At 63.7% G+C, this 56,337-nt stretch carries 53 protein-coding genes and 1 pseudogene (2 of these 54 cut by a window edge); 25 read left to right on the forward strand and 29 right to left on the reverse strand.

The window, feature by feature from the left end:
• Positions 1–484, reverse strand: the 5' portion of a protein-coding gene (locus HU772_RS11510) for a WYL domain-containing protein (RefSeq protein ID WP_186657781.1). The gene continues 245 nt to the left of window position 1, outside the view; 484 of the gene's 729 nt are visible here — the first part of the coding sequence; it begins with the start codon at positions 482–484; its stop codon lies off the left edge, out of view.
• A gap of 183 nt (positions 485–667) precedes the next feature.
• Here HU772_RS11510 and HU772_RS11515 point away from each other — a divergent pair, with 183 nt between their 5' ends.
• Entirely contained in the window at positions 668–1,249 is a 582-nt protein-coding gene (locus HU772_RS11515; RefSeq protein ID WP_186657783.1) for a hypothetical protein, read from the forward strand.
• On the opposite strand, the gene HU772_RS11520 is transcribed toward HU772_RS11515, so the two are convergent.
• From HU772_RS11520 to HU772_RS11535, 4 genes are all read right to left on the reverse strand, one after another.
• Complete coding sequence (locus HU772_RS11520; protein ID WP_186657785.1) at positions 1,206–2,015, reverse strand: hypothetical protein; 810 nt, start codon at positions 2,013–2,015, stop codon at positions 1,206–1,208. The genes HU772_RS11515 and HU772_RS11520 overlap by 44 nt on opposite strands.
• Before the next feature lie 103 nt (positions 2,016–2,118).
• On the reverse strand, positions 2,119–4,116 hold the full coding sequence (locus HU772_RS11525) for a DUF3732 domain-containing protein (RefSeq protein WP_186657797.1): 1,998 nt from the start codon (positions 4,114–4,116) through the stop codon (positions 2,119–2,121).
• Positions 4,100–4,606 (reverse strand): three component ABC system middle component, encoded by a 507-nt coding sequence (locus tag HU772_RS11530; RefSeq protein WP_186657799.1) that lies wholly within the window; start codon positions 4,604–4,606, stop codon positions 4,100–4,102. The genes HU772_RS11525 and HU772_RS11530 overlap by 17 nt, the downstream gene beginning before the upstream one ends.
• Positions 4,603–5,808 carry an ABC-three component system protein gene (locus HU772_RS11535; RefSeq protein WP_186657801.1) on the reverse strand — a complete coding sequence of 402 codons (1,206 nt, stop codon included), beginning with the start codon at positions 5,806–5,808 and terminating at the stop codon, positions 4,603–4,605. The genes HU772_RS11530 and HU772_RS11535 overlap by 4 nt, the downstream gene beginning before the upstream one ends.
• A gap of 385 nt (positions 5,809–6,193) precedes the next feature.
• Here HU772_RS11535 and HU772_RS11540 point away from each other — a divergent pair, with 385 nt between their 5' ends.
• Entirely contained in the window at positions 6,194–6,805 is a 612-nt protein-coding gene (locus HU772_RS11540) for an FMN-dependent NADH-azoreductase (RefSeq protein WP_186657803.1), read from the forward strand.
• Positions 6,806–6,937: 132 nt separating this feature from the next.
• Positions 6,938–7,987: an alpha/beta hydrolase family protein gene (locus tag HU772_RS11545; protein ID WP_186657805.1), complete on the forward strand. Its 1,050-nt coding sequence runs from the start codon at positions 6,938–6,940 to the stop codon at positions 7,985–7,987.
• On the opposite strand, the gene HU772_RS11550 is transcribed toward HU772_RS11545, so the two are convergent.
• The 7 genes and pseudogenes from HU772_RS11550 to HU772_RS11575 form a co-directional block, all read right to left on the reverse strand.
• Complete coding sequence (locus tag HU772_RS11550; protein ID WP_186657808.1) at positions 7,946–9,115, reverse strand: MFS transporter; 1,170 nt, start codon at positions 9,113–9,115, stop codon at positions 7,946–7,948. The genes HU772_RS11545 and HU772_RS11550 overlap by 42 nt on opposite strands.
• A gap of 226 nt (positions 9,116–9,341) precedes the next feature.
• On the reverse strand, positions 9,342–10,928 hold the full coding sequence (locus HU772_RS11555; RefSeq protein ID WP_186657810.1) for an ABC-F family ATPase: 1,587 nt from the start codon (positions 10,926–10,928) through the stop codon (positions 9,342–9,344).
• 32 nt (positions 10,929–10,960) lie between these two features.
• A pseudogene (locus tag HU772_RS25120) lies at positions 10,961–11,312 on the reverse strand (site-specific integrase).
• 5 nt (positions 11,313–11,317) lie between these two features.
• Entirely contained in the window at positions 11,318–11,644 is a 327-nt protein-coding gene (locus tag HU772_RS11560; protein WP_186657812.1) for a DUF2388 domain-containing protein, read from the reverse strand.
• Positions 11,645–11,746: 102 nt separating this feature from the next.
• Positions 11,747–12,730 carry a fimbrial protein gene (locus HU772_RS11565; RefSeq protein ID WP_186657815.1) on the reverse strand — a complete coding sequence of 328 codons (984 nt, stop codon included), beginning with the start codon at positions 12,728–12,730 and terminating at the stop codon, positions 11,747–11,749.
• Positions 12,731–13,132: 402 nt separating this feature from the next.
• Complete coding sequence (locus HU772_RS11570) at positions 13,133–13,798, reverse strand: SOS response-associated peptidase (protein WP_186657818.1); 666 nt, start codon at positions 13,796–13,798, stop codon at positions 13,133–13,135.
• A gap of 334 nt (positions 13,799–14,132) precedes the next feature.
• Positions 14,133–14,681 (reverse strand): GNAT family N-acetyltransferase, encoded by a 549-nt coding sequence (locus HU772_RS11575; protein WP_186657821.1) that lies wholly within the window; start codon positions 14,679–14,681, stop codon positions 14,133–14,135.
• A 75-nt stretch (positions 14,682–14,756) separates the two neighbouring features.
• On the opposite strand from HU772_RS11575, the gene HU772_RS11580 reads away from it, so the two are divergent.
• Together HU772_RS11580 and HU772_RS11585 are read left to right on the forward strand one after the other, a co-directional pair.
• Positions 14,757–14,939, forward strand: a complete 183-nt coding sequence (locus HU772_RS11580) for a hypothetical protein (protein ID WP_186657825.1) — start codon at positions 14,757–14,759, stop codon at positions 14,937–14,939.
• A gap of 334 nt (positions 14,940–15,273) precedes the next feature.
• On the forward strand, positions 15,274–15,603 hold the full coding sequence (locus HU772_RS11585) for a hypothetical protein (RefSeq protein ID WP_186658013.1): 330 nt from the start codon (positions 15,274–15,276) through the stop codon (positions 15,601–15,603).
• A gap of 63 nt (positions 15,604–15,666) precedes the next feature.
• On the opposite strand, the gene HU772_RS11590 is transcribed toward HU772_RS11585, so the two are convergent.
• Positions 15,667–16,389, reverse strand: a complete 723-nt coding sequence (locus tag HU772_RS11590; RefSeq protein ID WP_225923133.1) for an META and DUF4377 domain-containing protein — start codon at positions 16,387–16,389, stop codon at positions 15,667–15,669.
• A 380-nt stretch (positions 16,390–16,769) separates the two neighbouring features.
• On the opposite strand from HU772_RS11590, the gene HU772_RS11595 reads away from it, so the two are divergent.
• The gene (locus tag HU772_RS11595; protein ID WP_186657831.1) at positions 16,770–17,312 is read left to right on the forward strand and encodes a GNAT family N-acetyltransferase; all 543 of its coding nucleotides are present in this window, start codon (positions 16,770–16,772) and stop codon (positions 17,310–17,312) included.
• Position 17,313: 1 nt separating this feature from the next.
• Here the strand turns inward: HU772_RS11595 and HU772_RS11600 are convergent, their stop codons facing one another.
• Positions 17,314–17,721, reverse strand: a complete 408-nt coding sequence (locus tag HU772_RS11600) for an acyl-CoA thioesterase (RefSeq protein WP_186657833.1) — start codon at positions 17,719–17,721, stop codon at positions 17,314–17,316.
• Between the two features lie 173 nt (positions 17,722–17,894).
• Here HU772_RS11600 and HU772_RS11605 point away from each other — a divergent pair, with 173 nt between their 5' ends.
• The 5 genes from HU772_RS11605 to fos all read left to right on the forward strand — a co-directional run bounded on the left by HU772_RS11605 (position 17,895) and on the right by fos (position 22,769).
• Entirely contained in the window at positions 17,895–18,227 is a 333-nt protein-coding gene (locus tag HU772_RS11605; RefSeq protein WP_186657835.1) for a hypothetical protein, read from the forward strand.
• Between the two features lie 95 nt (positions 18,228–18,322).
• The gene (locus HU772_RS11610; protein WP_186657837.1) at positions 18,323–18,829 is read left to right on the forward strand and encodes a sigma-70 family RNA polymerase sigma factor; all 507 of its coding nucleotides are present in this window, start codon (positions 18,323–18,325) and stop codon (positions 18,827–18,829) included.
• Entirely contained in the window at positions 18,826–19,773 is a 948-nt protein-coding gene (locus HU772_RS11615; RefSeq protein ID WP_186657839.1) for a FecR domain-containing protein, read from the forward strand. The genes HU772_RS11610 and HU772_RS11615 overlap by 4 nt, the downstream gene beginning before the upstream one ends.
• Positions 19,774–19,884: 111 nt before the next feature.
• Complete coding sequence (locus HU772_RS11620; RefSeq protein WP_186657841.1) at positions 19,885–22,287, forward strand: TonB-dependent siderophore receptor; 2,403 nt, start codon at positions 19,885–19,887, stop codon at positions 22,285–22,287.
• Positions 22,288–22,358: 71 nt separating this feature from the next.
• Positions 22,359–22,769, forward strand: coding sequence for a fosfomycin resistance glutathione transferase (fos, locus tag HU772_RS11625; protein ID WP_186657843.1), 411 nt, complete (start codon positions 22,359–22,361; stop codon positions 22,767–22,769).
• Here the strand turns inward: fos and HU772_RS11630 are convergent.
• Positions 22,742–23,284: a GNAT family N-acetyltransferase gene (locus tag HU772_RS11630; protein ID WP_225923134.1), complete on the reverse strand. Its 543-nt coding sequence runs from the start codon at positions 23,282–23,284 to the stop codon at positions 22,742–22,744. The two genes, fos and HU772_RS11630, sit on opposite strands and share 28 nt — an antisense overlap.
• A 137-nt stretch (positions 23,285–23,421) precedes the next feature.
• Here HU772_RS11630 and HU772_RS11635 point away from each other — a divergent pair, with 137 nt between their 5' ends.
• Positions 23,422–23,922 (forward strand): methylated-DNA--[protein]-cysteine S-methyltransferase, encoded by a 501-nt coding sequence (locus HU772_RS11635; RefSeq protein ID WP_186657847.1) that lies wholly within the window; start codon positions 23,422–23,424, stop codon positions 23,920–23,922.
• 9 nt (positions 23,923–23,931) lie between these two features.
• Here the strand turns inward: HU772_RS11635 and HU772_RS11640 are convergent, their stop codons facing one another.
• Complete coding sequence (locus tag HU772_RS11640) at positions 23,932–24,174, reverse strand: hypothetical protein (RefSeq protein ID WP_186657850.1); 243 nt, start codon at positions 24,172–24,174, stop codon at positions 23,932–23,934.
• A 96-nt stretch (positions 24,175–24,270) separates the two neighbouring features.
• Between HU772_RS11640 and HU772_RS11645 the strand changes: the two genes are divergently transcribed.
• Positions 24,271–24,780, forward strand: a complete 510-nt coding sequence (locus HU772_RS11645) for a DUF2867 domain-containing protein (protein ID WP_186657853.1) — start codon at positions 24,271–24,273, stop codon at positions 24,778–24,780.
• Between the two features lie 3 nt (positions 24,781–24,783).
• Here the strand turns inward: HU772_RS11645 and HU772_RS11650 are convergent, their stop codons facing one another.
• Positions 24,784–25,293, reverse strand: coding sequence for a DUF3016 domain-containing protein (locus HU772_RS11650; RefSeq protein ID WP_186657856.1), 510 nt, complete (start codon positions 25,291–25,293; stop codon positions 24,784–24,786).
• Positions 25,294–25,368: 75 nt separating this feature from the next.
• Here HU772_RS11650 and HU772_RS11655 point away from each other — a divergent pair, with 75 nt between their 5' ends.
• Positions 25,369–26,055, forward strand: coding sequence for a metallophosphoesterase (locus tag HU772_RS11655; protein WP_186657858.1), 687 nt, complete (start codon positions 25,369–25,371; stop codon positions 26,053–26,055).
• On the opposite strand, the gene HU772_RS11660 is transcribed toward HU772_RS11655, so the two are convergent.
• Positions 26,033–26,653, reverse strand: a complete 621-nt coding sequence (locus HU772_RS11660) for a LysE family translocator (protein WP_186657861.1) — start codon at positions 26,651–26,653, stop codon at positions 26,033–26,035. The two genes, HU772_RS11655 and HU772_RS11660, sit on opposite strands and share 23 nt — an antisense overlap.
• Positions 26,654–27,022: 369 nt before the next feature.
• Here HU772_RS11660 and HU772_RS11665 point away from each other — a divergent pair, with 369 nt between their 5' ends.
• Positions 27,023–27,442 carry an RDD family protein gene (locus tag HU772_RS11665; RefSeq protein WP_186657873.1) on the forward strand — a complete coding sequence of 140 codons (420 nt, stop codon included), beginning with the start codon at positions 27,023–27,025 and terminating at the stop codon, positions 27,440–27,442.
• Positions 27,443–27,469: 27 nt separating this feature from the next.
• Here HU772_RS11665 and HU772_RS11670 read toward each other — a convergent pair whose 3' ends face one another.
• Complete coding sequence (locus HU772_RS11670; RefSeq protein WP_186657887.1) at positions 27,470–28,300, reverse strand: AraC family transcriptional regulator; 831 nt, start codon at positions 28,298–28,300, stop codon at positions 27,470–27,472.
• Between the two features lie 134 nt (positions 28,301–28,434).
• On the opposite strand from HU772_RS11670, the gene HU772_RS11675 reads away from it, so the two are divergent.
• Positions 28,435–29,058 (forward strand): LysE family translocator, encoded by a 624-nt coding sequence (locus tag HU772_RS11675; protein ID WP_186657890.1) that lies wholly within the window; start codon positions 28,435–28,437, stop codon positions 29,056–29,058.
• Positions 29,059–29,078: 20 nt separating this feature from the next.
• Here the strand turns inward: HU772_RS11675 and HU772_RS11680 are convergent, their stop codons facing one another.
• The 10 genes from HU772_RS11680 to HU772_RS11725 all read right to left on the reverse strand — a co-directional run bounded on the left by HU772_RS11680 (position 29,079) and on the right by HU772_RS11725 (position 40,983).
• On the reverse strand, positions 29,079–29,354 hold the full coding sequence (locus HU772_RS11680; protein ID WP_133323846.1) for a peptidylprolyl isomerase: 276 nt from the start codon (positions 29,352–29,354) through the stop codon (positions 29,079–29,081).
• 95 nt (positions 29,355–29,449) lie between these two features.
• Positions 29,450–31,399 (reverse strand): acetoacetate--CoA ligase, encoded by a 1,950-nt coding sequence (locus HU772_RS11685; RefSeq protein WP_186657893.1) that lies wholly within the window; start codon positions 31,397–31,399, stop codon positions 29,450–29,452.
• A gap of 79 nt (positions 31,400–31,478) precedes the next feature.
• Positions 31,479–32,249 (reverse strand): 3-hydroxybutyrate dehydrogenase, encoded by a 771-nt coding sequence (gene hbdH, locus HU772_RS11690; protein ID WP_186657895.1) that lies wholly within the window; start codon positions 32,247–32,249, stop codon positions 31,479–31,481.
• An 11-nt stretch (positions 32,250–32,260) separates the two neighbouring features.
• The gene (locus HU772_RS11695) at positions 32,261–33,652 is read right to left on the reverse strand and encodes a GntP family permease (protein WP_186657897.1); all 1,392 of its coding nucleotides are present in this window, start codon (positions 33,650–33,652) and stop codon (positions 32,261–32,263) included.
• Positions 33,653–33,934: 282 nt separating this feature from the next.
• A complete protein-coding gene (locus tag HU772_RS11700; protein ID WP_186657906.1) occupies positions 33,935–35,320 on the reverse strand; it encodes a sigma-54 interaction domain-containing protein in 1,386 nt (461 codons plus the stop codon).
• A gap of 168 nt (positions 35,321–35,488) precedes the next feature.
• Positions 35,489–36,505, reverse strand: a complete 1,017-nt coding sequence (locus HU772_RS11705; RefSeq protein WP_186657908.1) for an ABC transporter permease — start codon at positions 36,503–36,505, stop codon at positions 35,489–35,491.
• Entirely contained in the window at positions 36,505–37,563 is a 1,059-nt protein-coding gene (locus HU772_RS11710) for a microcin C ABC transporter permease YejB (protein ID WP_186657911.1), read from the reverse strand. The genes HU772_RS11705 and HU772_RS11710 overlap by 1 nt, the downstream gene beginning before the upstream one ends.
• Positions 37,560–39,359, reverse strand: coding sequence for an extracellular solute-binding protein (locus tag HU772_RS11715; protein WP_225923135.1), 1,800 nt, complete (start codon positions 39,357–39,359; stop codon positions 37,560–37,562). Before HU772_RS11715 ends, HU772_RS11710 begins: the two co-directional genes overlap by 4 nt.
• Positions 39,360–39,510: 151 nt before the next feature.
• Positions 39,511–39,792 (reverse strand): peptidylprolyl isomerase, encoded by a 282-nt coding sequence (locus HU772_RS11720; RefSeq protein ID WP_027594867.1) that lies wholly within the window; start codon positions 39,790–39,792, stop codon positions 39,511–39,513.
• A gap of 126 nt (positions 39,793–39,918) precedes the next feature.
• Positions 39,919–40,983, reverse strand: coding sequence for a 3-deoxy-7-phosphoheptulonate synthase (locus tag HU772_RS11725; protein WP_186657914.1), 1,065 nt, complete (start codon positions 40,981–40,983; stop codon positions 39,919–39,921).
• Positions 40,984–41,677: 694 nt separating this feature from the next.
• Between HU772_RS11725 and mnxG the strand changes: the two genes are divergently transcribed.
• From mnxG to HU772_RS11770, 9 genes are all read left to right on the forward strand, one after another.
• A complete protein-coding gene (gene mnxG / locus HU772_RS11730) occupies positions 41,678–47,524 on the forward strand; it encodes a manganese-oxidizing multicopper oxidase MnxG (RefSeq protein WP_186657917.1) in 5,847 nt (1,948 codons plus the stop codon).
• 350 nt (positions 47,525–47,874) lie between these two features.
• The gene (locus tag HU772_RS11735) at positions 47,875–49,854 is read left to right on the forward strand and encodes a cytochrome D1 domain-containing protein (RefSeq protein WP_186657920.1); all 1,980 of its coding nucleotides are present in this window, start codon (positions 47,875–47,877) and stop codon (positions 49,852–49,854) included.
• The gene (locus tag HU772_RS11740) at positions 49,851–50,504 is read left to right on the forward strand and encodes an SCO family protein (protein ID WP_186657923.1); all 654 of its coding nucleotides are present in this window, start codon (positions 49,851–49,853) and stop codon (positions 50,502–50,504) included. The genes HU772_RS11735 and HU772_RS11740 overlap by 4 nt, the downstream gene beginning before the upstream one ends.
• Entirely contained in the window at positions 50,501–51,157 is a 657-nt protein-coding gene (locus tag HU772_RS11745; RefSeq protein ID WP_186657925.1) for an SCO family protein, read from the forward strand. The genes HU772_RS11740 and HU772_RS11745 overlap by 4 nt, the downstream gene beginning before the upstream one ends.
• A 151-nt stretch (positions 51,158–51,308) precedes the next feature.
• Complete coding sequence (locus HU772_RS11750; protein WP_225923136.1) at positions 51,309–52,787, forward strand: cytochrome c/ABC transporter substrate-binding protein; 1,479 nt, start codon at positions 51,309–51,311, stop codon at positions 52,785–52,787.
• Between the two features lie 45 nt (positions 52,788–52,832).
• Positions 52,833–53,474: a SurA N-terminal domain-containing protein gene (locus tag HU772_RS11755; RefSeq protein WP_186657930.1), complete on the forward strand. Its 642-nt coding sequence runs from the start codon at positions 52,833–52,835 to the stop codon at positions 53,472–53,474.
• 240 nt (positions 53,475–53,714) lie between these two features.
• A complete protein-coding gene (locus HU772_RS11760) occupies positions 53,715–54,248 on the forward strand; it encodes a response regulator (protein WP_186657932.1) in 534 nt (177 codons plus the stop codon).
• A 53-nt stretch (positions 54,249–54,301) separates the two neighbouring features.
• Entirely contained in the window at positions 54,302–56,077 is a 1,776-nt protein-coding gene (locus HU772_RS11765) for a GspE/PulE family protein (protein WP_186657934.1), read from the forward strand.
• A protein-coding gene (locus HU772_RS11770; RefSeq protein ID WP_186657936.1) for a hypothetical protein crosses the window boundary here: on the forward strand, positions 56,058–56,337 show its 5' portion. The gene runs 503 nt beyond the window's last position; only the first 280 of its 783 coding nucleotides appear in the window; its start codon is at positions 56,058–56,060; the stop codon falls past the right edge of the window. Before HU772_RS11765 ends, HU772_RS11770 begins: the two co-directional genes overlap by 20 nt.

Raw genomic sequence — 56,337 nt, forward strand, 5'->3', positions numbered from 1 at the left:
ATGAGAGCGCCAGGGGCTTCAGCAGATAGGTGCATTCCGCGTCCTCGGCATCCCGCGGCTTGTACACCATGGTGAGGCTATGGTCAGCCAATAAAGCGGCTTGAATGATATCCAGGTGGGCCGGGTCGTAGATGCCAGGGAGGAGGGTCATGAATCGCGTGCCGGACGTGATGCGGCCTTGCGCAATCAGGTCTTGCTTCGAGTTTCGAGTGATCACGCCCAACGCATAGTCACGCAGCGTGACCAGTTGCTTGGTCACAAGCTTGAAGCCGAAGCGCTCAGAATGCTGCAGCATCGCGAGGAGGGTCATCGACTCGGTCGGCGTCAGTACCAAGTCAAGGCTCACATTCCTGTGCAGCCTCCATTGAAATGACTTTTTACCTTTGGGTTTCTCACCGACGACCTGCTCTTCTTTGGCCAAGGCTCGCAGATCACGCAAGGTGGTTTTGATGTGGGGGATTTGCTCGGCCCATTCAGTTTGCAAGGCATGCAGTTCCTCGGTCGTAAGCGGAGTTCTCGCACGGTGCAAAATCTTCGTCAGCGTTCTGCGGCGCAAATCTTTCGGCTTAATTTCGCTCTCGGTAGGTACTCAGGGACAAAAAGTGTCCTTATGGTGCTGCAGTATCGCTTTGCCAGCAACGAATTCTGGACATTACCTGGAGTGGTTATGAAAACCAAAGTGACCCGTCGCATCTATCCCCCATACAAACAACGCGCAGAAGTTAAAGCCTTCATCGAGTGGCTCGCCCTGCACCTTGGTTCCAATCAGCAGCTCAAGCATGAGTACGTCAACCGGAAAACAGGTAAGCGCTGGAAGTTCACTGATCTGTACGATGCTTACCAACAGTACGAATGGCAGCACCCCGGGGTACCGCATTTGAAGGTGAGCGCTGGCAGTTGCGCCACGAGCAATGCGAATGCCTTGGATGCGCTGAGCGCCGATCTCAGTGTGGCGAACTGCGATGCCACCATGCTGCGAGGAACGAAAGCTACGATGTCCTGGGGTGGTGTGTCGGCGCACAACAATCAGTGGCTTGAGGCCAATCAGAAAGGCTTGGCCAATACGGTTGCACAGGTGTTGCGTATTGGGGATCTCGACAGCCCTCAATTCCAGAATGATCTTCGCTTCAACGCAGGCATGACCAAGGTGTATTCGCTGGTTTGCCCGGGCTTCATCATCTACGACAGCTTGGGCCTATGGCGAATTAAAATCGGCATGCGTGAAGCATGTGGACGGATATTCCTCTGAGCTCTCCAAATTTCAAGTACTGGTTTCGAATCTCTTCAACGAAGTCGATGCATTTTTTGTTGAGTTGCGCAATCCCCCCTAAATCGCTTTTTAAGCTGCAGAACCATTTGGATGTTGGTTCATACGAAGGGTGGGGACGGCTCGGATAAAGACTTTTGGTGTGAGGGCACTCATTTTTTTCTGAAGATAGATGGATAAGATCTATTTGCTTGTTAAATTTTGTCGCCCTTCTGTAGCTGATTACGAAAAGCGGATCTCCATGTGCGATCGTGTTTCTTATCGTCTTCAATGTTTCGAAGATGTCCCAAAACTTTAAGGATTTTGGTTTTACGTTATTGTTCGTGAGTTCTTGTATTTTGCTAGCTGCTTCAAAGCCATCTGAAAAATTTGTCTGATCTAAGAAATATTGTTTTTTATATTCTTGGTGAGATAGTACATGGGTCAGGCACCAGAATGTTTTGACGATCATGCTCTCAATTAATGCCACGTGTTTGACGAGAATGAGCTCATTCTGAAGCTTTGCAAGCGACTCGATAGTTTTCAGGGGTTGAGTGCTATTGAGTCTTTCTATATTTATTTCATGCAGGGCATCCCAGTCTTGCTGACTGTGCGCCATGCTTTCTCTTTCAGCGAAATTGCTTTCGCTCTCGCTAGCTTGAGTGTTGTACTCTGCGAGGTCTCGTTCATGGTTTTTTATTAATGAGGCTATCACGTCGCTCAAGCGTTTTAGTTCGATTCTCACATGATTCATGCGCATGAGTGACATACAGGCTCCTTTGCCAAGATATTCTTTGTTTCACGCTAAAGGCTATTGGTTCGATCAACATCTAAGCCAGTTGTGCCCGAGGAACACAACTGGCCACGTGTACTTACGCTAAGTCATTGTGACGGTGGATCCAGTGGGCAGGGATGAGCCCGTCGTCTTTGCTCTGCCATGCCGCTACGGGCACGGTGTCAGCGACTTGGCCCCAGATGTCCGGGCCCGCATGCTCAAGGACGATGATCTGGATGAAATGGCCTGCACGCTTGAGACCTTCAGCCAAGACTTCGAAGATTCGGCGTGTGGCAACGACATCCGCTGGCCGGGCTTGATTCACCGCTTCGAATCCCGCATCCAGTGCGTTTAGGCCACCGGTATTGCTTGGGAAGTAGACCTGGCTCGGCTGGTCGATCACGATGAAGCTGAAAGGTGGGAGCTTGCGATTCTCGTCTTTCGACAGGTATTCATGAATGCCTAGGAACGTCGCGATGTGATAGCCCATCCAGTTCGCACCACTGCCGATTTCCCAGAGAAAATCCCGCTGGCCGTGGGCGTCGAAGCGAAGCGTGAGCTCTTTCCGATCGAGATAAATCTGAGCGCCAGGCGTTCCGTTCAAGCCGAACTGATCCGCATAGTCCTCGAACATCGGGGCCAATTGGGCATCCACTTTGCGCTCTTGCTCAGCCATATCGGTCAGAGACATCTGGAAGTTGTAGTGCCGAATCAGGCTTTCCAGCTCGATCATGCGCTTGCTCAGACCCTCGTCTGCTTCAGAGCCGTCCAGTTGTTTGATCAGCCGGCTGATCTCACCCGCCACATAGTAGATCTGGCCAATGGCATTACGTGTGCGCTCATCCTCTTGGATCAAGCGAGCCTGCTCTCGCATCAAACGAGAGAGCTCACGCTCTTCCTTGGCACGCTGCCGTTTCAGCGTAGCCAGTTGCTTGTCGACGACAGGATTATCCTTGAGCGCGTCCGAAATCCGGGTGACCTTGTTGACCTTTTCTTCCAGGTTCTCGATCACCATTGGCAGAGCGTTTGTGTACGAGCCGCAGGCCACGCAGTGCCCACCGTCAGAGACGCTCTGCTTGAGCCAGTCGAGCCCAATGACATGGGACTTCTCAGTATCAATCGCCGCGACGAATCGCTTGCTGTTACGCGCCAGGTGGTCGAACCCATCGATCTGGGCATCAAATTCGTCAACGATACGTTGCTGCTTCCCAACTTCCTCGATTACTACCTTCAGCTTTTCTGAGATATGCAGTCGTTGAGGTTCCAGAAGTGTCTGCTCAAGCCGTCCTTCATGGGTCGCGATGACGACCTTCTTGAGCAGTTCGACTTTCTGAGCGCCCTGGGTGCTGGTGCGCTCAAGCAAGCCAAGCTGAATGCAGCGATCAAACAGTTGGTCGACGTCAGCGTAATGGCTCGCCTTGGCCGCATCGTGGATTGCTAACTGCTTACGTAGCCGATCCTGCTCGCGCTGCGCCTCATCCCGCCGCCGCTCATTCATGATGTAGTTTGCATCCACCATACCGAGCGCGTAGGGCATGGCTCGCGTCAGGCGCTCCTTGTGAGCAAACGAGTCGGTTTTGAAGAATAGGGTGTTGGGGTTTGCCACGATGTGCTGAGGCAGGAAGTTGAACGCCGCCATGTCGCGGTAGGAGCTGCGGCGATCAAAGCTGGAAGGCTCCTCCTCATCGGAGTGGGGGAGATCACTGACCCGAACCATGCCATCAAAGGCGGCTTTGTACTGCCCCAAGGAATGGGTACGGTAAACGGAGTCCGGGATCTGTTCATCGTCGAACTCCAGCATGCAAAGATCGTTGGAGCCTTGGGAGTTTCCTGGAGTGCGTCGCGCTACGATGTAGGTCGTATCGAGAAGGCGGATTTTCATCCCGAACCACTCGACGGTGTCGCGGATGATGCCGATTGGAATCTGGCATTTGGTTGCGCCCAGCACATAGTCAATGATGTGAACAATTGACGACTTGCCGGTGCCGCTCAGCCCGTAAATGATGTTGATCTTCCCGTCTTGAAAGGGAATGACTCGTGGCTCCAAGCCAGGGCAGCGAGGCCAGAGAATGACAGCGTCAATCGTGAATTTCATTGGGAATCCCAAACAAGAGCTTGTACAGGTTTTCTGTCGTGTCGGTGGCAAACCACTTCGCCAGTTTCTCAGTGGCCTGCAGCATGGCCGCGGGGATGGTGTTCTTGATGCCTCGTGGCCAACGATCGACCAGGACTTGGAAGCTGGTCTCACTTCCATTGGAGCCGATCTTTCCAACCAAACGCGAAGAGATGGCGAGATTGAGCCCTTGTAGGGTGGTAGCCGCATGGGCGGACACCCTTCGCTGCAGATCAATTTTCAATACCGGGGTTTCCCTGAGCACTGCACCCAGGGTGGAGCGGCTGGTGCGGTTGCTCAACGCGTCGCGTGAGCGCTGATTCCACACCAGCGGCAGCACCAACATCAGTTTCGGTAGATCCGGGGTTTGCCCAAGCCCTGTTTCTTGGTATTCGCCTATGAAGTGCGTCAGAAGAAAGCAGGCCAATGACGAGTTGTGGATCAATTGATGATCCAGATACGCCTCACTCATGACTCATCCTCCGAGGTCGGTGCGTCACGGTGCCAATGGATGGGGGAATGTGTTCCATCGGCGTTGGCCATCCTGTGATAGGTGCCGCTGAACAGGTACTGAGCCGTGGAGTTCACCCGTCCAACCTTCATGGGAAAGGTTTCTGGAAATAAGGTTTTGGTCATCACAGATTTGTAATCAGCCGTGCCGTAGTCATCCAGCGACGTCATGTTGTCCAATTGGTGGCGGTCGTGGATCGCCTCCCAACGGTCACTGAGCACACGCTCAGCCAGATCAAAGTCCTTGGACAGAACTCCACCTGACTCCAGAAGGCGGATGCGCTCAGAGTAGGCGGCACAGTAGAAGCCGAATTGCTTCATCAGCAGGTTTTTCGGCATGTTGATTTTGGTGAGTTGCTCCACGAACAGCATGTCCGCGGGGTCGATCTTCTCGGCCCATTCTGCGAACTCGGTTTTCTCGAAGGGCAGAGGTTCCCATGGGCCATTCATGAACGCTTCAACGAGCGCTTGACGCTTGTTGTAGTAAGGCTGAGCGGTCGTCCAGAAAGACTTTCGGGCTACCCAGGTCTCTTGGCAATGGTCGAACAGGAAACCGACCAGACCATGGTAGATGTCCTCAGCATTCGCTACTGCATCCTCGGGGAGGTGGAGGGACGCGATCACCCGCTGCTTCATCTGGGCATTGAGCTGGCCGTCCTCAATGGACATGTGCTCGATCAGAAATGCCAAGTCGGCGTCCGAGTACGCGATGACATCCCGAGCGATCTCCCCAGGCTTGCCTGTCATTCCGGCGGCATGCGTTCGAAGCGCAACGACCGCGTCTGCCACATCTTGCTTTGAAAGGGCATCAGAAAGCCGCATGGCCAGCGTGCCTTTCTTAAGCACGCGGTTCGTGACGAGGAGGAATTGCAACTCCTCATGCTCCTTCCGGGCAGCCGCTAACCCGTTCAACCAGATGCGGAGTGTCTTCCACAGGTTTTTACTGCTGTCTTGCAGTGGGTTTTTGCGAGGCTGAACAGAGAGCTTCGCTTGTTCTGACACACGCCGAGAACCTGTCGCTGTCTGGCTGATCTCTTCAACATCATCAGCCGTTTCAATGCCAAACCTAGTCTGCGCATTGGGTGCCGTGAAGATACGGTACAGGGCGCGTTCATACTGGTAGCCATACCCCGCTGCGCTGGGGCTAGCATCTGGATCTTTCATCCTTCTATCTCTCAGTCCATACCCATGTAACGGCGGGGCCGTGCCCCCATTCCTTTTTTCATGGCGCAACGGGTAAAGGAATGTACCGGCGAAGATGTCATTTGGCCATAACTTTGAGGATTCTCGATGGGCGGATGTGACACGGAATGAGCCCATCGGCAACGGAATTCCGTTTAGCCAGACCTACCAGCATTCCGTCTCGGATGTGACCGGTGTGGTGTTGTTTCTGGTGGTTATGTAGACCGCTACAATTTGACTGTCTCATTGTTCCATCAGTGGGACAAACTAACGCATTTTTACTGGCTTATCAGCTATTCGTCATGTCGATAGGATTCTCCCCATCGTGATCGCCCACCGCCGCGGTCTTCATTCACAGGAGAGTCCCATGAAACTGTTGCATATCGATTCGAGCATCCTGGGCGACAATTCCGCCTCCCGTCAGCTGAGCCGCGAAGTGGTCGAGGCCTGGAAGGCCGCTGACCCTAGCATCGAAGTGGTCTATCGTGACCTGGCCAGCGATGCCATCAGCCACTTCTCCGCCGCCACCCTGGTCGCAGCCGGTACCCCCGAGGAAATGCGCGACGCCGCCCAGGCCCATGAAGCCAAGCTCAGCGCCGAAACCCTGGAAGAATTCCTGGCCGCCGACGCGGTGGTGATCGGCGCGCCGATGTACAACTTCACCGTGCCTACCCAGCTCAAGGCCTGGATCGACCGCGTGGCGGTCGCCGGCAAGACCTTCCGCTACACCGAGGCCGGCCCTGAAGGCCTGTGCGGCGACAAGAAGGTGATCCTGGTGTCCACCGCAGGCGGCTTGCACCAAGGCCAGCCGACCGGTGTCGGTCATGAAGACTTCCTCAAGGTGTTCCTGGGCTTCATTGGCATCAGTGACCTGGAAATCGTTCGCGCCCATGGCCTGGCCTATGGCCCCGAGCACCGCGCCAAGGCCATCGACGCCGCCCAGGCGCACATCGCCGGCGAGTTGTTCGCCGCGGCCTGATCCCGCACTGCGGTCAAAAATGCCGACTGTCGCCTCGCGCGCCAGTCGGCATTTTTTCATCCAGTTTTCATGGGGCAGCGGTGCGGCGGGTTCTATGCTGGAAGCTACCTGTGGTCCGCCTAGTGCCTCGCGATGAACCGAACCCGTATCCTGATAGCCCTGCTGTTGCTCGGCGGCCTGTTGGCCCGTGCCGATGCGGCACCCTGGGTTGCGGGCTTGCACCGCCTGAGCCTGACCGATCCGGTGGACGCCCGGCCAATGCAGGCGCTGGTGTTCTACCCGTCCAGTGGCCAGGCCCATCCGGTGCGGATCGAGGGTTACCAGACGCGGGTCGCTGAAGAGGCGCCGGTGGCCATGGGGCAGTTCCCGTTGCTGGTGATTTCCCATGGCAACACCGGTAGCCCGATGGCCCTGCATGACCTCGCCAACGGCCTGGCGCGCCAGGGTTTCGTGGTGGTGGCGGTGGTCCACCCAGGCGATAACAACCGCGACCACAGCCGCCTGGGCACCCTCAGCAACCTGTATGGGCGGCCGCTGCAAATCAGCGCCGCGATCACCGCGGCGCGTGCCGACGCCTTGCTTGCGCCCTACCTGAACGATGGCAAGGTCGGCGTGATCGGTTATTCCGCCGGCGGCGAAACCGCGTTGATTCTTTCTGGCGCCCGGCCCGATCTTGAGCGCCTGCGCCGCTACTGCGAAGAGCGCCCAAGCGATGCCGACGCCTGCAAGACCCACGGCGTGTTGATCGCTGATCACAGCGAACTGGCACCCAAGGCCGACCCGCGGATCGGCGCAGTCATGCTGATGGCGCCCCTGAGCCTGATGTTCGGGCGCCATGCCTTGGCCGGCGTGCAGGTGCCCGCGTTGATCTACAGCGGTGACCGCGACCAACTGCTGGCCCTGGAGCACAACGCCGACGCCCTGGCGCGCAAATTGCCGGTCACTCCCGATTACCGGCTGCTTGCGGGCGCCGGCCATTTCGTGTTCATGGCGCCCTGCGATGCCGAGCAACATCAGCGCATGCCTGCGCTGTGCAAGGACGCCGACGGCGTCGATCGGCGGCATATCCATCGCTCGCTGCGCAGTGAGACCACGGCGTTCTTCAGTCAGGCCCTGGGCGTGCCGGAACCCGCCGAGCGTTCAGCCGCGCTGGGCCAGCCAGAGGGTCAGCGCAACCCCTGACAGGGCGAGCAGGGCGGCACCGCAGAAAATCGAGGCATACCCCCAGTGTACGGCTACCGCGCCCATCACTGGACCGGCAATGGCCAGCGCCAGGTCGAAGAACACCGCGTAGGCACCCAGGCCAGCACCACGGCTGCTGCTTGGTACCTGGCGGATCGCTTCGACGCCCAGTGCCGGGTACACCAGCGACAAGCCGAACCCGGCCAGTCCGGCGCCAATCATTGCCCACAACGGCGTTGGCGCCAGCCATAGCAACGTCAGGCCCAGCACTTCGGTGGCCATGCAGGCGATGGCGACGTTGTAGCCGCCAAAACGATTGACCGCGTTGACGAACAGCAGGCGCGAGAGGATGAAGCACAGGCCGAAGGCGCTTAGGCACCAGGCCGCCCCCATCCAGCCGCGTTCCAGGTAATAAAGGGTAATGAAAGTGGTCAAGGTACCGTAGCCGATGGACGCCAGGGTCAAGCCCAGGCCACAGGGCGCCACACGACCGAAGGCTGACCAGAATGGCAAGCGTTCGCCTTTTACGATCACAACATCTGGCCGGGTACGCAGCGCCGCCAGGGCCAGTAGCGCCAACACCAGCAGGGCAGGGCCCAACACCACGAAGTGCAGCGCCTCCACCAGCAAAACCCCTGCTGGCGCGCCGATTGCGATGGCGCCGTAAGAGGCGATGCCGTTCCACGAGATAACCCGCGCCGTATGCTCGGTGCCAACCTGGCCAATGCCCCAACTTAGCGTCGCCACCCCGATCAACCCCTGGGCGACGCCCAACAGCAGACGCCCACCCAACAGCAGTGCCAGGCTCAGCCAAGGCAAGGCCAGGAACCAGGCCGACAACAGAGTGAGTAGGCCGCAGCCGGCTATACCATACAGGCCGTAGCGGATGGCGCGCTTGCCGCCCAGGGTGTCGGCCACGCGCCCGGCGAAGGGGCGGCTGAGCAGGGTGGCCAGGTACTGCAGGCCGATGGTGATGCCGGCGATCACCGCGCCGAAACCCAGCTGGTCGTGCACGTGGCCGGGCAGCACGGCGATCGGCAGGCCGATGCAGAGGAAGGCGATGAAGGTATAGAAGACGATCGAGAGGATCTGCCGGGTGATGCCGGGGGAGGGGTGGGGCGCGGTCATGGGCTCGTTCGCGGGCGGGCGGTGGGCGATGCCCATCATGGCCGCTGCGCGACGGAAAAGAAAGCAGGCTAACGGTTTGCTCAGTGACCCCATGAATTCGGTGAGGTCATGCAGAAGCCGGCTTTGCCGGCGAATGCCCATGGCTGCGCGAACATTACTGTCGCTTGTCCTGGGCTGTTCGTCGGCAAGGCCGGCACCTACAGGGGGGTAGGCCGCCTCGGGGGAATCAGACCACCACGCCCTGGCTGCGCAGGTAGTCGTCGTAGGTGCCGCTGAAGTCCACCACGCCATCGGCGGTCAGCTCGATGATGCGCGTGGCCAGCGACGACACGAACTCACGGTCATGGCTGACGAACAGCAGGGTGCCCGGGTAGTTTTCCAGCGCCAGGTTCAGTGCCTCGATCGATTCCATGTCCAGGTGGTTGGTCGGTTCGTCCATCACCAGCACGTTGGGCTTTTGCAGGATCAGCTTGCCGAACAGCATGCGGCCCTGTTCACCACCGGAAATCACCTTCACCGACTTGAGGATCTCGTCGTTGGAGAACAGCATGCGCCCCAGGGTGCCGCGGATCACCTGCTCGCCGCTGGTCCACTGGCCCATCCAGTCGAACAGGGTCATGTCGTCTTCGAAGTCGTGGGCGTGGTCCTGGGCGTAGTAGCCCACTTCGGCGCTGTCGGTCCACTTCACTTCGCCCTTGTCCGGGGTCATCTCGCCGACCAAGGTGCGTAGCAGGGTGGTCTTGCCGATGCCGTTGGGGCCGATGATGGCCACGCGCTCGCCGGCTTCGATGGTGAAGCTGAAGTCCTTGAACAGCACCTTGTCGTCGAAGGCCTTGGCCATCTTGTCGACGATCACTGCCTGGCGGTGCAGTTTTTTGGTCTGCTCGAAGCGGATGAACGGGCTGACCCGGCTCGACGGCTTGACCTCGGCCAGCTGGATCTTGTCGATCTGCTTGGCGCGCGAGGTGGCCTGCTTGGCTTTCGAGGCGTTGGCCGAGAAGCGGCTGACGAAGGTCTGCAGTTCGGCGATCTGGGCTTTCTTCTTGGCGTTGTCCGACAGCAGTTGCTCGCGGGACTGGGTCGCGGCCGTCATGTACTCGTCGTAGTTGCCCGGGAACAGGCGCAGCTCACCGTAGTCCAGGTCGGCCATGTGGGTGCAGACGCTGTTGAGGAAGTGACGGTCGTGGGAAATGATGATCATGGTGCTGTTACGCGCCGTGAGGATCGTTTCCAGCCAGCGGATGGTGTTGATGTCCAGGTGGTTGGTCGGCTCGTCGAGCAGCAGCACGTCCGGATCGGAGAACAGCGCCTGGGCCAGCAGCACGCGCAGTTTCCAGCCTGGGGCCACTTCGCTCATCGGACCGAAGTGCTGTTCCAGCGGAATGCCCAGGCCCAGCAGCAGCTCGCCGGCGCGGGAGTCGGCGGTGTAACCGTCCATCTCGGCGAACTCGGTTTCCAGTTCGGCGACGGCCATGCCATCTTCTTCGGTCATTTCCGCCAGCGAGTAGATGCGGTCGCGTTCGGCCTTGACCTTGTACAGCTGCTCGTGGCCCATGATCACCGTGTCGATCACAGTGAATTCTTCATAGGCGAACTGGTCCTGGCGCAGCTTGCCCAGGCGGGTGTTTGGCTCGAGCATCACCTGGCCGCCGGACGGCTCGAGGTCGCCGCCGAGGATCTTCATGAAGGTCGACTTGCCGCAACCGTTGGCGCCGATCAGGCCGTAACGGTTGCCGTTGTTGAATTTGACCGACACATTCTCGAACAGCGGCTTGGAGCCGAACTGCATGGTGATATTGGCTGTAGAAATCAAGTGCTTGTCCTGCGGGGGTTCCAGAGGTGTATTTAGGCCCTCTCGTCAGCTTTGGGCCAATCTTGGGCCAATTCGACGCGGGGCGGCAGCTTCTCCAGCTCCCTCCAGTCCGAGGAGGAGCTGATCCATTTCGCGTAGGTAGAGAGCAACATCTCGACGCTATGGCCGCGCTGGTTCGCGATGAACGCGTCGGTTCATCCCAGCCATCAGGCATAGGGGTGCGTAGGTGTGGCGGGTGTCGTACTGCCGGCGTTCACGGATGTCCAGCGCCTTGAGCGCTGATTTGAAGGGGCGGATTGTAACACTTGGTTCGTTGATCCACAGCCCACCTTTGCTCGGTTGGAACACAAATGGGCTTGCAGGGTAGGCCGACTTTGAAGCCATCCACTTCAGATCGACGTGGCGATCGCCAGAGCCAGCTGCTCATCGGACATATACGGCTGGCCATAGGCATCGTGGTAGTAGCGGACGGCTTGCTCGAACCGGGCTCCGCGTATCTCGCCGCCTGAACCGATGAATGCGAGGGCGTCGGCCTTCGCCGCCTTCATGCTGGAAGGGCCATAGACCGTCAGCGCGGTGGTACCACCGACGATGATGAAGGGGAGGATGGTCGTGCCGAAGGTTGCGCTTTCGAACGGGTCATTGGTTTCGTGTGCCATGGCTGGCATGCAGGCCAACGCCAGCAAAAGCGCGCCCAGCGTTCTCAAGGATTCCATTCCTGCCTGCTTCCTTATGTTTGATGGCGAGCCTTATCGTACGAGTGATGGCGCGTGGATTCCATATGCAGATAGCGTGCTGTGCGCGCCATCCCAGGGCCATCACAGATAGCTCATGACAAAGGCGACCTCGGAGTTCGCCGTGCCTGCTGTCACTGGGCTTGAGCCTCCGTTAGGCAGTGTGCGTATGTAGCGGGCATTCATGGGGATGGAGAAGCTGCCACCGGTATTTGTCGGGGGCGTGAATGTATATTCCTTGTTGAGTTGGATGGGCTGTAGATTGTTGTCTAGAACTTGCAGTGAAATACCTTGTGCCGTTGAGTTTTTATTCAGGCTGACGATGCCCTGTGTGGCGTTCACGGCGGGGGCTGTCGGGTTGGCAGACAAAGAGTATTTAACCGTTGATAGGCCGTTGGAGCACTTGTTCATCTTGATGCTGAATGCTTTGGGGAGGGAAGTGTCACCGTAGTTGGCAAAGTCCCGGGTAAAATGCTCTCCCATTTCGACCTGCACATCCGGCGTTTCGCATGATAGTTCTGGAAGCTGCAGGGATGCCAGGCGTAAGCATGGAGGGTTGGGGTAGGGGAACGGTTGAACGACACCGCCTGAACTTGGCCCGATAGTGTAATAGGCAAGCCCGGCACAGGCTTGGCTGACATCGACAGAGGCAGGAATGAGTATAGAAGTCCTGTAGGGCACGTAGAAACCGGCTCTCTGAAGATCTTCCAGCATGTTTCCGTACGTCGGGTTGTCTCGGGTTCGTATTTTCCATTCGATCGTGCCTGAACTGGGATAGGCGCCGGTGCCACCAAACGGATACTTCCAGGTGGCCGTTTGTATGCCACAAATTGTTTTTCTTCCTGATTCGCTGCTACACGGGCCCACGGTCCCGTCAGTGGTCGACCAATTGCTGATGATGAAGCTGTACCTGATCATATTCCCTTCTCGAGTGGCGCCTGCTCCGAGCACTGTAAATGCCAGTGCAGGCGTTGTCAGGCTGACGAGAAGGGCGAGTACAATAGCGGTCAAATTGATTGAAGTTTTCGCATATTGCAATTGGCTAGGAAATGACGCAAAAGTAATCATGGTTTGGTTGCACCCTCGACAAATGACCAGTCAAACTCAGGGTGCTCTGGTTTTAGTGTGTTGTAGGCTTTGTTTAAGTTGTCGGATTCCAAATCAAGAATGGACGGTTGATGTACGTCTGAAGAAAAACTCTTACATGCAGAAATGAAGATAAATATACTTGCTAATAATGCTGCAAGGATTATAATGATTGCCTGATTGCCTGATTGCCTGATTGCCTGATTGCCTGATTGCCTGATTGCCTGATTGCCTGATTGCCTGATTGCCTGATTGCCTGATTGCCTGATTGCCTGATTGCCTGTCGCATGTTCAATGTCCAGTGAGTGAATATTAGAAATTACATTGACACTGACGGCATGATCAATAAGACGATTCTTAAACTCGCTAATTATCTATGATTCATCACTGCTCCGGTGCGATCAGCATCGGTCCTTGATGACGCACGTTGCCTACGGCAGTCCCTACCCGGTACCACTCGAAAGCCTCGGCAGGTTCGCCCAGGTTCAGCAGCATTTGTTCGGCGTGCTCGCTGGGCATCTGCGCAGTGATCCATTCGATTGCCAGCGCTGCGGGCAGCACGACGGGGCGGCGGTCATGCACGTCGATCAGGCCGCCCTGGGCATCGGCGGTGATGATCACGAACCCATCGTGTTCGTTGCCGGCGAGCTGGCCGATACTGGCGCAAAACGCAGGGCATCCATCCTTGCGTCGAATGTAGTAGGGCTGCTTTTTCGGCCGGCCTTCGTCCACCCATTCATACCAGCCATCCACTGGCGTGATTGCACGGTGCGGCCAGATCGCGCGGAAAAATGCGCCATGGGCGACCTGCTCCAGGCGAGCGTTGATCGGCGTCGCACCGGCTTTTGCCCAGTGCGGTTTCCACCCCCACTTCACCCAGTCTGCGCGCGGCCCTGCGTCATCTGCCCAAAGCACCGCCACAGGCGTCGTTGGCGCAACGTTGTAGTGATCGAGTGGCTGATCACCGACATTGTTCCGCCAGGCCTCGGGCATGCTCAGGGTGGCCACGAAATCGTGGATGCCGCGGTACTGGCTCAATCGCCCGCACATACGCTGCCCTCCGCCAAACCACGCTGTAAGGATAGGCCAGGCCTGCCGGGCAGGTGCTATGCTGCGCCGCCGACCAAACAAGGAGCGTGCGTGGTGATGGGTCAAAAATTGGAAAAGATTCGTGCGTGGTGCACACCGCGCAGGTGTTTCTGGACAGGCATAGGCCTGTTCGCGGTAACCATTTTGGTCCCGGCTGTCAGCCCGGGCACGACTGTCAGTTGGCTGATAGGGCCAGCAGGCGTGCTTTTCGCTACTGGCTTCATGCCCGCATCGAGCAGAAAGCAATAAGGTAGCGGCCCTGGATATGAGCGTGTCGCTTCAATATCCGGCGCAGTCAGTTGCAGGGCGGCAATGGCCCTGCTTCAGTCAGATTCTTTCCGAATAGTTGGTTGGCGTGCGTTTCCTGTTGGAATGTATACGTCTGTGCCCCCAGTGCCTCGTAGCCTTGGCTCAAGTAAAAGTCCAGCGCCCGTTGGTTCTCGGCCCAGACTGTGGCCCACAGTCGAGTGGCGCCATTTCGGGCTGCGTGTTGTTCGGCTGCTTCGAGTAAGCGCTTGCCGATGCCCAGCCCCGTGAATCGAGCTTGCAGGTAAAGGCGCTGAAGTTCGGCCGCATGCGCCTGAGGCACTCGCTCATGGGGGCGATTCATGGCGACTTGGGCAAAGCCGACCAAGTGGTGGTCAATCTGCGCGACGATAATGAAGGTGCCAGGCTTTTCGATAAGCTTCGACAGGCTAGCCACTGAGAATACGTCCAGCGCTTGCTGGGCGATCGCGTCGCGCATGCCTTGCGTGGCATAGGTCTCGAGAAATACTTGCAGGCCAAGTGCTGCAAGGCAGAGGGCATCTTGGGGCAAGGCTTTGCGCAGCGTAAGAGGTTGCATCAATGGCTTCCTGGCCAGCGCCGGGGGACAGTTGCACGTGGTTAAATCGGAGTTTGGCAAAGGAGGATAGATAAGGTGAAGGATACTCGTAAACCGTTTGGATATGCCGCAGTGGCGCTGATCCCCACCGGCATCGGGTTCATCGCCAGTGGTGTGCTGACCGACCAGCCTGCGTTCATTTACAGTGGTTTGGGCCTGGCAGTACCCGGGGCGGTATTGGCAGCGGCGCACTTCTGGACGGTACGTCGACGCACTTGAGTGCGGGGGAAAGGAGCGTTTCCAGTCTTATCGCCGAAAAAAAGCAGCCGCCTTGCGAAGGGGGGGGGCGTAAGGCGGCCGTAAGCGCGTTTTGCAGTTGGGCACATCATCATGTGCGGGATTGAAGATAGTGAATATTTAGATAGTTGGCTAGCTATCCTTTGGTCTAACCTTCAGCTCGCTGATGGACTGTGCGTGTTCGCCGCAGTTGTTCGGGGGCAATCGCGTCCATTTCGAGCACCGCGCACGCGTCAGATTACTGCTCTACTTTCGTTGATTAGTCCGTCGCTACGGCAGTTGGTAGAATCAATCAGCTTAAGTGGATCAATTGCAAATGACTATTATTCGTACGCTTTCTTGCTTGCTGGTGCTGGCCGCGCTGGCGGGCTGCGCAACGCCCGGCGAACCTACCGGTAGCAAGCTCATCAGCAAGACACCCGAGGACTACGCGGCCTGCGTGCTACCGAAATGGCAGGCGCTGGCACCGCTGACGACGCAAAAATCGATTTCCAATGGCTATCGGATCACCGCGCCCAGCGCTGTGGCCTCGGATGAGGTGCTGGAGGTCGTCAAATACCGCGACGGCAGTCGCGCGACGTTCTACAAGGGCAGCTTCCTGTCATCCGACAACCTGCGGCAGGCCGCCAGGGCGTGCCTGGATTGATGCGAAGTACATTGTGAGCATCGCCGGGAGGGCAGGCCACACAAGGTGGCCTACCTGGGGGCATCAGTGCTTGGCCGAGGTGTCCTGCTCGACCACCATGTCCAGCACATAGACCTGCGACGGGGCGTCAGCCGGCGGGTTCTTCCAGGCGTACTGCTTCACCCGCAGCACGGTGCGCACACCTTCACGGTGCTCGAAGCCCTCGATGGACTGGTACAGCGGGTGCCAGGCATCCTGGGTCGGCAGTTGCAGGCCGGCGTCGTCATAACGGCGCTCGCGCACTTGCAGGCACTGGTAGTTGGGGATCAGCGGGTGGCTGCACTTGACGGTCTTGGCCGCGACTTCCAGGAACTTGGTCTCGCCCTTGCTGCCATAGCGGGTCTCGGGGGTCGCTTCGCCCTGGAACTTGAGCACCGCGCCATTCTGGGTGGTCAGTTGCAGCATCGGTTCATGGGTTTCGCCGCTGATAACGGTACGCAGCTCGCCTTTGAGCAGTTGGCCGACCTGGGCGTCCAGGTCCATCAGGCTTTTGTCGCAGGCCATCAGGGTCGAGGCCAGCGACTGCACTTGCAGCACGCCATCTTTATAGCTGTAGCCGCCGAACTGGCCGTTGCAGCCGCCGCTGATATTCAGCTGGCGCTCGCCAAAGGTCAGGCGCAGCTTGCCGTCGAGCCCTTTGGCCATGGCCGCGATCGGTTTACCCGCGGCATCGGTGGCCGACACCAGGTTCCAGTAGTACGCCGGGAGAGCTGGCTGGGTGGCGGCAGTCGAGGTGACGGCAGGCATGGAAGGCGCTCCTTCGTGGGAGGTGGAAGCCGGGGTGCAGGCCTGGAGGAGGGCGGCGCCGATGGCAACGAGGAGGAGATTCTGTTTCATGATTCGCTCTTTCAGCCTTGAAAAATTGAGGGCGGCTTGCGTTGCAGGCTGCAAGCACGCGCCGGTACGCCAGGTATCGAGGTCGTGACCGATGGCAATGGGACAGTATTCACTTCATTCGGTTTCCTGATCCTGTCGCTGGGGGTGTTGCCAAATGTTGCGTAATGGCGCTGATGGAGACTGGACTATAGCCCCATGCATGACCGAAGCTTGCGCCGCGGTTCAAGCGCCGGGGCCAAAATAGCCATCTCATCCGGCGCGGCCTGACGGCAGAAGGTTCACATCGACTCATGCATATCGACACCCCGCGTCTTCGACTTCGCCCCTGGACCGACCAGGATATTGCGGCCTTCGCCGCGATCAATGCCGATGCTGAAGTGCGCCGCTATTACTACCCGGCCATCCTGACGCCGGCGCAGACCAAGGCAATAATCGAAGATTGCCAACGCCACCTGCGGACCCATGGCTTCGGTTTCGTCGCTGTCGAGCGCCAGGCAGATGGCGCGTTGGTGGGCGGGCTGGGGCTGTCGCGCACGGAGGATGAAATCCCCGGTGGGCCGCATGTCGAGATCGGCTGGATCTTTGGGCGCCCGTACTGGCGCCAGGGCTATGCGTTCGAGGCGGCGAGCGCCTGCTTGGCGCATGCCTGGCAGCATCTTGGACTGGAGCAGGTCATTGGCTACACCTCCTCCATCAATACGCCTTCGCGGGCGTTGATGGCCAAGTTGGGCATGCGCTCGGACCCGACGGAAGACTTCCCTGACATGAGCGTGCCTGAAGGCAACCCACTGCGGCCGCACACGCTTTATCGTATCGACAGGCCGACGCGCTGATTCAGCTCGCAAGCACGGCCCGTAATGGCGCGGGTATCGCGACCACGGTTTTGGTCCGTGGGCAGACGCACACCTGGGTGAGACGCGCGGTGAATGCCAGCACGTCGGTTGGCAGGCGGCCCTCGACCGCGAAGGTGAAGGCGTGCTCGCCAACCTCCGCAACGCTGACTTTCAGCCTGAGGACGTCGTCCCAACTGACTGGGTGCAGGAACTCCAGGACCAGCGCCCTGGCCGGAGGCAGGATGTCGTGCGCCATCAGCGCGCGCAGGCCCGGGCCCTCAAGCCAGACACCCAACGCCTCGTGCACGGCCTCCAGGGCGAAATAGGAAAACCTGGGCGTATACACGATCCCCGCGGGGTCGCAATCACCGAACAGGATGGTCCTGTCGATGAACACTGGTTTGGGCATCGTTCATTCCCTTGCTGTTCAGGTCAAAGCCGCCGACTTTAGAAAAGTCGGTGGCAAAGTGTAAAGCGCGTTGGCGCAGGACAGGGTTGTCCGCTGGCGGGCGTTGTCGGTAAAGTCGCTGCGCCGCGCCAGCAGCGTTGTTGGCCGCCGCCAATCACCCAGGGATATCGTTGATGGCTCATTCGGATCACCTCGCCGCCTATGTCGGCGCCATTCTCGGCGCCGCCTCCACGCCTAGCGCGCATGTCCTGCGTTCGACTCGGGAGTCCTGGCAGGAACAGGATTTCACCGTGACCGCCGAAGAAACCACCTACAGCTTCGACGACGGTACGATCATCAAGTGCCTGGCGGAGCAGGACAGCGCCCCCAGCGATGCGCTCTGCGCGGAGTGCTGGATCAGCTATGAAGTGCTGGCCCAGCCTCGCGACAGGACGATCAGCCCAGGCCGTATCAGTTTCACCAATGCCTGCCGGCAAGCCCACTGGCTGCGCTACTTCAGCGCCTGAGCGAGCAGCCACGAGTCGCCACGTCGCGCATTGCGGAACCGTTCGCACAGTCGATAAGATGCGATAGGTTCTCATCTTTCACCCAGGTCCCTGCCGTGCCCGCATCCGACACCCAGCCACTGGCCTTCTTCTTCAGCGACCATCACCGCTGGCTGTTGCAGCACGTTCAGCGACAATTGCGTAACCGCTCGGATGCCGAGGACACGGCCGCCGAGACGTTTTGCCAGGTGCTTGCCGCCCAGGTCGATGTGGCGACGATCGAGCAGCCGCGGGCCTACCTCTCGACCATCGCCAAACGCCTGATTTTCGATCGTCATCGCCGGCGTCGGCTGGAGCAGGCTTACCTGGAGCGCCTGATGCTGCTGCCCGAGGCGCTGGCCCCGTCGCCGGAGCAAACCCATCTGCTGCTCGAAGCCCTGCATGCCATCGACCAGAGCCTGTCCGGTTTACCCGTGGTGGTGAAGAAGGCCTTCCTGATGAGCCAGCTCGATGGCCTGACCTATGCGGACATTGGCCGTCGCCTGGCGGTGTCCGAGCGTACCGTGGCCCGTTACATGACCCAGGCGTTGCGCCAGTGCTACCTGAGCATGGCGCCAACATGAGTGGGCGATCGCTGACGCCAGCCGCCGAGCAGGCGATCGCCTGGATGGTGCGCCTGCGTTCCGGACGCGACGATGCTCGCCAGCAGGTGCTGTTTCAACAGTGGCTGGCGCAGGACCCCGCCAATGCCCAAGCCTGGGAGCAACTGCAGCAGGGCCTCGGTGGGCATTACGAGGTGTTGCGCCGCGCGCCGGCCACGTTGCGTGATGCGCTGTTGCAACCTGAGCTCGGCCGTCGCGAGCTGTTGCGCGGGCTGGTCGGGGTCGGCGTATTTGGCGGCGGGTTGTGGTTGGCCGGGCGCAGTGAGGGCGGGCGGGCGATGCTGGCCGATATGCGTACCGGCACGGCCGAGCGGCGGCGCTTGCAGCTCGGCGATGGCAGCGAGCTGATCCTCAATGCCGGCAGTGCGGCTGACTTTGCCATGGGCGACGGTCGCCGCCTGCTGCGCCTGTATAGCGGCGCCGTGGTGGTCCAGGTGGCGGCCGATCGGGCGCGGCCCTTCATCGTGCGCAGCGCGCAGGGCGAAGTCCAGGCCTTGGGCACGCGGTTTCTGGTCGAGCAACTGGCGCACAGTACCCGGGTGGTGGTGCTGGAGCATGCGGTGCGGGCCTCGTTGCCCGATGGCGCGTCGCTGGATGTCCAGCAGGGCCAGGCCGTGTGCATGCACGAGACGCGCATCGAACCGCTGGGCGCGGGCCAGACCTACCGCAGCGACTGGATCGATGGGCGCCTCAGTGTGCTGGACGAGCCCCTGGATGCGGTAATCCAAGCCTTGCGCCCTTACCGCAGCGGCTTTATTCGGGTCAGCCCGGACGTACGCCAGCTGCGGGTCCAGGGGGTCTTCCCATTGGATGACAGCGAACGCACGCTCATGGCACTGGCGCAAACGCTGCCTATTCGTGTCGAGCACTACGGCCCCTGGCTGACCTTGATCGAAGCCCGCTGACATACGCACGATGCCATCCTTGCGAAAAAGAATTTTTCTCATTCGTGTCTGGTTTTTCGTGTTCGTTGCACCTCTCTCCTGACACCGCCCAACACACTCAGGAGATTCCACGTGCTAAAACCCTGGCCACTTGCCGTTGCCATCACCCTGGCCATCGCGCCCACGGCCTGCATCCGGGCAGAAGACGCCACCCAGCAGCAACAGCAATACTTTGACCTGCCGCCCGCCAGCCTTGCGCTCACCCTCAATGCCATCGCCCGGCAGAGCGGCCTGGTGATGTCCCTTGATCCGGCGTTGGCCGCCGGCAAGCAGGCACCGGCGATCCGCGGGCAGATGAGCGGCATGCAGGCGCTGCAACAGGCCGTGGTGGGCAGTGGCCTGCAAGTGATCGTCACCGGCAACCAGACCTTCAGCGTGGCGCCAGCGGTCGATGCCCAGGGCGCGCTCGAGCTGGGCGCCACCAGCGTCAACAGCACCGGCCTGGGCGAGACCACCGAGGGCAGCGGTTCCTACACCACCGGCACCGTGACCATCGGCAAGACCCCGCAATCGCTGCGCCGTACGCCGCAGTCGGTGACCGTGGTCACGCGCAAGCTGATGGACGACAAGAACCTGGTGTCCCTGGACCAGGTGATGGCCCAGACCCCCGGCATCACCCGCGCCAACCGTGGCTATGGCAATAACCACTTCAGCTCCCGTGGTTTCGATATCACCGATGACAGCTACATGGTCGATGGCGTTGCCGGGCAGGCCTATGCCTATACCGGCTGGATGATCCCGGACATGGCGGTGTTCGACCGGGTCGAAGTGCTGCGAGGTGCTTCGGGGCTGCTGGTGGGGGCGGGTAACCCAGGCGGCGCGGTCAACCTGGTACGCAAGCGACCGACCGCCGAGCCGCGGTTGTCGATCACCACCCGGGCCGGTTCCTGGGACAACTATCGCCTCGAGCTGGATGCCAGCGGCAAGCTCAACCCTGAAGGCACCTTGCGCGGACGCGTGGTCACCGCCTACGAGGACCGGGGCTACTTCATCGACGCCACTAGCTCCAAGCGACCCTTGCTGTATGGGATCGTCGAGGCGGACCTGGGCAGCGCCACCACTGTTGCCCTGGGCGTGCGCCGCCAGACTTCGCGGGTCGATGGCTACAGCATCCTGGGCCTGCCTCTGAACCCCGATGGCAGCAACCCGCACCTCAAGCGCTCGACCTTCCTCGGCCAGGATTGGGGGCGCCTGCAGACCCGCACCGACGAAGTGTTCGCCGACCTCAGCCAGCAGTTCAACGACAACTGGCGTGGCAAGCTGGCGATATCCCATTCCGAAAGCCGCTACAACCGCACCGCCATCGAATGGGACGCCGATGACTCCCTTGACTACGCAAGTCCCGGTGGCCCGGTGATCAAGGGCACCAGTTTCCACAAGTTCGATGTCACCGCCAACGCGGTGGATGGTCACCTGGACGGCGACTTCGAGGCCTTCGGCCTGAGCCACCAGGTGTCACTGGGGGCCAACTGGTCGCGGCGCAAGATGAACGACAAGGACTTCTCCGTCGGGCTGGACCCGCGCATCCCGCTGAATGTGTTCGACCCCGACCGGCATGTATTGCCACGCCCCGAGCGCACCGGCTGGGACTACCGCGACGACACCCTGGACACCCGCTACGGCACTTATCTCAACGCCCGCCTGCACATGACCGAGGACCTGAGCCTGGTCCTCGGTGGGCGCCTGAGCTGGTACAAGACCGAGGCCTGGGATGCGGGCCGGGTCGCCACCAACGAGCAGAAGCACGAGTTCACTCCCTTCGTCGGCGCGCTCTATGACCTCGATGAACAATGGACGCTGTATGCCAGCTACGCCGACATCTTCATGCCCCAGGCCAACCTGCGCAATGCCGGTGGCGGCATGCTCGACCCCGCGGTCGGCTCGAACTACGAGACCGGGATCAAGGGCGAGCTGCTGGACAAGCGCCTGAACGTGTCGCTTGCGCTGTTCTACATCGAGCAGGAGGACGTCGCGGTGCGTGACACCGCCAATGACGGGGAATGCAGCCAGGACCTCAACGGCCGGTGCTATGTCAATGGCGACGGTATCAGCCGCAGCAAAGGCTTCGAGGCCGAAGCCAGCGGCGAGCTGTTCCCGGGCATGCAGGTGGCGGCCGGCTACACCTACAACACCACCCATTCGGCGGCCGGTGGACCGATTTCGGCGCAGACGCCCAAGCACTTGCTACGGGTCAACACGCTGTACACCTTGCCGGGCGAGTGGAGCCGCGTCAGCCTTGGCGGCGGCGTGTCGGCGCAGACGGCCTACGATGATCCCGAGAATGGCGTGAGCAACAGCGGGCGAGCGATCTTCGACGCGCGCGCCGCCTACAAGCTCGACTCGCACTGGACCGTGGCCGTGGACGTGGAAAACCTGCTGGATCGCAAGTACTTCGACACCATGGGCTACTGGACGCGGGGCACGACCTACGGCATGCCGCGTAGCTACATGTTTACACTGCGCGGCGATTTCTGAGGCCGTCGGCCCTGGGGGCAAGGTTTGCTAGCATGGGCCGGCGCCGCCCATCAGCCCCCAGGAGCAATGCCATGTTGACAGGATTCAACCACCTCACCCTCGCGGTCAGCCAGTTGCCGCGCAGCGTCGAGTTCTATCACCAAGTGCTGGGCTTCAAGCGCGAGGCCCGTTGGGCCCGTGGCGCCTACCTGAGCCTGGGGGAGCTGTGGTTGTGCCTGTCCGTCGACCAGGTCCGGCCCGAGGACCTGCGGCGCAACTACACCCACTATGCGTTTTCCATCGGGCAGGCGGATTTTGCCGCGTTCGCCAGGCGCTTGCGCGAACGCCAGGTTCCCCTGTGGAAGCAGGACAAGAGCGAAGGCCAGTCGCTGTATTTCCTCGACCCCGACGGCCACCCGCTCGAAGCGCATGTCGGCGACCTGCGCTCGCGGCTGGCGGCCTGCCGGGCCAGCCCCTACGAGGGGATGGAGTTTTTCGACTGAGGTACCGCCGAGCGGCGCAAGCGCGCCATGTACAGGGTATCGACCAGCGTGCCGTCGCGCACCGCGTAGTCACGCAGGCGGCCTTCGATTTCGAAGCCGAACTTGCGGTACAGCGCCTGGGCCGCTTCGTTGTCGGCGTAGACGGTCAACTCGACACGGCCCAGGTTCATCCAGTTGTCAGCGATGTCCAGCGCGGCAGCCATCAAGCGTGAGCCGATGCCCTGGTTCTGCCAGGCCGAGGCGACCCCCATGCCCAGCACTCCGGCGTGCGCTCGCCGGACCCGGGTCAACTGCTCGAGGCCGATATTGCCGATGACCTGGCCCTGGTGCAGCGCCACCAGTTGCAGATGGCGCTCACTGTCCGTGGTCAGGCGCTTGCGCCAGGCATCGGCCGACTGATACGGCATCTGCAGCACCTGGCGGCACACCGCCGGGTCGTTGTACAGCGCGGTGACACCGGGCACATGGTTTTCGGCGAAGCGTTCGAGGGTGATCTCGTGGCTGGGCGTGGGCACTGTATTCATCCTTGCAAAGACAAGTGGCAGGCCAGTGTAAGGCGTGGCATCAGCGTGGCACCAGCGCAAGAAACCGAGTGCACAGCCGCGCCGGCCTGGGTACAGTGCGCCGATCGTCCTCTCGCCTGGAGCCTGTCATGTCCTGTGCCTTCACTCTGATGCAATCGCCGGTCGGCACCCTTACCCTGGTCGCGCGCGGCGACTGCCTGGCGGCCGTGCTGTGGGAGCAGGAGCGGGAGAACCGGGTACGCCTGGGCGATTTGCATCGCGATGACCAGCATCCGACGTTGCGGGAAACGGCGCGGCAATTGGGCGAGTATTTTGCCGGGCAACGTCGAGGCTTTGACCTGGCGCTGGATTTTGCCGGCACCGAGTTCCAGCGCCAGGTGTGGGCGGCGCTGCTGAGCATTCCTTTTGGCGAGACCCGCAGCTACCGCGATATCGCTCGGCAGATCGGCAACCCCGACGCGGTGCGGGCGGTGGGCGCGGCCAATGGGCGCAATCCGATTTCGATCATCGCCCCGTGCCATCGGGTGATCGGTAGCTCCGGCAGCCTTACCGGATTTGCCGGCGGCCTGCCGGCCAAGCAATACCTGCTGGCGCTCGAAGGGCGGCAAAGCCTGGCATTGGCGTTTTGAGACGCAGGGTCAGCCGAGCCAGGCCGCCAACGCGACCAGCAACAGGGTCAGCAGGGTGCCAATGAACAGGCTGTAATGGCGATGAGCTCGTCGGGCATGGGCCTCGACCTCGCGCAGGTACTGCCCGGGCGGTGGCGCATCGGGGCGGTGGCGCAGGCCTTCGGCCATGTCGGCCAGGCGACCGCGGATCAGCAGGCCCACCAGGTAATAGCTGCTGGCGTAGCTGGCCAGGGTCAACAACAGGTATTTCATGCCGCCGGTTCCTTGGCATGGAGACAAGTGCCGAGGATACTATCGGGCCCGTCGCCTTCACCAGCCGCAAGGCGCCGATTTCATGGAAGAACGCCGATGACCCACGCCGCCACGATTCCCCTTGACTCACTGATCGCGCCGCACGCGGCCCGGGCCGGGTTTCGCCATTGCCGCGCGATCACCCTGAGCGATGCCAGGCAGCCGGCCATGGCGTTGTTCCTGCGCCTGATGGCCGGGATGCCGGGCTGGATCGATGACATGATGGTGCTGCGCAACCGCCTGGTCGGGCTGTTGGGCCTCAAGGATCTTGGGCGCCTGACCGCCATCGACCCCGCCCGGGCGCCGGCCAGCTACCAGCCTGGCGAGCGGGTCGGGATCTTCACCTTGCTGGCCAATCACCCGGACGAGGTACTGCTGGCTGACTGCGACCGCCATCTGGACGTGCATATCGCCCTGTTGCGCCGCTCGCTCGCCGATGGCCGCTGCGAAGTGCTGGTCAGTACCGTGGTGCATACCCACAACGCGCTGGGGCGGCTGTACATGCTGCCGGTGGCGCCGTTCCATCGCTTGATCGCGCCGCTCGCCCTGCGCCGCTTGCGCGACTGACCGTCACGACGCAGGCGGGGCGAAGCGCTGGCGAAACCAGTCGCCGAGCATGGCTTTCTCGGCGTACAGCCGGTCGCTGCTGCCCAGGCGCCCCGGGCGGCTGAGGTACATCTTGTCGCTCAGATGTTCTTCGGCCTTGACGGGGGGCTGGCCGGGTTGCTCGAGGGTGTAGCTCAACTCGATACTTGGCCAGGTGATGTCGCGCATGAAGCGCACATCGTAGGCCTGGCTGTGCCAGGGCTCGAAACGCCCGGCCAGGTCGATGTCGCGGATGTCGATGAGCAGATGCTGGCCGGGTCGCAGGTAGCGCTGGCCAAGGGTGTGCAGGTGCTCGGTTAGGCTCTTCATGACTTGCGGGTCGGCGCCGTGCGCATAGCCGCGGTTATCCAGGCTGGCATCACGAAAGGTTTCCGGGTGGTCGAAACGCACCTCGACCTGCGCGGTCGGGGTGCCCTGTGCCATGCTGTCGAATGCCAGTACCATCAGCAGGCTACAGGTCAGGGCGGTTCGCATGATGCACCTCCGGGCGCGGACGGTTTGCCCGCCTATTTTACGCCTGTGCCGCGGTTGTCGCAGAGGAAGGATGCAATGGACGCTTTTCGGCGGCTAGCCGCCAATACCCGTGGGCGTGACCTGGCCGTGGGGGATATCCACGGGCATTTTGCGCGTTTGCAGGCTTGCCTGGACGCGGTGGGGTTCGATCCTGCGGTCGATCGCCTGTTCAGCGTGGGCGACCTGGTCGACCGTGGGCCGCAGAGCCCGCAGGTACTGCAATGGCTAGCCAAGCCCTGGTTCCATGCGGTGCAGGGCAACCATGAAACGCTGGCGATCAATCACCTGCACGGTGGTCGCGTTGACCTGGACACGTACCGTGCCGCCGGTGGTGGCTGGTTTCTCGACCTGCCTGCCGAGGCGCAGGCACCCTTTGTCGAGGCCTTCGTGAAGCTGCCTGTCGCGCTGCAGGTCGAGACCGCTGAAGGGCCGATCGGCCTGCTGCATGCCGACAGCCCGTTCAGTGACTGGGCGCGTATCACAAAGGCGCTGGACGATCCGGCAGTGCGTGAAGTGTGCCAGTGGTCGCGACGGCGCTTGAAGGAGGGCGACACGACCGCCGTGCGTGGCCTGCGCGCCTTGCTGGTTGGCCATACGCCGGTGCTGGCGGTCAAGGTGCTGGGCAATGTCTGGCACCTGGACACGGGAGGCTGGAGCAATGGCTGTTTCAGTTTGCTGGACCTCGCCAGCTTGACGGTGATCAGCCCCAGGCCAGGTGCATGAGCACGCCAATGGCCAGCAGGATCAACGTCGCCCCCGATGCCCGCTCCAGCCAGGGCAGGGCCAGGCCGAAGCGGCGCAGCACCCGGCGGTTGCCGATGGCCAGCGCCACCAGCAGGTCCCACAGCAGCACGACAGCGAACATCCAGCTGCCGTAGGCCAGCTTCGCCAGCGCGGTGCTGCCGGTGACCATGCTGGCCAGGCTGGCATAGAACAGGGCGTTCTTGGGGTTGAGGATGCCTGAAGCGAGGCCCATGCCCAGGCTGCCCAACCACCCTTTGGCAGATGTTCGCCCGACGGCATCGTCAGGCGCCAGCTGACTGCGCCCAGCCTGGCGCAGGAACACCTGCCCGATGTACAGCAGGTAGGCGCAGCCGGCCAATTGCAGGGTGATGAACAGGGCGCTGCCGTTGCGCAGCAGCGACACCCCGGCAAAGGCCACGACGATGAACACGCCATTGGCCAGGGCCACGCCCAGGCAGGCTCCACTGGCCGTGCGCCAACCGGCGCTGGCCGAGGTCCGGGCGATCAGGAAGAAGTCCGGGCCGGGGGAGAGCAGGGCGAGGAAATGGGCGGCGGCGATGATCAGGAAGGTTTGCATCAGGCGGTTTTCCTCGCAGGTAAAACCGCAGTCTGGGGGCGGCCGCGGGCGAGGTATTGAAGATTATTGCAGGCGGGCTAAACCCCAGCCCTTTCAAGGTGTTGAGAATTTGCGTCCGACTTAGACTTGCCGGGGTCGCTTTGCGACCCTTTCCGACCGGTCCGACGCCTCGGCAAGGCCGCTCCTACAGGTGACCGTGCCGTCCTGTAGGAGCGGCCTTGTGTCGCGAAAGGGCTGCAACGCAGCCCCGGCAATCTTGAATTGAAGCGGCCACATCCGAAAAAACGCAAAGACCTTGAAAGGGCTGGGGCTAAACCCAGGTCATCGCTGGCCGATACAGGAGCTCACCTCTATGCATGGAATGGATTCATGAGTACTTCCGATACCCCGTCCACTTACCAGAAACCCAAGAACCTCGCCGGCCTGGGCCGTCGCTGGGGCGGGCAGATGATCGATGTGCTGGTGACCTATGCGATCTTCTTCGTGAGCTTCAGGGTCGTCGAGTTCCTGCAGCTTTCCGAACAGGTGGCCGCTGTGATCTCGCTGGGCGCGCCATTGGCCTACTACCTGTTCTCCGATGCCATGCCCAATGGCCAGAGCGTGGGCAAGAAGCTGCTGGGCATCTGCGTGGTGGACGAGCGCAGCTACCTGAACTGCAGCCTCGGCCAGTCGTTCGTGCGCAACATCACCACGCCGTTCCTGAGCATCCTCGACTGGATCTTCATCTTCTTCGGTTCGCGCAAGCGCCTGGGCGACATGCTGGCCAACACCATCGTCATCAAGGCCTGAGGCGGCCGCTACGGTGTCGCCTTGTGCCTACAGCGCATGCGCAGTGGTTGCGCGGGCGCGATACAGCCCAGGCGTCACCCCGGCATGGGCCTTGAACACCCGCTGGAAATGCGCCTGGTCGGCAAACCCCAACCGATAGGCGACCTGCGCCAGGGCTTGCCCTTGGCGCAACAGCTGGCGCGCCTGGTTCACCCGGGCATTGAGCAGATAGGCATGGGGCGTCAGCCCGGTGGCGGCGCTGAACGCGCGAATCAGCTGGTAGCGGCCCATGCCGGCCTGGCAAGCCAGTTGCGCCAGGTTCAGTTCGGCCAGGTCCTGAGCCTCGATCCGCGACAACAGTTCTGTGAGCAGCGAAGGACGCAAGGCGGGTGCCGGCGGCAAGGCCGGGTGTGCGGCGAAATCCTGTTCAGCGATAAAGGCCACCAGCGCGGCCTCTTTCTCAATGATCGGCGCCGCCGAAAACAGCAGAGTGTTGAGCGCACAGAACTGCCGGTAGATGGCTGGCGAACGTATGATCCGCGCGGCGGCCCCGGGTTCACTGGCAGCCGTGCCCGACTCCAGGCGCAACATGCGCAGCCACTCGGCATCCAGGTGCAGCATCTGGTAGCTCCAGGCTTGCCCCGGCTCGGGGTTGCAGGCGTGCACCCGCTCGGCAGGGACCAGCACCAGGGTGCCAGGTGTCAGGCGTACTGCGCCGTCGCCCGCTCCCGTGAACTGGCTGGTGCCGGCGTCCACCGCGCCGATGGAAAAGCTCGGGTGGCTGTGGGCCCGGTAACAGGCGCGGCTATGGCAGGCGCGGCGGCTTTCGACGTAGGGCAATGCCGGGTCATGCCAGATTTCACTACAGGGGCGGGACATGGCAGGCAGCCTGGACGCGGACGAAGTGGGCAGTCTACCCGCTGGTCACTGTGCCGGTCATTCACGCGGTCGCTGTGCTTGACGCGAACACCCAGCGGGCGCGACGCTGCCGGGGTCCTTGAAGGAGAAAAATAATGGACCTGTCGAGCCTGCTGCTGTTCATCCCTGCCTGCTTTGCCCTGAACATGGCGCCGGGGCCGAACAACCTGTTATCGCTGCACAATGCCAGCCGCTATGGCCTGCGGATCGCCTGCCTGGCCGGTGCCGGGCGCTTGCTGGCGTTCAGCGGCATGATCGCCCTGGCGGCCATGGGCCTGGCGGTGGTGTTGCACACCAGCGAATACCTGTTCCTGGCAATCAAGGTGCTGGGGGCGGGCTACCTGTTCTACATCGCCTGGCAGTTGTGGCGAGCGCCGGTGGCTGAAGCGGCGGTGGCCGGTGAGCAGCCGCGCGGCACCTGGAAACTGGCGCGCCAGGAATTCTGGGTGGCGGCGGGCAACCCGAAGGCCATTCTCATATTCACCGCGTTCCTGCCGCAGTTTGTCTCGGTCGGCAGCGCCACTTCGGTTGGCGAGCAGTTCCTGCAACTGGGCGTGCTGTTCCTGTTGCTGGAGTGGGCGGCCATCGCCATCTATGCCGGGCTCGGCGCCTACCTGCAGCGCTGGTTCGAACGGCCTGGGCCACGCCGCGTGTTCAACCGGGTCAGCGCCTCGTTGCTGGGCTGCGCCGGGCTCGGCTTGCTGGCGGCGCGCCGCTGAGGGATCGCACGGCGACGGGCTCAGTCGCGGTAGAACGTCTGCACCAGGTGATAACCGAACTTGCTCTTGATCGGCCCGTGCACCACGCGCAGGGGCTTCTTGAAGATCACCTGGTCGATGGCGCCGACCATCTGCCCCGGTCGCACTTCACCCAGGTCTCCACCACGCTTGCCCGACGGGCAGGTGGAGAACTTCTTCGCCAGCACGTCGAAGGCCTCGCCGTTGGCGATGCGCTGCTTGAGCTTCTCGGCCTCTTCGGCAGTCTTGACCAGGATGTGGCGGGCTTGGGCTTTCATGGTGGGTACCTGTGTTTCAGGGCAAAAAGGGCGCCATTATGCCGCGTCGGGGGGCCAGCGCAAGCGCTGCGCGCCGGCAAGGCCGGCGCTTGCGATCAACGCAGTTCCGGGCGCTCGCGAAACTGCGCCAGCGCCTCGGGGTTGGCCAGGGCGTCGGTGTTCTTCACCGGCAGGCCATGCACCACATTGCGGATCGCCAACTCCACCAGCTTGCCGCTGAGGGTGCGTGGAATATCGCTGACCTGGGCGATCACCGCCGGCACATGGCGCGGCGTGGTGTACTGGCGGATCACCTGGCGGATGCGTTGGCGCAGTGCGTCGTCCAGTTGCAGGCCGTCACGCAGGCGCACGAACAGCACCACGCGCACGTCGCCTTGCCAATTCTGGCCGATGGCCACGCTCTCCAGCACTTGCTCGACCTTCTCCACCTGCCGGTAGATTTCCGCCGTGCCGATGCGCACGCCGCCAGGGTTGAGCACGGCATCGGAGCGGCCATGGATCACCAGGCCACCTTCTGGCAATTGCTCGGCATAATCGCCCTGGCACCAGATACCCTCGAACTGGCTGAAGTAGGCAACGTGATAGCGGCTGCCATCGTTGTCGCCCCAGAAGCCCAAAGGCATCGATGGGAAGGGATGGAGGCACACCAGTTCGCCTTTTTCGCCAGTGACCGGTTGGCCGTGCTCGTTCCACACCTGCACCGCCATGCCCAGGCCCTTGCCGGCAATCTCGCCACGGCGCACCGGCAGCAGCGGGTTGCCGAGCACGAAGCAGGCGACGATATCGGTACCTCCGGACATCGAGGCCAGGCACAGGTCGGCCTTGAACTGGCGATATACATAGTCGTAGCTATGGGGCGACAGCGGCGAGCCGGTGGACAGCATCAGCCGCAGGCTATCGAGCCGATGGGAAGTGGCCGGCTTCACCCCGGCCTGCTCCAGTGCCGCCAGGTACTTGGGGCTGGTGCCGAACACGTGGATGCCTTCGCCGTCGATCAGGTCCACCAGGCGTTCGGGTCCCGGGTGGAACGGCGAGCCATCGTACAGCACCAGGGTCGCGCCCAACGCCAGGCCGCTCACCAGCCAGTTCCACATCATCCAGCCGCAGGTGGTGTAGTAGAACAGTACCTCGTCGGCCTTGAGGTCGTTGTGCAGGCCGTGCTCCTTGAGGTGTTGCAGCAACACGCCGCCAGCGCGGTGGACGATGCACTTGGGCACGCCGGTGGTGCCGCTGGAGTAGAGGATATACAGCGGGTGATCGAAGGGCAGCGCGGTGAAGGTCGGGCTGCCACCGGGCTGGAAAAAGTCATTCCACAGCGTGGCCGGGACGGGGCCGAACTCATCGGCGCGGGTATTGGCGCGGGTATACGGCACCACCAGCAAGTGCTCCAGTTGTGGCAACTGGGCGAGTACCTGGTTGAGTGTGTCGACCTGATCGAAGGTCTTGCCGGCGTACTGGTAACTGGCGCAGGCGATCAGCACGCGCGGCGCGATCTGGCCGAAACGGTCGATGATGGCGTGGGCGCCGAACTCCGGCGAGCAGTTGGACCACACCGCGCCCAGGCTGGTGGCCGCGAGCATGGCCACCAGGGTCTGCCAGGTATTGGGCATGATCGCGGCGATGCGGTCACCGGGCTGGATGCCGAACTGGCGCAAGGCCTGTTGCAACCCGGCCACCTCGGCGGCCAGTTGGTTATGGGTGAGGCTATGACGGTTGCCATCCTCGCGCACGGCGACCACGGCCGGGCGATCGTCACGGCGGTGCAGCAGGTGTTCGGCGAAGTTCAGGGTGGCGCCGCTGAACCAGCGTGCGCCGGCCATCGTCGCGCCTTCCTCGAGGATGCTGGTCGGCGGGGCGTGCCAGCGCACCTGGAAGTATTCGGCCAGGGCCTGCCAGAACTGCGCACGGTGCTCGACGCTCCAGCGGTGCAGGGCGGGGTAGTCGTCGAGATCCAGGTTGAAGCGCAGATTCACCCGGCGACGGAAGGCGTCCATCCGGCTGGCTTCGATCTGGCGGGTGGTGGGGCGCCAGAGTACGTCGTGCATGTCGGAACCCTCAGGCGTGTGGTGGCCTTGCCGGCAGACACCGGCAAGACCGGTGTCTTTTTCCTTCACTCTAGCTGTTTCATTGCGCCAGCCAACCGCCATCGACGTTCCAGGCGGCGCCGCGCACCTGGCTGCCGGCCTCGCTGCACAGGAACAACGCCAGCTCGCCAAGGTGGCCAGGGGTGACGAAGGCCAGCGACGGTTGCTTCTCGGCCAGCAGGTCGTGTTGCGCTTGCAACGGATCGCCACCGTTGGCCGCGCGGTCATCGATCTGCTTCTGCACCAAGGGGGTCAGCACCCAGCCGGGGCAGATGGCATTGCAGGTGACGTTGCTGGTGGCGGTCTCCAGGCCAATCACCTTGGTCAGGCCGACCACACCGTGCTTGGCCGCGACATAGGCGGCCTTGCCGGTGGAGCCGACCAAACCGTGCACCGAGGCGATGTTGATGATGCGCCCCCAGCCACGCGCCCGCATGCCCGGCAGGGCCAGGCGGCTGCCATGGAACACCGCCGACAGGTTCAACGCGATGATCTTGTCCCAGGCCTCGACCGGGAACTGTTCGACTGGCGCCACATGCTGGATGCCGGCGTTGTTGACCAGGATGTCCACCGCGCCGAATTCACGCTCGGCCATGGCGAACATCTGCTCGATCTGCGCGACATCGGACAGGTCGGCGGGGTGATGGGCGACTCTCACCCCATGGCGAGCGATTTCGGCGATGGCCGGTGCCGGGTCGCCGAAGCCGTTGAGCAGGATATTCGCGCCAGCCTCGGCGAGCACCTGGGCTACTCCTAAGCCGATGCCGCTGGTGGAACCGGTGACCAGTGCGGTCTTGCCTTTGAGCGTCATGCCGTTCTCCTTCATACGATGCCGGTGGCGTAGAACGTGGCGATGACCACGAACACCGCCAGGGTCTTGATCAGGGTAATACCGAAAATGTCCTTGTAGGCCTCGCGGTGGGTCAGCCCGGTCACCGCCAGCAGGGTGATCACCGCGCCGTTGTGCGGCAGGGTGTCCATGCCGCCGCTGGCCATGGCCGCGACCCGATGCAGCACCTCCAGCGGGATGTTCGCCGCGTTGGCGGCGGCGATGAAGCTGTCGCTCATGGCCGCCAGGGCGATGCTCATGCCACCGGAGGCAGAGCCGGTAATGCCGGCCAGCAAGGTGACGGTGATAGCCTCGTTGACCAGCGGGTTGGGAATGCCGCGCAAGGCGTCGGCCAGGACCAGGAAGCCCGGTAGCGAGGCGATGACCGCGCCAAAACCATATTCCGAGGCGGTGTTCATCGCCGCCAGCAGGGCGCCGCTCACGGCGCTCTTGGTACCTTCGGCCAGGCGCTGGCGAAGGGTGCCGAAGGCGCATGCCAGGACCATCAGGATGCCCACCAGCAAGGCCGCCTGCACCGCCCAGATCGCCGTGAGCTTGGCCACGTCGCTCTGCACTGGCGCGGCCATGCCCGGCAGTTGCAGGGTGTGACTGGCGCCGTACCAGTGCGGGATCCAGTGGGTGAACAGCAGGTTCATCACCCCCACCAGGATCAGCGGCGCCAGGGCCAGCCAAGGGTTGGGCAGGGCGATGTCGTCAGCGGTTTCCGGTTCGTTGCGCAGGTTGCTGCCGTAGCCTTCGCCGGCGCGCTGGGCCTTGTTGCGCTGGCGTTGCAGGTAAAGCATGCCGGCGCAGAACACGAACAATGTGCCGATCAGCCCCAGCCACGGCGCGGCCCAGGCGGTGGTGTTGAAGAAGGTGCTGGGGATGATGTTCTGGATCTGCGGGGTGCCGGGCAGGGCGTCCATGGTGAAGGAAAACGCGCCCAGGGCGATGGTCGCCGGGATCAGCCGCTTGGGGATGTCGCTCTGGCGGAACATCTCGGCGGCGAACGGGTACACCGCGAACACCACCACGAACAGCGACACGCCACCGTAGGTGAGCAGGGCGCAGACCAACACGATCACCAGCATCGCCTGGCGGGTGCCGAGCAGGCGGATGGCGGCGGCGACGATCGAGCGCGAAAAGCCCGACAGCTCGATCAGCTTGCCGAACACCGCGCCCAGCAGGAACACCGGGAAGTACAGCTTGATGAAGCCGACCATCTTTTCCATGAATACGCCGGTGAAGGCCGGGGCCACGGCGGCGGGGTCGGTGAGTAGCACGGCGCCGAGGGCGGCGATGGGGGCGAAGAGGATGACGCTGTAGCCGCGGTAGGCGGCGAGCATCAGTAGCGCGAGGGCAGCGAGGGCGATGAACACGGTCATCGAGTGGGTCTCCAACTGTTGTTTTTATGGTTGGAAATGCAGATAGCGGGAATCGTGCCAAATTATTAAGTCATTGAAATATAAATAGAAAACTAAAATAGAACACTTGACAGTCTCTATCTTGAGACGTAACTACGTGGGGGCGGGCTTGCACGTCTCCTGTAGGAGCGGCCTTGTGCCGCGAAGGGTCGCAACATAGATTGCCGGGGCCGCTGCGCAGCCCTTTCGCGGCACAAGGCCGCTCCTACAAAGGCAGATCCCTTTTTTGAGACGATGGTCTCTTTATTGAGACTCTATCCCCAGCGCCACCATTTTCTTATACAGCGTCGACCGCCCCAACCCCAAAGCCCGCGCCGCCTCCGGCACATTCCCGCCACTGCGCGCCAGGGCATCGACAATCAATCCACGCTCGAACTGCGCGCACGCCTGGCGATAGTCCAGTACCGGCGCAGCCGAAGCCACCGGGCTCATCGGCCCCAACGCACTGATCAAATCCGACACATTCAAGCGCGGCTGGTCCGCCAGCAAGGTCGCCCGTTCCAGCACGTTGCGCAGCTCACGGATGTTCCCCGGCCAGGCATGGCGCCCCAGCAGTGCCTGGGCCTCGGGCTCCAGCTCATACTGGCTGCCCAGCTCGGCGAGGATCGCCTCGCACAGTGCCGGCAGGTCTTCCAGCCGGGCACGCAGTGGCGGCACCTCGATCGGCAGCACGTTCAAGCGGTAGTACAGATCGGCCCTGAACGCCCCCCGGGCCATGGCGGCCTGCAGGTCAATGGAAGTGGCAGCGATGATCCGCACATCGCTACGCAGCATCTGGTTGGAGCCCACCGCCTCGTACTCCTTCTCCTGCAACACCCGCAACAGCTTGCTTTGCAGGGCCAGGGGCATGTCGCCGATCTCGTCGAGGAACAGCGTGCCGCCTTCGGCCAGTTGCAGCTTGCCACTGCGGCCCTTGCGCTCGGCGCCGGTGAAGGCGCCGGGGGCGGTGCCGAAGAACTCAGCCTCGAGCAGGGTCTCCGGGATCGCCGCGCTGTTGATGCTGACAAAAGCCTTGTGCGCCCGCGGCGAAGCGGCGTGGATGGCATGGGCCAGCAGTTCCTTGCCGGTACCGGTCTCGCCCAGCAGCAATACCGCTGAGTCGCTCCCCGCGCCACGCCGGGCCCGGCGCTTGGCTTCAATGCAGGCGGCGCTGCTGCCGACGAAGTGGGCGAAGCTGTAGCGCGCCTGGCGCGCGCGCAGTTGCGAACGGGTCGCGGCCAGCTCCTGTTGCATGCTGGCGTAGCGTTTGAGCAATGGTGACAGGCTACGCAACTCGTCGAACAGGGCGAAACCTATGGCGCCGATCAGCGTGCCCTGGTCATCGTGGATCGGCAGGCGCATCACCACCAGCGGCTCGTTGGCGGTGTCGAGCATGTCCAGCAGGATCGGTTTGCCGTTGCTCACCACCTCGCGCATCAGGCTGCCAGGGATCACTGCCTCGCACGGCTGGCCAATGGCGCTGGCGGCGTCGGCCAGGCCGAAGCGCCGTGCGTAGCGCTCGTTCATCCAGACGATGCGCGCCTGGCGGTCGACGATTACCGTGCCTTCGCTGGACTGCTCGATGATCTCGAACAGTGAGCGGATCGCCAGTTGCCGGACCTGCGGGTAGTCCTTGAGGTTGTCGTGCATCGAAGCTGTCCGTTGATTCATGATTGTCACGGAGACTGTAGGAGCGGCCTTGTGCCGCGAAAGGGCTGCGCAGCAGCCCCAGTTATTTTTGCCCTGCTTGCAGATCGCTGGGGCCGCTGCGCGGCCCTTTCGCGGCACAAGGCCGCTCCTACAGTGACCACAGCAAGGCTACGTGCGGGGATCGAACGCCTCGCGCAGCCCATCGCCGATGAATACCAGCAACGACAGGATCAATGCCAGGGCAAAGAACGCGGTGAAGCCCAGCCAAGGCGCTTCCAGGTGTTGCTTGCCCTGGGTCACCAGCTCGCCCAGCGAGGCACTGCCCGCGGGCATGCCGAAGCCGAGAAAGTCCAGGGCGGTGAGGGTGGTGATCGCCCCGGTGAGCATGAACGGCACATAGGTCAGGGTGGCGTTCATGGCGTTGGGCAGGATATGCCGCAGCATCACCTGGCTGTCCGCCAGCCCCAGGGCACGGGCGGCCTTCACGTACTCCAGGTTGCGCCCGCGGAGGAACTCGGCGCGTACCACATCGACCAGCGTCAGCCAGGAAAACAACGCCATGATCCCCAGCAACCACCAGAAGTCCGGCTCGACGAAGCCCGACAGGATGATCAGCAGGTACAGCACCGGAAGCCCGGACCACACCTCCAGTAGGCGCTGGCCGAGCAGGTCGATCCAGCCGCCGTGGTAACCCTGCAAGGCCCCGGCGGCGAGGCCGACCAGCACGCTGACCAGGGTCAGGGCGAAGGCGAACAACAGCGACACCCGGGTGCCGTACAGCACCCGGGCCAGTACATCGCGGCCTTGGTCGTCGGTGCCGAGCCAATTGACCGTGCTCGGCGGGCTGGGGGTGGGCACCTGCAAGTCGTAGTTGGGCGTGTCGGCGCTGAACGGGATCGGCGCGAACAGCATCCAGCCGCCCTGGTCTTCGATCAGTTGGCGCACGTACTGGCTGCGGTAGTCGGGCTGGAAAGGCAATTGGCCGCCGAATTGCTGTTCGGTATAGCGCTTGAGTGCCGGGACATACAGTTCGCCCTTGTAGCCGAGCAGCAGCGGCTTGTCATTGGCCACCAGCTCCGCGCCCAGGCTCAGCAGCAACAACCCAGCGAACAGCCACAGCGAAACCCAGCCACGGCGGTTGTCGCGAAAGCGTTGCAGACGGCGCCGGGCGATGGGCGACAGCATCAGCGGCCCCTCGCGTCGAAGTCGATGCGTGGGTCGAGCAGTGTGTAGCAGAGGTCACCGATCAGACGGATCAGCAAGCCGGCCAGGGTGAAGATGAACAGCGTGCCGAACACCACCGGATAGTCCCGCGACACCGCCGCCTCGTAGCTCAGGCGCCCCAGGCCGTCGAGGGAGAAGATCACCTCGATCAGCAAGGACCCGGCGAAGAATACCGTGATCAGCGCCTGCGGCACCCCGGCCACCACCAGTAGCATGGCGTTGCGCAGCACGTGCCCGTACAGCACCCGGCGCTCGCTCAGGCCCTTGGCCCGGGCGGTGACCACGTACTGGCGCGAGATTTCCTCGAGAAAGGCGTTTTTGGTCAGCAGGGTCAGGGTGGCGAAGCCGCCGATCACCAGCGCGCCTACCGGCAGCACCAGGTGCCAGAAGTAGTCGGCGACCTTGCCCAGCAGGCTGAGTTGGTCGAAGTCGTCCGATACCAGGCCGCGCACCGGGAACCAGTTGAGCGAGGTGCCGCCGGCGAACAGCACGATCAGCAGCAGGGCGAACAGGAACGAGGGCAGGGCGTAACCGATGACGATCAGCGCGCTGCTCCAGGCATCGAAGCGGCTGCCGTGGCGCACGGCCTTGCGAATGCCCAGCGGGATCGACACCAGGTAGGTGATCAGCGTCGCCCAGAACCCCAGTGACAGGGTCACCGGCAGCTTGTCGAGGATCAGTTCGGTGACCTTGGCGCCGCGAAAGAAACTCTGGCCGAAGTCCAGCCGGGCGTATTGGCCAAGCATCAGCCACAGGCGTTGCGGGGCGGATTTGTCGAAGCCGTACTGGCGCTTGATCTCCTCGATCAGTTTCGGGTCCAGGCCCCGGGTGGCGCGGGATTCGCCTTGTATCGCCTCGACCCGCGCGCCCGGCGCGCCACCGCCGATGCCCTGCAGGCGGGCCACGGCCTGCTCCACCGGCCCGCCGGGGGCGGCCTGGACGATGGCGAAATTGACCAGCAGGATCGCCAGCAAGGTCGGGATGATCAGCAGCAGGCGGCGCAGGATATAGGCGCTCATGGCGCGCTCCCCAGTCGTTCGGCCATCTGTTCACGGGTCAACGGTGTCGGGCTGATTTCCCACCAGGTATCCAGGCCTTCGTCATAGGCGGCCTGGACCTTGGGCAGGCCGAAGCGGTTCCACCACACCGTCGAGCTGCCAGGCGGGTAATAGTTGGGAATCCAGTAGTAGTTCCATTGCAGCACCCGGTCCAGGGCATGGGCATGGTGCAGCATGTCGGCTTGCGTGCTGGCCCGTACCAGGCCATCGAGCAGGTGGTCCACGGCCGGGTCCTTGAGCACCATCAGGTTGTTCGAGCCGGGGTCGTTGGCCGCGGCAGAGCCAAAATAGGTGTATAGCTCGCTGCCTGGCGACAGGGTGACCGGGTAGCCGGTCACCACCATGTCGTAGTCGCGGGCCATCACCCGGTTGACGTACTGGGCGGCGTCGATGTTGCGGATGTTCAGTTCGACACCGATCTGCGCCAGGTTGCGCTTCCACGGCAGCAGCAGGCGCTCCATGCCCGACTGGCCATTGAGGAACGTGAAGCTCAGCGGCTCGCCTGCCGCATTCACCAGGCGGTCGCCCTGGGGCTGCCAGCCTGCCGCCTCGAGCAGGGCAAGGGCCTGCAGTTGTTGCTTGCGGATGATGCCTGAGCCGTCGCTGACCGGGGCGTTGAACACCTGGCTGAACACTTGTTCCGGCACCTGCCCGCGCAGTGGCTCGAGCACCTTGAGCTCACCTGGGTCGGGCAGCGCGCGGGCGGCCAGCGGGGTGTTGGAGAACAGGCTCTGCTGACGGATGTACAGATTGCGCATCATCTGCCGGTTGCTCCACTCGAAGTCCCAGAGCAGGGCCAGGGCCTGGCGCACGCGGCGGTCCTTGAACTGTGGCTTGTTCAGGTTGAACACGAAGCCTTGGGCTATCTGCGGCTTGGCTGGGCCCAGGTGGGCACGGCTCAGGCGTCCGTCGTCCAGCGCCGCACCGTTGTAGCCGAGGGTGTAGGCGGTGGCGGAATACTCGCGGTTGTAGTCGTAGCCGCCGCCCTTGAGCACCTGGCGGGCGACCTCGGTGTCGCCGAAGTACTCGATGCGAAGCCGCGCGAAGTTGTACAGGCCACGGGCTACCGGCAGGTCGCGGGCCCACCAGCTCGGGTCACGCTCGAAGGTGATGCTGCGGCCGTTGTCGATCCGGCCGATACGGTAGGGACCGCTGCCCAGCGGTTTATCGAAGCCGGCGCCGCTGGCGAAATCGCGCTGTTGCCAATCGTGCTCAGGCAGCACCGGCAGGCTGGCCAGCTCCAGCGCCAAGGTGCGGCCATGGCCTGGCTTGAAGTCGAAACGCAACTGGCGTGGTGCTTCGATGGTCACCCCGGCGACGTCGGCGAACTGGGTGCGGAATTTCAGGCTGCCTTTGCTCATCAGCAAATCGTAGGTGAAGCGCACGTCCTCGGCGCGCACCGGTTTGCCGTCGGCGAAGGTGGCACGTGGGTCGAGGTAGAACCGCAGCCAGGCGTCATCGGGGCCGCGCTCCATGCGCTGGGCAATCAGGCCATAGACCGTGTAGGGCTCGTCGAGCGAGCGCAGCGCCAGCGGCGCGTACAGCCAGCCATCGACCTGGCTGACGCCGGTGCCCTTGTCGATGTACGGCAACACATGGTCGAACTGACCGATCTCCATGGCTGAGCGGCGCAGTGTGCCGCCTTTGGGGGCATCGGGGTTGACGTAGTCGAAGTGGCGAAAGTTCGCCGGGTAGCGGGGGGCTTCGGAATAGACGGTGAGGGCGTGGGTGGGGGCGGCGTGGGCAAGGCAGGCCATGCACAACAGTAAAACCGCACACACCACCTGTGGGAGCGGGCTTGCCCGCGAATGCGTCCGCTCAGGCAAGGCGGTTGCCTGGTCAGGCCTCTTCGCGGGTAAACCCGCTCCCACAACAATGGCGGTGTTGTTCAGGGTGAACAACCGCGGATCAGTCCTGGCGGCTGGTCACTTCCAGCAGGTGGTAGCCGAACTGGGTCTTCACCGGCCCCTGCACCACGTTCAGCGGTGCGCTGAACACCACGGTGTCGAATTCACGGACCATCTGGCCCGGGCCGAAAGAGCCCAGGTCGCCGCCCTGACGGCTGGACGGGCAGGTGGAGTTGGCTTTGGCGACTTCGGCGAAGTCGGCACCGGCTTCAATTTGAGCCTTGAGTTCGTTGCACTTGTCTTCGCTGCTGACCAGGATGTGACGGGCGGTGGCACGGGCCATGGGTAATGCTCCTTGAAAGTGAAGCCGCAAGCCTAGCGCAAAGCCACTCGCCCGTCATGCCCGGTAAGCGCGCGCCGGGTCGTGGCGACCCAGGCAGCAGCGCTCCAACGTCAACCGACCGTGCGTTCAGCGCAGGGCCTCGACAGCCTGGCGCAGCATCTGCGCGGTGGCGTCCCAACCCAGGCAGCCATCGGTAATCGACACGCCGTACTGCAGCGCGCCCTTGCCCAGCGCCTGGCACCCCTCGAACAGGTGGCCCTCGATCATCATGCCGACGATCGAGCGGTCACCGGCCAGGCGTTGGCGCAGCACGTCCTCGAACACCGCCGGCTGGCGCGCCGGGTCCTTGCCGCTGTTGGCATGACTGCAATCGACCATGATTCGCGCCTCCAACCCAGCCTTGGCCAGCCCCTGGCGTGCCTGGGCGATGCTCTGGGCATCGTAGTTCGGGCCCTGGTGCCCGCCGCGCAGCACCAGGTGGGTGTCCGGGTTGCCCAGGGTTTCGACGATCGCCGGGTAGCCCTGCGCGTCCATGCCGAAGTGGCGGTGCGGATGCGCGGCGCTGCGCATGGCGTCGCAGGCGATGCCGACGCCGCCGTCGGTGCCGTTCTTGAAGCCCACGGGCAGCTCCAGGCCGCTGACCATCTCGCGGTGGATCTGCGACTCGGTGGTGCGCGCGCCGATGGCGGCCCAACCGAGCAGGTCGTCGAAGTAGCCGGCGGCCATTGGTTGCAGCAATTCGGTGGCGACCGGCAGGCCGCGTTCGAGCATGCCCAGCATCAGGCCACGGGACAGGGCAATGCCGGCGTGCATGTCGTCGCTGCCGTCCAGGTGCGGATCGTAGGCCAGGCCTTTCCAGCCCACGGTGGTACGCGGTTTTTCCACGTAGGCGCGCATCACCAGCAGCAGCCGGTCGCTGACTTCGTGGCTCAGGGCGGCCAGGCGGTCGGCGTATTCCAGGGCCGAGCGTGGGTCGTGCAGCGAGCAGGGGCCGACCACCACCAGCAGGCGTTCGTCGCGGCCTTCGAGAATGGCGCGGATTGCCTGGCGCTGGGCGTGGACTTGCTGGGTGAGTTCCGTGGACAGCGGCATCTGCTGCTTGAGCAGGTGCGGGCTGGGCAGGCGCTGGCTGACAGTGGTGTTGGCCGCTTGCGGCTGGGTCAGGGGCAGGGCGAGGTTGGAGGCTTGCATGGCGTGTTCTTCCTTGGGCGGACAGCGGGTTCTGGCCCGCGCGGTCGGCCCTATCGAGGTGTTCGACAAATCGTCAAAAGGGGTGTTTGTGCGGCAATGCCACCGGAAATCGACCGAACGGAGGCGGCAGGCTGGCCCGAACGGAACTGGCTAAATCGCCATGCAAAGGTGCGGTAATAAGTGGCGTAGTTCATGAATCTGTCCTCAAGTTGAATCGGTGTGCAAAGGTCCGGAAAAACAAAACCCCCGGTCGGGGAGCCGACCGGGGGTTTGAGTATTCTCATGTTCGGCGGCCCCTCGAAGGTGGGCGCCGGGTGGGGATCGGCGCCTAGTGGCTAAACCAATACCCAAAATAAAACGCGGCAACGACGTTACGACCGGCAACGGCCAGCACAGGGCGCGCGGCGCGACCGGTGGTGTTGGCGTGGTTGCAGGAATGTTTCGACATGTTGCTCTCCAGTGATTGAGGCCGAGCTTACTGCACCTGTGTGGGGGCGTTCAATCATTAAATGCTATCGAGGTGATTGAGCGTTGCAGGAGCCGGTGCCGTGCCCCCATTTCCGGTTGTTCAAGTGGGGCAAATTGCCCTGAGTCGTGGTTGATGAAAATCAACCTGTTGAAAAATATGAACAAATTTACTGGCACGGGCCTTGCTCGACCTCCCCGCAGAATCCCTGCGTCCCGGAGGTGCCCCATGTCGACCCCCCGCAAAGGTCCGGCCTTGTCCTCATTGCTGTTGGCGCTGCTCGCCTGGCAGGCGAACAGCGAGGCGGCCGTGCAGTGCCAGCGCACGCTGGTGGCCAACGTGGTGGCCCTGGATCAGCCGCTGATGTTCAACCGCCTTGGCGCGCAGAACGCCAACGGCATGCTGTTCGCCCTGCGCCAGGACGTGGTGGACGAACACCAGGTGCCGCTGAGCAGTGGTGGCGCCGCGGTGCCGGGCAAGGTCACCCTGCGTCCGGACAAACGCCCACGGCCGATCGTGCTGCGGGTGGCCGCCGGCGATTGCCTGACGGTCAACCTGACCAACCTGCTGGCCTACCAGGCCAACCCCAACAAGCATGGCATCGAGCCCGAGGAAGCAGAGGGCGAGGAAGGCGAGGAGGGCGAGTTGCCGGAGGTCGAGCACGGCGAGGACTTCATCGCCGATGAACAGGTCAGCGACCGCCATGTGGGCTTCCAGGTCAATGGCATGCAGGCGGTCAACAGCATCGCCGACATCGCGGCCAACACCGGGCGCAACGGCAACTTCCTGGTCGCCCCGGGCAGCACCCGCAGCTACACCTTGTACGCCGAGCGCGAAGGCGCCTTTGCCGCCTCCAGCCGTGGCGCGCCGTTCGGTGGCGAAGGCAATGCCGGCAACGTCGCCAACGGCCTGTTCGGCCAGGTGGTGGTGGTGCCCAAGGCCGGGCGCACCTACCGCAACACCCTGACCGAAGAGGAGATGCGCCTGGCCACCACCGGGCGCACCGCCACCGGCCAGCCGGTGATCGACTACGAGGCGCGCTACCCGCAACGCCAGCCGTGGATCGCCGAAGGCAAGGCCGGCAAGCCGATCATCGCCATGGTCGACGGCAACGAGATCGTCAACAGCGAGACCGATGCCATCGTCATGGGCCCCAACCCCGACGGCAGTTTCCCCAAGAGCACCTACCCCCTGGAAAGCGTCGGCAAGCGCAACCCGGCGTTGCCCAACCGGCTGGAGGCGTTCCGCGACTTCGCATCGCAGTTCGCCGACGAGGTGGCCGGCACCCAGGCATTCCCCGGCTACTGGGCGGACCCGGTGATGGGCCACGTGCTGGAGCCGACCCGCGACTCGTTCATGATCAACTACGGCTCCGGCGGCATGGGCGCCGAGGTGGTGGCCAACCGCCTGGGCGTGGGGCCGATGCATGACTGCCTGTCGTGCGCCTATGAGGAGTTCTTCCTCAGTGCCCACACCGTCGGCGACATCGGCACCCTGGTGGATGTTCCGGCCAACGTCGGCCTCGAGCAGATTCGTCCGGGCGAAGTGCCGCCGGCCAGCGCCACCGGGGTCAAGGCGAGCATGGCCCTGTACCCGGCCGAGCCGGCCAACGTGCACCACAGCTACATTGGCGACTTCACCAAGTTCCGCAACACTCACAACGGCCACGAGCAGCACATCTTCCACCTGCACGGGCACCAGTGGCTGTTCAACCCCAACGACGACAACTCCGACTACATCGACGCCCAGGGCATCGGCCCGGGCGTGGGCTACACCTACGAAATCGCCAACGGCGGCTCGGGTAACCGCAACCGGGTGGCGGGCGACGCGATCTACCACTGCCATTTCTATCCGCACTTCGCCCAGGGCATGTGGGCCATGTGGCGGGTGCACGATGTGTTCGAGCCGGGCACCCGGCTGGCGGTCAGCGGCGAGGGCGAGAACGGTTTCCATGCCACGCCGTTCGCCCTGCGCAGTGGCAAGCCGGCGCCGGGCGCACGGGCCTTGCCCGATGGCGAGATCGTCGCCGGCACGCCGATCCCGGCCATCGTGCCACTGCCAGGCAAGGCCATGGCGCCGATGCCGGGCAAGGTCACGGTGGTACCTAAGCTCTCCGAGACCCTGGTCGCCGGGCATGACGATGATGACGAGGAGGAGGGTGATGATCATCCGGACGAACCCGCCGCGCCGCGCGCGGTCGGCTCCCTCGCGTTGGTCGATCGCAGCGAGAGCAACCGCAACGCCGACGGCAGCTTGAAGAACCCCGGCTATCCGTTCTGGATCGGCGGCATGGAAAGCAGTGTCGGCCAGCGTCCGCCGACTCCGCCGCTGGACATGCTCGACCCGGCCCTGGCCCGGCAACTCAAGGACAGTGGCAAGGCCCTGTGGGCCAACCTCGACCCCAACCAGGTCGATGGTTGGGACGGCGGCCTTGGTCGCCACGTGCTGGACGGCGTGTCCGCTGGCGGCGAGGCGGTGACCACCACCACCAAGCTGGATTTCTCCAAGGTGGTGCACAAGGCCAAACCGATCTACCTGCCCGAGGAAGGCACCGAGGTCGAGCAGGCGGCGATGCAGTTCCACGCCAAGGCCGAACACCCAAGCTTTGCCCTGATCCCCGGCAGCCAGCCGGTGGCCAAGGCCTTCCGCACCAACGGCGCCTTGCCCACCGCCGGCGCGCCTTACTACGAACCGTGCATGGATGACCGCGGCAAACGTCTGACCCAAGGCTCGGGCCAGGGTGAGTTCTTCAGCGGCGAAAGCCTCAGCGGCATGAGCTTCCGTGGCGCGTCCACCTTCACCGCCGACCGGCCACGCATCTACAAGGCGGCCAACATCCAGTTCGATGCGGTATACAACAAGGTCGGCTACCACTTCCCGCAGGCGCGCATCCTTGCCCTGTGGGAGGACGCCTGGCCGGTGATCACCAAGCAGCGCCCACCGGAGCCGCTGGTGATGCGCATGAACACCTTCGACTGCACCCAGTACGTGCACACCAACCTGATCCCGTCGTTCTACGAAATGGACGACTACCAGGTGCGCACCCCGACCGATGTGATCGGCCAGCATATCCACCTGCCCAAATGGGACCTGACCGCCGCCGACGGCTCGGCCAACGGTTGGAACTACGAAGACGGCATCCTCTCGCCGGGCAGCGTGGTCGAACGCGTGCACGCCATTCGCAGCTTCAACAACTGCAGCGAAGGTGATGCCCGCGATGGCACCGCGGCCTGCCCGAAAGCCAAGCAGCACCCATACTTCGGACGCTTCGGCCGGGCCGACTGGCTGGGCGCGCGCAGCGCCATGCAACGCTGGTTCGCCGACCCGCTGGTGAACGTGCACAACGTCGACCGTGGCCTGGGCACCATCTTCACCCATGACCACCTCGGCCCATCGACCCACCAGCAGCTCGGGCTCTACGCCACCGTGCTGGCCGAGCCCGCTGGCTCCACCTGGTACCACGCCGAGACCGGCGAGCAGCTGTACAACCCGGCCACTCGCCAGGACGGCGGCCCGACTTCATGGCAGGCGGTGATCCAGACCGGCGACCACGACGGCGACGGCAAGAACGACAGCTACCGCGAGTTCTTCCTCGAGTACAGCGACTTCCAGCACGCCTATGAAGCCGGCGTGTACGTCGGCGCCGGCCCCAATGGCGTGCCGGACGGCCAGGCCTACCCGGCCACCGCCGACAGCTTCCGCTATGCCATCAACCCGCCGGTACGCGGCAAGGCCTCCAACCTGCTCGAAGCCATCGTCGAGGAGCGCGGCGGCATCAACCCCGGCTGCCCGACCCGACCCTGCCCGCAGGCAATCTCGGTGGATGACCCGGGCATGTTCGTCGTCAATTACCGCAACGAGCCCCTGGCCCTGCGGGTGTTCGACCCGAACAAGGTCGGCCCGGACGGCAAGCGCGGCATGCAGGCCGACGGCCTGGGCGGTGATCTGGGCTACGCCCTGCAGACCCGTACCGACCGCGCCATCCCGGCGATGAACCTGGCGCCGTCGGCGATCACCCAGGCGGTCGGCCCCACCGGCGGCACCACGTTGTTCCCGCCGCATATAAACAAGGCCGGCAGCGAGCCGGGCGACCCGTTCACGCCGATGCTACGCACCTATTCCGGCGACAACGTGCGCTTGCGCATGCACGCCGGCGGCCATGAAGAGGAGCACAACGTCACCTTGCATGGGGTGAAGTGGCTGCAGAACGGTTCGGGCTTCGGCAACAGCTCCAACTCGGGGTGGAAGTCGTCGCAGATGATCGGCATTTCCGAGCAACTGGGCTTCATGGCGCCGGTGTCGATGATCTCCAGCTCCGCTGCCACCAACGGTGACTACCTGTACTCGCTGGACGCGGCGCTCGAGGGATACTGGAATGGCATCTGGGGCATCATGCGCAACTACACCGCGCAGCGTGCCGACCTGTTCCCGCTGCCCAACAACCCGCAGCCGGTGGCCATGCGCAACACCGTGAACTTCGACGGCATCTGCCCGAAAACCACGGCCAACGCCAATGGCATCGGCACCCGGCCGACGGTCAAGCGCAGCTATGAAGTGGTCGCCGCGCTGGCCAACGACATCCTGGCCAACAGCAACAACGTGGCGATCAACGACCCCAACGGCGTTGGCCAGCATGTCGGCGGCCCGCTCAAGGCCAATGGCGGCACACTGGTGTTCAACAGCCGGCGTACCAGCATCCCGTTGGTCAGTGGGGTTGATCCCGAGGATGGCGAGACCTTCACCATCGGTGGCCACAGCGCGCCGCTGCACGACCCGACTGCGATCCTTTATGTGCGCAAGGCCGACCTCGACCCTGGCACCGGCAAGCTCAAGCCTGGCGTGCCGGTGGAGCCGCTGATCCTGCGCGCCAATGCCGGCGACTGCATCAGCGTGACCCTGGAGAACCGTCTGCCGCTGATGATGCCGGACCTGCCCAGCACCGCGGTGATGCACAACGTGGCCAAGCGCGACCGCTTCGACAGCGAGGGCGCCACGGCCTTCGCCAACAACCTGATGCGTCCGTCCAGCCATGTCGGCCTGCACGCGCAACTGCTGGCCTACGACATCACCAAGTCCGATGGCGTCAACGTTGGCCTCAACCCGGTGCAGACCGTGCCGCCACGTACCGGCAGCAGCGGCGCCTACCCGACCAAGGTGTACCAGTACTACGCCGGGCACCTGGAGCGCGAAGGCAAGCCGACCCTGCAACTGGGCCGCACGGTGGACAACATCAACACCACCGCCATCGAGTTCGGCGGCCTCAACCTGACCCCGGCGGATGTGATCAAGCAACCGCAGAAAGGCCTGGTGGGCGCCATGAGCATCCTGCCGCAGAGCGCCACCTGGATCGAGGACAACGCCAGCCGCGCCCAGGCCACGGTGAAGATCAGCGGCCAGGCCGACTACCGCGACTTCGTCACGGTATGGCAGCGAGCGCTGAACATGCGCTGGGCCGACGGCGCCCCGGTGGCGGGGATCAATACCGAAGGCAACGGCGCGGCGGGCGATCCACAGGACAATGGCAACATGGCCGTGAACTACAAGACCGAGCCGCTGTGGCTGCGCTTCGGCATGGCGCCTGACTCGCCGTTCGGCCACGCCGACGGGCTAGGCTTTGCCGACATCCCCAATGCGCACATGGCTTACAGCAACGCCCTGGTCGGTGGCGATCCGCAGACCCCGGTGCTGTACGCCAAGCCAGGGCAGCCGCTGCGCAACCACATCGTCATGCCCAGCGGCGGCAGTCGGGGGATGACCTATCAGCTGGATGGGCATGTGTGGCCGCTGCATAACTTCCAGGCCGAGAAGAGCGATGTGGAGGGTTACCCGATGAGCCTGCCAGGTATCGGCTCGGTGCGATACGGCTACAACCCGATGGCGATGTACGTGGGTGCCCAGGAGAGCGTGCTGCCGGCGGCGCATTTCAGCTTCATGCTGCCCAGCGCCGGTGGCGCCAACGCGGTGCCGGGGGATTACCTGTTCCGCGACTATGCGGCGTATGGCAACACCTCGGGGCTGTGGGGGCTGTTGCGGGTGACCAACGAGGCGCCACCGGCTACGGCGCCGGGGCAGTAGGGGGGCTTTGCTACCACCATCAGTAGCAGCACCTGCGCCACCAAAGAGCCGCAATACGGCCCCGGGATCTTCGCATTGGCGTTGAACTCCCAGGGCCGCTTTGCGGCTCTGCTGCGTTACAAGGCCGTTGCGCTGCCAACGCGACGGCGTGCACCGATGGGGCAGGTGCGAAAGCGCCCCCGGCTTTGGGGCTGCCTCCCCAACAGGCTTGAACTTTATTCTCAAGTTGTTGATTAAAAACAATTTTATTTATGGCATAGCGCTTGCTAGCTACCTCCACAGGACCCCTGAGCCCCGTGGAGGTGCAGCATGCTCATCCCCCTCGAACGCCCCACCTTGCGCGTGCCGGCATGAACCGCAAGCTGAGCCCGGTATACCTGGGCCTGTTGCTGGGCAGCGCGTTGATCGGCCTGGGCGTCGCCTACGAAAAACTCTGGTGCGACCCCCGCGAGCTGCTGCAGGAAAGCGCCGACCCACAGGCCCTGCACCGGCTCAGCCGCGATGGCGTGACCGTGGAGTTCGAGGCGCGCCCGCTGAGCGGCAGCGAACTGCGCGAAGGCGATTTCGCCAGCATCCGCTTCAAGGTCACTGACCAGTCCAGCGGCCAGCCACTGTCGGGCATGGCCCCAGGTGCCTGGCTGGACCCGGCGCAGGCGGCGCCGCTCGGCGACCGCGACAGCGGTTGCAAGGCGCGGGTGGCGCTGTTTCTCAAGAGCAGCATCGGCGCCCGGCCATTGCTCGACCTCAACAGCTACTTCCTGCTGGTACTGAACAAGGACGCCAGCCTCACGGTGATCGATCCGACCGTGTCGGTGGGCGGGATCACCAGCACCTTGGCGCGCATCGACCTGCCGGGGCGGCCCATGGACTGGGTGGCCACCGGCGACGACAAGCAGGTGTTCGTGTCCATGCCCGAACGCAACCAGGTGGCGCTGATCGACACCGAGACCTTCACCCGCGTGGCCACCCTCGAGGCCGGCGAGCAACCGGTGCGCATGGCTCTGCAACCGGACCAGCGCCTGCTGTGGGTTGGCAACAACAGCAGCGACCCGGCCAAGGGCGGCGTGACGGTGATCGATGTGCCCAGTCGCACCATGCTCAAGTCGTTCAGCACCGGCTCCGGTCACCACGAGATCGCTTTCAGCGGCGACTCGCGCCATGCCTTTGTCAGCAACCGGGACGCGGGCACCCTGAGCGTGATCGACATCGCCCAGATGCGCCTGGTCAAGACCCTCGAAGTCGGCCCGCACCCGTTGTCGGTGGCCTACTCGCCGTTGTCCCAGGCGGTGTATGTGGTCGACGGCGAGGAAGGCACGGTGCGAGTGATCGATGCCCGCAGCCACCAGTTGCGCCACACGGTCAAGGCCGAACAGGGTCTGGGGCCGATGCGCTTCAGCCGCGACGGGCGCTTTGGCGTGGTGCTCAACACCCAGGAGAACCAGGCGCTGGTGATCGACGCCAGCAACGACCAACTGATCCACCGCATCGATGTAGCCGCCGAGCCCTATCAACTGACCTTCACCAAGGGCTATGCCTATGTGCGCGGCCTGGCTTCGCCGAAGGTCAGCATGATCAACCTGGCCAGCCTCGGCCAGGGCCGCGAGCCGATCGTCCAGGGCTTCGAGGCCGGCCCCGCGGCGCCGCGCCAAGCCGGCGACCTGCCGTTGGCGCAGAGCGTGAGTGTGTCGCGCGATGACAACGCGGTGTTCGCGGTCAACCCGGTGGACAACACCACCTACTTCTATGCCGAAGGCATGAACGCGCCGATGTCCGGCTACAACAATCGCGGCCACCAGGCCCGCGCGGCGATCGTCATCGACCGCAGCCTGCGCGAGGTGGCGCCGGGGGTGTATGGCTCGACGGTGAAACTGCCGGCCGCCGGCACCTTCGATGTGGCGTTCCTGCTCAACCAGCCGCAGATCATCCATTGCTTCAGCACCGAAGTGGCGGCATTGCCGCAAGCGAGCCAGCACAAGCGCGCCCACGCCGAGTTCATCGGTGGCGGCCAGCCTTGGCCTGCGCATCGCCCATACCAGGCACGGGTGCGCATCCTCGGCGAGGACGGCCAGCCGCGCACCGGCCTGAGCGACCTGACCTTGCGCTATTTCCTCGCGCCTTCGTCGCTGCCGCGCAACGTGCAGCTGGTGGACATGGGCGAGGGGGTCTACCAGGCCACGCTGGAGCTGGCCGAGGCCGGCGCCTGGTACCTGCATGTGCAGTCGCCCAGCCTGGGTCGCACCTTTGCCGAGCAGAACTTCACCAGCCTGCGGGTGCTGCCCGCGACGACGTCGTCCACCGCTTCCCAAGGGGAACCCAGGAGCCTGCGATGAACCGATCTTCCCGCGTGACCCTGCTGGGCTTGAGCCTGCTGCTGGCCAGCCCGTTGGTCCTGGCCCATGCCGGACATGAGCATGGTGGCCAACCCAGCGAACCGCCCGCCGCGCGCCAGGAAAAGACCAGCGTGCGTTTCGCCGATGTGCCGCTGCTCGACCAGGACGGCATGCCGGTGCGCCTGGAACAGGACCTGGTGGGCGACCACCTGGTGGTCATGGGCTTCATCTACACCAGCTGCACCACGGTGTGCCCGGTGGTGTCGTCGATCATGAGCAAGGTCCAGCAGCAGCTCGGCGGCCGGGTGGGCGAGGAGATACGCCTGGTGTCGATCAGCGTCGACCCGCAGCGCGACGACGCGAAGCGCCTGGCCAGCTATGCCCGGGCATTCCAGCATGGGCCAGGCTGGAGCTGGCTGACCGGTTCGCCCTACGCCATCAGCGAAACCCTCAAGGGCCTGGGCAGTTTCAGCGCCAACCTCAGCGAGCACCCACCGCTGATCCTGGTCGGTGACGGGCGCAGCGGCCACTGGACGCGCTACTACGGCTTCACCGACCCCAATGTGCTGATCAGCGAAATCAACCGCCTCGGCGCGCGCCGGGTGCATGCCAAGAGCACGGCCATCGCCGGCCAGGAGGCGCAACCATGAGTACCCAGACGTCGCGCCAGGCCGGCATGCGCGGCCTCGACTGGCTGGTGCTGGCCGCCTGCCTGTGGATCTTCGCCTCGGTGGCGCTGGCCCATGAGGGCCATGCCCCGGCCGCGCAACCGGCACCGCCGACCATGGTCAGCGGCGGCGGCACCCGTGATGCGCAGACCTGGTTCACCGATACCGTGCTCAAGGACCAGGATGGCCGTGAGCTGCGCTTCTACAGCGATGTGCTCAAGGACAAGGTGGTGATGCTCAATGTGATCTTCACTCACTGCAATGACGCCTGCCCGCTGATCACCCGCAAGCTGCGCGAAGTGCGCGAGGCCATGGGGCCGGCGCTGGCGGCGCAGGTGACTTTCGTCTCGGTCAGCAGTGACCCGCTCAACGACACGCCCGAAGTGCTCAAGGCCTTTGCCCGCAAGCAGGGAGTGGACGGGCCGAACTGGCTGTTTCTCACTGGCGACAAGGCCAGCGTCGACCTGGTGCTGGGGCGCCTGGGGCAGTTCCTGCCCAGCCCCGAGCAGCATTCGACGCAGTTGATCGCCGGCGACGTGGGGGGCAAGCGCTGGAGCAAGATCCGCCCCGACGCCCCGCCTGCGGCCATCGCCCAGCGCATGCAGTTGCTGGCCCAACCGCTGGCTGGGCGGTGATATCGAGATGGGCACTTACCCCCTTGTAGGAGCGGGCTTGTCCCGCGATCGGCCGCGCAGCGGCCGCACTCCATGCGACGGTAGTCCACCGGGTGGACCACGCAAGTCACCATCGCGGGACAAGCCCGTTGCTGCAAAGTGGTGGCTGCTGGTGTGGTGGTGTCTGTGCCAACCGGTGTTGGCACTGGAGCTGACGCCCCATGAACAAGCCGGCAAGCGCCTGTACCGTGAAGGCGTCTCCAGCAGCGACGCGCAGTTGCTAGCCCGGGTCGGCGCCAGCGACATCAGCGTGCCGGCCAGCGTGCTGCCCTGCGCCAGTTGCCACGGCAACGACGGCCGTGGCCGCAGCGAGGGCGGCGTGCGCCCGCCGAGCCTGGACTGGCAACGGCTGGCGCTGGGGGCGGGCGAGCGCGAAAGCAATCGCCGGCGCTATCCGGCCTACAGCGATGCCAGCCTGGCCCGGGTCATCCGCACAGGCATCGACCCGGGCGGCAATCGCCTTGACCCTGCGATGCCACGCTTCGAGCTGAGCCTGGCCGACCAGCGCAACCTCACGGCGTACCTCAAGCGCCTGGACGAGGACCGCGATCCCGGGCTGGAGGAAGCGACCTTGCGCCTCGGCACCCTGCTGCCGCAGCAAGGCCCGCTGGCAGAGGCCGGGCGGGTGGTGCGCGCGGTGCTGGAGGACGCTGTCGAGCAGTTGAACCAGCAGGGTGGGGTGCATGGCCGACGCCTGCAATTGGTGGTGCAGGATCCGGGATACGATGTCGCTAGTACCGCCCAGGCATTTCAGACGTTGCTGCAGGCGCAGGTGTTTGCCCTGGTGGCGCCCTTGGCGCCACTGCTCGAGGCCCAGGCCGTGGAAGCTGCCGGCGTGCCGTGGGTCGGCGCCACGCCACGCGCGGGTGGCAACCGCCAGGTATTCGACCCCCTGCCAGGGTTGCCCGAGCAGCTGCTCAGCGTGGCCCTGCATGCCCGTGAAGCCTTGGGGCAGGAGCGATTGCAGATCGTCTATGCCGGTGCCGGCCAGGCCGCCGCCGCTGAAACCTTGCATCAACGCTTGCGACAAATGGGCTGGTCGCCGCCGCCGGTGCAGGTGTTCGACGGCACACCACCCGCGGGTGAGGGCATCGTTTACCTTGGTCACGCGCAAGCTTTCGCCGAGCTGGCCGCCAGCTTGCAGGCCGCCGGGCGAACGCCGTACCTGCTCGCGGCTTCGGGGCAGGTGGCCAGTGTTGTCGCGGAGTTGCCCGCGCAGTGGTCGCGGCGAGTGCTTCTGGCTTACCCCTTCGTCCCTGGGGATTGGACCATGCAGGGTAGGGCGGCCCTGGCCGGGATACAGCGCCGCCAGGGGCTGGATGCGCGACAGGCGTCGCTACAGGTGAGCACCTGGTGCGCCTGGCGCCTGCTGGCCGAGGCATTACGGCAGGTCGGGCGCGATGCCAGCCGCGAGCAGTTGCTGGATGCGCTCGAGCAATTGCATGACGTCGACACCGGGCTGACCCCATTGCTCGGGTTTGGCCCGGGACGCCGGCAGGGCCTGGCAGGTGCCCATGTGGTCGCGGTGAGCTTGCCGGGGCCGGGTTTTATCGAGGTGGCGCCGTATCGCGCGGCGCCGGACAGTCCATAGGATCGCGGCCGCCCCTGGTGGGCGTGCTGATTGGAGAGCCTGATCATGCGCATGCTGACGCTGTGCCTGTTGCTGCTGCTCACCCAGACGAGCCGTGCCGAGTTGCCCGCGGCGCGGGTCAATGGCGTGGAAATCGGCGTGTTGCGCCTGGAGCGCTACTTCAGCGAGTACCTCCAGGCCCAGGGCCGGGCACTGACCAGTATCCGCAACCCGACGCTGTACAAGCGCCTGCGCGACCAGGCCCTGGACGAGCTGATCGACAAAGAGTTGCTCTGGCAGGAGGCGCAGCGCCAGGGCATCGAGGTCAGCGATGCGCAGGTGCAGGCCCAGGTGGGCGAGCTGGAGGCGGCGTTCGGCAGCCCGGCAGTATTCGAGCGTCGGTTGCAGGAGGCCGGTTTCGATCGGTCGTCCTTCGCTGACTACACTCGACATGAACTGGCCGCCCAACAAGCCTATGCGCGGCTGAGCGCGATCGAGGAGCCCAGCAGCGCCGAGATCGCCGCCTTTCATCAGGCCAATAGGCAAGCACTGCAAGGACAGCAGAACCAAAGTGATAATCCTTCTGTCTCAACTGAACACGGCCTGCGCCTGGCCAGGGATGCGCTCGTCGCCCAATTGCAGGCCCAGGCGCGGCAAGTGGTGCGCCAACGTTTGCGTGATTCCGCTACAGTGGAACGCGTCGACTGAGGGGGTGCCAGGGCGTTTCCCCACTGTTGGGGAATCGTCGCAGGGCAATGTGCTATCAGCTTTCCCCGGTTGTGGGGAACCGCGTGCCTGCGCGGGCCCAAGCACTAGGACAGATCCAGCAATATCAGTGACTTAACAGCGATGTGCGGTGACCTTTCATGCCTGGCACGAAGCCTGCTCAAGCCTCTACAAGGCCGCACTTCGCAGACCGGGGAACCGGGCAGTTCAGGGGAGTGGACCTTGGTGAACAGAGTACTGGTAGTCGATGACGAACAGACCCTTGCGCAGAACCTGCAGGCGTATCTGCAGGCGCAAGGCCTGGAGGCTCATCTCGCCCACGACGGTGCCTCGGGTATCGAACTGGCCGAGAACCTGGCGCCGGACGTGATCGTGCTGGATTACCGCTTGCCCGACATGGAGGGGTTTCAGGTCCTGGAGACCGTGCGCAGGAACAGGCAGTGCCATTTCGTGCTGATCACCGCCCACCCGACCGCCGAGGTCCGTGAGCGGGCCGCCGAACTCGGTGTGAGTCATGTCCTGTTCAAGCCGTTCCCGCTGATGGAACTGGCCCGCGCCGTCTTCGACCTGATGGGCATCGAGCGCCAGCGCAGGGCCACGGACCAACCCGCCGAGGGTTTCGTCGAGCGACGCCAGACCAGGAACGAATCGTTCCCCTTGCAGTTGTACGATGGCAGCTGGGTCCTGGCCGACCGCCGACGCAATGGCGCCAAGCCCCCCGAACCTGACGACGAACAACTGCTCACCGGGGAATAGCGGCGCCCAAGGCATCGAGCCTGCGGCGCCGCCCCTGAGCGGAGTCGCAGGCCATGGCCCAGGCAATCGATGCAACCTCGCAAGAACCGGTGTCGCTGCCGGCCTCTTCGCGGGTAAACCCGCTCCCACAGGGTCCCCAGGTTGCTCCGCAGGTGGAAGCGGGGTTACCCGCGAACGGCGCAGGCTACCCTCGCGATCTGCTGGCCCAGGCCCGCGCCCAGGCCGGCGAAGAACGCTTGCTGGCCTGCCTGGAGCGCCTTTCCGGCGACACCCCGATCACCTTCACCCAGCGCCTGGCCACCACCCTGCATTACCCGGTGCTCGCCACTCAGGCCCTGTTCGCCTGCGTCCCGGCGTTCGAGCGGGTCAGCCTGGCGCAATGCCTGAAACGCGAATTCGCCCTGGTCGAATACGAAGGCCAGCAGGTCGGCGTGTTCGCCGACCCCTTCGACAGTGCTCGCCTGGCCTGGATCGACGACTGCCTGCAAGGCCTGCCGCTGTTCCTGGCCCACGCCGCCGACCTGGCCGCGTTTCTCGCCCGCCATGAAGAGAGCTTCCACGCTGTCGACTCGCTGGAGCACGAGGTCGAGACCGGCAGCGAGGGCGACACCCTGCAGAAGCTGTCGCTGACCAGCATCAGCGAAGACCAGAGCCGGGTGGTCAAGCTGGTCAACTCGACGCTCTACGACGCCCTCAAGCAACACGCCAGCGATATCCACCTGGGCATGACCGGCCAGGGCCTGGTGATCAAGTACCGCATCGACGGCGTGCTCAACGGCGCCGGCAAGGCCAGCGGCAGCGCGTTCGCCGAACAGGTGATCTCGCGGATCAAGGTCATGGCCGAGCTGGACATCGGCGAGAAACGCGTGCCCCAGGACGGCCGCTTCAAGGTGGCCATCGGTGAGCGCCAGATCGACTTTCGCGTGTCGATCATGCCCAGCATCTTCGGCGAGGACGCGGTGTTGCGGGTGCTCGACAAGCAGGAGCTGTCCAACCAGGTCAGTGGCGTGCAGCTGCAGGCCCTGGGCTTCGAGGCGCACACCCTGCGTGCCCTGCGCCGCCTGGCCGCCGAGCCCTACGGCATGATCCTGGTCACCGGCCCCACCGGCAGCGGCAAGACCACCACCCTCTACGCCATGCTCAGCGAGATCAACCACGGCGTGGACAAGATCATCACCATCGAGGACCCGGTGGAGTACCAGTTGCCCGGCGTGCTGCAGATCCCGGTCAACGAGAAGAAGGGCCTGACCTTCGCCCGCGGCCTGCGCTCGATCCTGCGCCACGACCCGGACAAGATCCTGGTCGGCGAGATCCGCGACCCGGACACCGCGCAGATCGCCGTGCAGTCGGCGCTCACCGGGCACCTGGTGTTCACCACCATCCACGCCAACAACGTCTTCGATGTGATCGGCCGCTTCAGCCAGATGCAGGTCGACCCCTACAGCTTCGTCTCGGCGCTCAACGCCGTGCTGGCCCAGCGCCTGGTACGCCTGGCCTGCACCCATTGCGCGGTGCCCTGCGAGGCCGATGACGAGCTGCTTGCCGCCTCCGGGCTGACCCGCGAAGCGGTGAGCGGCTGGCAGTTCGTCCGTGCCCAGGGCTGCGGCCAGTGCCGTGGCAGCGGCTACCGCGGGCGCAGCGCCATCGCCGAACTGCTGCACCTGGACGACGACCTGCGGCAGATGATCGTCGAACGTCGCCCGCTGTCGCAGATCAAGCAGCTGGCTTGCCAGCGCGGCCTGCGCCTGCTGCGGGCCTCGGCCCTGGACCTGGTCCGCGCGGGCCGCACCACTCTGGAGGAGATCAACCGTGTCACATTTATCGCCTGACCAGTACTGCGCCGTGCTTGGCGCCGAGGGTGTCGGCCTGGGGCGCTGGCACGGATATCAACATCAGTGGCTGGGTAGCCGTGGTTTCGACTGCGACGCCGCCCAGCCGGCCTGGGCCCCAGCCTTGTCTGCGCTGGCCGGCCTGCTGGCCGAGCAGCCGGTGCGTGGCGCGCAGTTGCAGGTGCTGCTCTCGGCCCGCTACAGCCGCTTCTGCCTGGTGCCCTGGAGCGACGCCATCGGTCATCCGCGCGAGCTCCAGG

The sequence above is a fragment of the Pseudomonas xantholysinigenes genome (assembly GCF_014268885.2).
Taxonomy (GTDB): domain Bacteria; phylum Pseudomonadota; class Gammaproteobacteria; order Pseudomonadales; family Pseudomonadaceae; genus Aquipseudomonas; species Aquipseudomonas xantholysinigenes.

Bases quoted from the DNA above. Each gene is read 5' to 3' on its own strand.
- HU772_RS11515 (WP_186657783.1), top strand. From the start codon at position 668: ATGAAAACCAAAGTGACCCGTCGCATCTATCCCCCATACAAACAACGC.
- HU772_RS11520 (WP_186657785.1), bottom strand. From the start codon at position 2,015: ATGTCACTCATGCGCATGAATCATGTGAGAATCGAACTAAAACGCTTG.
- HU772_RS11525 (WP_186657797.1), bottom strand. From the start codon at position 4,116: ATGAAATTCACGATTGACGCTGTCATTCTCTGGCCTCGCTGCCCTGGC.
- HU772_RS11530 (WP_186657799.1), bottom strand. From the start codon at position 4,606: ATGAGTGAGGCGTATCTGGATCATCAATTGATCCACAACTCGTCATTG.
- HU772_RS11535 (WP_186657801.1), bottom strand. From the start codon at position 5,808: ATGAAAGATCCAGATGCTAGCCCCAGCGCAGCGGGGTATGGCTACCAG.
- HU772_RS11540 (WP_186657803.1), top strand. From the start codon at position 6,194: ATGAAACTGTTGCATATCGATTCGAGCATCCTGGGCGACAATTCCGCC.
- HU772_RS11545 (WP_186657805.1), top strand. From the start codon at position 6,938: ATGAACCGAACCCGTATCCTGATAGCCCTGCTGTTGCTCGGCGGCCTG.
- HU772_RS11550 (WP_186657808.1), bottom strand. From the start codon at position 9,115: ATGACCGCGCCCCACCCCTCCCCCGGCATCACCCGGCAGATCCTCTCG.
- HU772_RS11560 (WP_186657812.1), bottom strand. From the start codon at position 11,644: ATGGAATCCTTGAGAACGCTGGGCGCGCTTTTGCTGGCGTTGGCCTGC.
- HU772_RS11565 (WP_186657815.1), bottom strand. From the start codon at position 12,730: ATGATTACTTTTGCGTCATTTCCTAGCCAATTGCAATATGCGAAAACT.
- HU772_RS11570 (WP_186657818.1), bottom strand. From the start codon at position 13,798: ATGTGCGGGCGATTGAGCCAGTACCGCGGCATCCACGATTTCGTGGCC.
- HU772_RS11575 (WP_186657821.1), bottom strand. From the start codon at position 14,681: ATGCAACCTCTTACGCTGCGCAAAGCCTTGCCCCAAGATGCCCTCTGC.
- HU772_RS11585 (WP_186658013.1), top strand. From the start codon at position 15,274: ATGACTATTATTCGTACGCTTTCTTGCTTGCTGGTGCTGGCCGCGCTG.
- HU772_RS11590 (WP_225923133.1), bottom strand. From the start codon at position 16,389: ATGCCTGCCGTCACCTCGACTGCCGCCACCCAGCCAGCTCTCCCGGCG.
- HU772_RS11595 (WP_186657831.1), top strand. From the start codon at position 16,770: ATGCATATCGACACCCCGCGTCTTCGACTTCGCCCCTGGACCGACCAG.
- HU772_RS11600 (WP_186657833.1), bottom strand. From the start codon at position 17,721: ATGCCCAAACCAGTGTTCATCGACAGGACCATCCTGTTCGGTGATTGC.
- HU772_RS11605 (WP_186657835.1), top strand. From the start codon at position 17,895: ATGGCTCATTCGGATCACCTCGCCGCCTATGTCGGCGCCATTCTCGGC.
- HU772_RS11615 (WP_186657839.1), top strand. From the start codon at position 18,826: ATGAGTGGGCGATCGCTGACGCCAGCCGCCGAGCAGGCGATCGCCTGG.
- fos (WP_186657843.1), top strand. From the start codon at position 22,359: ATGTTGACAGGATTCAACCACCTCACCCTCGCGGTCAGCCAGTTGCCG.
- HU772_RS11635 (WP_186657847.1), top strand. From the start codon at position 23,422: ATGTCCTGTGCCTTCACTCTGATGCAATCGCCGGTCGGCACCCTTACC.
- HU772_RS11640 (WP_186657850.1), bottom strand. From the start codon at position 24,174: ATGAAATACCTGTTGTTGACCCTGGCCAGCTACGCCAGCAGCTATTAC.
- HU772_RS11645 (WP_186657853.1), top strand. From the start codon at position 24,271: ATGACCCACGCCGCCACGATTCCCCTTGACTCACTGATCGCGCCGCAC.
- HU772_RS11650 (WP_186657856.1), bottom strand. From the start codon at position 25,293: ATGCGAACCGCCCTGACCTGTAGCCTGCTGATGGTACTGGCATTCGAC.
- HU772_RS11655 (WP_186657858.1), top strand. From the start codon at position 25,369: ATGGACGCTTTTCGGCGGCTAGCCGCCAATACCCGTGGGCGTGACCTG.
- HU772_RS11660 (WP_186657861.1), bottom strand. From the start codon at position 26,653: ATGCAAACCTTCCTGATCATCGCCGCCGCCCATTTCCTCGCCCTGCTC.
- HU772_RS11665 (WP_186657873.1), top strand. From the start codon at position 27,023: ATGAGTACTTCCGATACCCCGTCCACTTACCAGAAACCCAAGAACCTC.
- HU772_RS11670 (WP_186657887.1), bottom strand. From the start codon at position 28,300: ATGTCCCGCCCCTGTAGTGAAATCTGGCATGACCCGGCATTGCCCTAC.
- HU772_RS11675 (WP_186657890.1), top strand. From the start codon at position 28,435: ATGGACCTGTCGAGCCTGCTGCTGTTCATCCCTGCCTGCTTTGCCCTG.
- HU772_RS11680 (WP_133323846.1), bottom strand. From the start codon at position 29,354: ATGAAAGCCCAAGCCCGCCACATCCTGGTCAAGACTGCCGAAGAGGCC.
- HU772_RS11685 (WP_186657893.1), bottom strand. From the start codon at position 31,399: ATGCACGACGTACTCTGGCGCCCCACCACCCGCCAGATCGAAGCCAGC.
- hbdH (WP_186657895.1), bottom strand. From the start codon at position 32,249: ATGACGCTCAAAGGCAAGACCGCACTGGTCACCGGTTCCACCAGCGGC.
- HU772_RS11695 (WP_186657897.1), bottom strand. From the start codon at position 33,652: ATGACCGTGTTCATCGCCCTCGCTGCCCTCGCGCTACTGATGCTCGCC.
- HU772_RS11700 (WP_186657906.1), bottom strand. From the start codon at position 35,320: ATGCACGACAACCTCAAGGACTACCCGCAGGTCCGGCAACTGGCGATC.
- HU772_RS11705 (WP_186657908.1), bottom strand. From the start codon at position 36,505: ATGCTGTCGCCCATCGCCCGGCGCCGTCTGCAACGCTTTCGCGACAAC.
- HU772_RS11710 (WP_186657911.1), bottom strand. From the start codon at position 37,563: ATGAGCGCCTATATCCTGCGCCGCCTGCTGCTGATCATCCCGACCTTG.
- HU772_RS11715 (WP_225923135.1), bottom strand. From the start codon at position 39,359: ATGGCCTGCCTTGCCCACGCCGCCCCCACCCACGCCCTCACCGTCTAT.
- HU772_RS11720 (WP_027594867.1), bottom strand. From the start codon at position 39,792: ATGGCCCGTGCCACCGCCCGTCACATCCTGGTCAGCAGCGAAGACAAG.
- HU772_RS11725 (WP_186657914.1), bottom strand. From the start codon at position 40,983: ATGCAAGCCTCCAACCTCGCCCTGCCCCTGACCCAGCCGCAAGCGGCC.
- mnxG (WP_186657917.1), top strand. From the start codon at position 41,678: ATGTCGACCCCCCGCAAAGGTCCGGCCTTGTCCTCATTGCTGTTGGCG.
- HU772_RS11735 (WP_186657920.1), top strand. From the start codon at position 47,875: ATGAACCGCAAGCTGAGCCCGGTATACCTGGGCCTGTTGCTGGGCAGC.
- HU772_RS11740 (WP_186657923.1), top strand. From the start codon at position 49,851: ATGAACCGATCTTCCCGCGTGACCCTGCTGGGCTTGAGCCTGCTGCTG.
- HU772_RS11745 (WP_186657925.1), top strand. From the start codon at position 50,501: ATGAGTACCCAGACGTCGCGCCAGGCCGGCATGCGCGGCCTCGACTGG.
- HU772_RS11755 (WP_186657930.1), top strand. From the start codon at position 52,833: ATGCGCATGCTGACGCTGTGCCTGTTGCTGCTGCTCACCCAGACGAGC.
- HU772_RS11765 (WP_186657934.1), top strand. From the start codon at position 54,302: ATGGCCCAGGCAATCGATGCAACCTCGCAAGAACCGGTGTCGCTGCCG.